The sequence below is a fragment of the Pseudomonas serbica genome (genome assembly GCF_028823535.1).
In the GTDB taxonomy this organism is placed as follows: domain Bacteria; phylum Pseudomonadota; class Gammaproteobacteria; order Pseudomonadales; family Pseudomonadaceae; genus Aquipseudomonas; species Aquipseudomonas serbica.
On the sequence record NZ_JAQIYM010000014.1, the window covers coordinates 57,043 to 113,739 of the forward strand.

Annotated in this window: 53 protein-coding genes, 1 tRNA gene and 1 pseudogene (1 of these 55 only partly in view); 29 read left to right on the forward strand and 26 right to left on the reverse strand. The window is 59.7% G+C overall.

Going from position 1 to position 56,697, the window contains the following annotated elements:
- The first annotated feature begins 110 nt into the window (after nt 1-110).
- The 6 genes from NQL71_RS22460 (at nt 111) to NQL71_RS22485 (ending at nt 4,779) form a co-directional block, all read left to right on the forward strand.
- Entirely contained in the window at nt 111-884 is a 774-nt protein-coding gene (locus NQL71_RS22460; protein WP_007972784.1) for an ABC transporter ATP-binding protein, read from the forward strand.
- A gap of 13 nt (nt 885-897) precedes the next feature.
- Nucleotides 898-1,644, forward strand: a complete 747-nt coding sequence (locus NQL71_RS22465; RefSeq protein ID WP_077186153.1) for an ABC transporter substrate-binding protein — start codon at nt 898-900, stop codon at nt 1,642-1,644.
- A gap of 72 nt (nt 1,645-1,716) precedes the next feature.
- Entirely contained in the window at nt 1,717-2,412 is a 696-nt protein-coding gene (locus NQL71_RS22470) for an ABC transporter permease (protein ID WP_046815302.1), read from the forward strand.
- Complete coding sequence (locus tag NQL71_RS22475) at nt 2,409-3,098, forward strand: ABC transporter permease (protein ID WP_274643313.1); 690 nt, start codon at nt 2,409-2,411, stop codon at nt 3,096-3,098. Before NQL71_RS22470 ends, NQL71_RS22475 begins: the two co-directional genes overlap by 4 nt.
- The gene (locus tag NQL71_RS22480; RefSeq protein WP_248687191.1) at nt 3,079-4,308 is read left to right on the forward strand and encodes a methyltransferase; all 1,230 of its coding nucleotides are present in this window, start codon (nt 3,079-3,081) and stop codon (nt 4,306-4,308) included. Before NQL71_RS22475 ends, NQL71_RS22480 begins: the two co-directional genes overlap by 20 nt.
- A 395-nt stretch (nt 4,309-4,703) precedes the next feature.
- Nucleotides 4,704-4,779 (forward strand) — tRNA-Thr (locus NQL71_RS22485).
- A 63-nt stretch (nt 4,780-4,842) separates the two neighbouring features.
- Here the strand turns inward: NQL71_RS22485 and NQL71_RS22490 are convergent.
- The 5 genes from NQL71_RS22490 to NQL71_RS22510 form a co-directional block, all read right to left on the reverse strand.
- Nucleotides 4,843-5,610: an amino acid ABC transporter ATP-binding protein gene (locus NQL71_RS22490; RefSeq protein ID WP_046815305.1), complete on the reverse strand. Its 768-nt coding sequence runs from the start codon at nt 5,608-5,610 to the stop codon at nt 4,843-4,845.
- Entirely contained in the window at nt 5,607-6,266 is a 660-nt protein-coding gene (locus tag NQL71_RS22495; RefSeq protein WP_033040002.1) for an amino acid ABC transporter permease, read from the reverse strand. Before NQL71_RS22495 ends, NQL71_RS22490 begins: the two co-directional genes overlap by 4 nt.
- A gap of 10 nt (nt 6,267-6,276) precedes the next feature.
- On the reverse strand, nt 6,277-6,924 hold the full coding sequence (locus NQL71_RS22500; RefSeq protein WP_033040004.1) for an amino acid ABC transporter permease: 648 nt from the start codon (nt 6,922-6,924) through the stop codon (nt 6,277-6,279).
- A gap of 63 nt (nt 6,925-6,987) precedes the next feature.
- Nucleotides 6,988-7,776, reverse strand: coding sequence for an ABC transporter substrate-binding protein (locus NQL71_RS22505; RefSeq protein WP_274643314.1), 789 nt, complete (start codon nt 7,774-7,776; stop codon nt 6,988-6,990).
- 211 nt (nt 7,777-7,987) lie between these two features.
- The gene (locus NQL71_RS22510) at nt 7,988-11,035 is read right to left on the reverse strand and encodes an aminotransferase class III-fold pyridoxal phosphate-dependent enzyme (RefSeq protein WP_274643315.1); all 3,048 of its coding nucleotides are present in this window, start codon (nt 11,033-11,035) and stop codon (nt 7,988-7,990) included.
- Nucleotides 11,036-11,174: 139 nt separating this feature from the next.
- Between NQL71_RS22510 and NQL71_RS22515 the strand changes: the two genes are divergently transcribed.
- Complete coding sequence (locus NQL71_RS22515; protein WP_033040011.1) at nt 11,175-11,615, forward strand: Lrp/AsnC family transcriptional regulator; 441 nt, start codon at nt 11,175-11,177, stop codon at nt 11,613-11,615.
- Between the two features lie 113 nt (nt 11,616-11,728).
- Here the strand turns inward: NQL71_RS22515 and NQL71_RS22520 are convergent, their stop codons facing one another.
- The 8 genes from NQL71_RS22520 to NQL71_RS22555 form a co-directional block, all read right to left on the reverse strand.
- Complete coding sequence (locus NQL71_RS22520; RefSeq protein ID WP_046815308.1) at nt 11,729-12,439, reverse strand: SDR family NAD(P)-dependent oxidoreductase; 711 nt, start codon at nt 12,437-12,439, stop codon at nt 11,729-11,731.
- Nucleotides 12,440-12,483: 44 nt separating this feature from the next.
- The gene (locus NQL71_RS22525) at nt 12,484-13,140 is read right to left on the reverse strand and encodes a DsbA family oxidoreductase (protein WP_274643316.1); all 657 of its coding nucleotides are present in this window, start codon (nt 13,138-13,140) and stop codon (nt 12,484-12,486) included.
- Entirely contained in the window at nt 13,137-13,355 is a 219-nt protein-coding gene (locus NQL71_RS22530) for a tautomerase family protein (protein WP_046815310.1), read from the reverse strand. Before NQL71_RS22530 ends, NQL71_RS22525 begins: the two co-directional genes overlap by 4 nt.
- 299 nt (nt 13,356-13,654) lie before the next feature.
- Nucleotides 13,655-14,941 (reverse strand): OprD family porin, encoded by a 1,287-nt coding sequence (locus NQL71_RS22535; protein ID WP_046815311.1) that lies wholly within the window; start codon nt 14,939-14,941, stop codon nt 13,655-13,657.
- A 372-nt stretch (nt 14,942-15,313) separates the two neighbouring features.
- A complete protein-coding gene (locus tag NQL71_RS22540; protein ID WP_046815312.1) occupies nt 15,314-15,526 on the reverse strand; it encodes a hypothetical protein in 213 nt (70 codons plus the stop codon).
- Between the two features lie 244 nt (nt 15,527-15,770).
- Entirely contained in the window at nt 15,771-16,877 is a 1,107-nt protein-coding gene (gene aguA / locus NQL71_RS22545) for an agmatine deiminase (protein WP_077186155.1), read from the reverse strand.
- Between the two features lie 5 nt (nt 16,878-16,882).
- A complete protein-coding gene (aguB, locus tag NQL71_RS22550) occupies nt 16,883-17,761 on the reverse strand; it encodes an N-carbamoylputrescine amidase (protein ID WP_046815314.1) in 879 nt (292 codons plus the stop codon).
- Nucleotides 17,762-18,028: 267 nt separating this feature from the next.
- On the reverse strand, nt 18,029-20,941 hold the full coding sequence (locus NQL71_RS22555) for an aminotransferase (protein WP_046815315.1): 2,913 nt from the start codon (nt 20,939-20,941) through the stop codon (nt 18,029-18,031).
- Between the two features lie 188 nt (nt 20,942-21,129).
- On the opposite strand from NQL71_RS22555, the gene rfbC reads away from it, so the two are divergent.
- From rfbC to NQL71_RS22575, 4 genes are all read left to right on the forward strand, one after another.
- Nucleotides 21,130-21,675 carry a dTDP-4-dehydrorhamnose 3,5-epimerase gene (rfbC, locus tag NQL71_RS22560; protein WP_046815316.1) on the forward strand — a complete coding sequence of 182 codons (546 nt, stop codon included), beginning with the start codon at nt 21,130-21,132 and terminating at the stop codon, nt 21,673-21,675.
- Between the two features lie 104 nt (nt 21,676-21,779).
- Nucleotides 21,780-23,588 carry a sensor histidine kinase gene (locus NQL71_RS22565; RefSeq protein WP_046815317.1) on the forward strand — a complete coding sequence of 603 codons (1,809 nt, stop codon included), beginning with the start codon at nt 21,780-21,782 and terminating at the stop codon, nt 23,586-23,588.
- On the forward strand, nt 23,585-24,979 hold the full coding sequence (locus NQL71_RS22570; RefSeq protein ID WP_077186157.1) for a sigma-54-dependent transcriptional regulator: 1,395 nt from the start codon (nt 23,585-23,587) through the stop codon (nt 24,977-24,979). Before NQL71_RS22565 ends, NQL71_RS22570 begins: the two co-directional genes overlap by 4 nt.
- A 40-nt stretch (nt 24,980-25,019) precedes the next feature.
- Entirely contained in the window at nt 25,020-25,475 is a 456-nt protein-coding gene (locus NQL71_RS22575) for a YiiD C-terminal domain-containing protein (RefSeq protein WP_077186158.1), read from the forward strand.
- Between the two features lie 67 nt (nt 25,476-25,542).
- Here NQL71_RS22575 and cysQ read toward each other — a convergent pair whose 3' ends face one another.
- Both cysQ and nudE read right to left on the reverse strand, forming a co-directional pair.
- Nucleotides 25,543-26,370, reverse strand: a complete 828-nt coding sequence (gene cysQ / locus NQL71_RS22580) for a 3'(2'),5'-bisphosphate nucleotidase CysQ (protein WP_046815320.1) — start codon at nt 26,368-26,370, stop codon at nt 25,543-25,545.
- Nucleotides 26,367-26,933 (reverse strand): ADP compounds hydrolase NudE, encoded by a 567-nt coding sequence (gene nudE, locus NQL71_RS22585; RefSeq protein WP_046815321.1) that lies wholly within the window; start codon nt 26,931-26,933, stop codon nt 26,367-26,369. The genes cysQ and nudE overlap by 4 nt, the downstream gene beginning before the upstream one ends.
- Nucleotides 26,934-27,022: 89 nt before the next feature.
- Here nudE and yrfG point away from each other — a divergent pair, with 89 nt between their 5' ends.
- Nucleotides 27,023-27,685, forward strand: a complete 663-nt coding sequence (gene yrfG / locus NQL71_RS22590; protein ID WP_077186159.1) for a GMP/IMP nucleotidase — start codon at nt 27,023-27,025, stop codon at nt 27,683-27,685.
- A gap of 121 nt (nt 27,686-27,806) precedes the next feature.
- Here yrfG and lysM read toward each other — a convergent pair whose 3' ends face one another.
- Entirely contained in the window at nt 27,807-28,256 is a 450-nt protein-coding gene (gene lysM, locus NQL71_RS22595) for a peptidoglycan-binding protein LysM (RefSeq protein ID WP_077186160.1), read from the reverse strand.
- A 129-nt stretch (nt 28,257-28,385) separates the two neighbouring features.
- Between lysM and NQL71_RS22600 the strand changes: the two genes are divergently transcribed.
- The 4 genes from NQL71_RS22600 (at nt 28,386) to NQL71_RS22615 (ending at nt 33,293) form a co-directional block, all read left to right on the forward strand.
- Nucleotides 28,386-29,273 carry a LysR family transcriptional regulator gene (locus NQL71_RS22600; protein ID WP_046815324.1) on the forward strand — a complete coding sequence of 296 codons (888 nt, stop codon included), beginning with the start codon at nt 28,386-28,388 and terminating at the stop codon, nt 29,271-29,273.
- Nucleotides 29,274-29,365: 92 nt separating this feature from the next.
- Nucleotides 29,366-30,205, forward strand: a complete 840-nt coding sequence (fdhD, locus tag NQL71_RS22605) for a formate dehydrogenase accessory sulfurtransferase FdhD (RefSeq protein WP_046815325.1) — start codon at nt 29,366-29,368, stop codon at nt 30,203-30,205.
- Nucleotides 30,202-32,550 carry an FdhF/YdeP family oxidoreductase gene (locus NQL71_RS22610; protein WP_046815326.1) on the forward strand — a complete coding sequence of 783 codons (2,349 nt, stop codon included), beginning with the start codon at nt 30,202-30,204 and terminating at the stop codon, nt 32,548-32,550. The genes fdhD and NQL71_RS22610 overlap by 4 nt, the downstream gene beginning before the upstream one ends.
- 248 nt (nt 32,551-32,798) lie before the next feature.
- Nucleotides 32,799-33,293, forward strand: a complete 495-nt coding sequence (locus NQL71_RS22615) for a glycine zipper domain-containing protein (protein WP_046815327.1) — start codon at nt 32,799-32,801, stop codon at nt 33,291-33,293.
- 65 nt (nt 33,294-33,358) lie between these two features.
- Here NQL71_RS22615 and NQL71_RS22620 read toward each other — a convergent pair whose 3' ends face one another.
- From NQL71_RS22620 to NQL71_RS22630, 3 genes are all read right to left on the reverse strand, one after another.
- Entirely contained in the window at nt 33,359-33,778 is a 420-nt protein-coding gene (locus NQL71_RS22620; protein ID WP_046815328.1) for an acyl-CoA thioesterase, read from the reverse strand.
- Between the two features lie 80 nt (nt 33,779-33,858).
- Nucleotides 33,859-35,085 carry a 3-hydroxyacyl-CoA dehydrogenase gene (locus NQL71_RS22625; RefSeq protein WP_274643317.1) on the reverse strand — a complete coding sequence of 409 codons (1,227 nt, stop codon included), beginning with the start codon at nt 35,083-35,085 and terminating at the stop codon, nt 33,859-33,861.
- A 116-nt stretch (nt 35,086-35,201) separates the two neighbouring features.
- A complete protein-coding gene (locus tag NQL71_RS22630) occupies nt 35,202-37,130 on the reverse strand; it encodes a RecQ family ATP-dependent DNA helicase (RefSeq protein WP_248687194.1) in 1,929 nt (642 codons plus the stop codon).
- Between the two features lie 344 nt (nt 37,131-37,474).
- Between NQL71_RS22630 and NQL71_RS22635 the strand changes: the two genes are divergently transcribed.
- The 4 genes and pseudogenes from NQL71_RS22635 to NQL71_RS22650 all read left to right on the forward strand — a co-directional run bounded on the left by NQL71_RS22635 (nt 37,475) and on the right by NQL71_RS22650 (nt 39,179).
- Nucleotides 37,475-37,765 (forward strand): hypothetical protein, encoded by a 291-nt coding sequence (locus NQL71_RS22635; protein WP_166619013.1) that lies wholly within the window; start codon nt 37,475-37,477, stop codon nt 37,763-37,765.
- 59 nt (nt 37,766-37,824) lie between these two features.
- Nucleotides 37,825-38,032 (forward strand): annotated as a pseudogene (locus NQL71_RS22640) (type II toxin-antitoxin system RelE/ParE family toxin); the annotation flags it as partial.
- 12 nt (nt 38,033-38,044) lie between these two features.
- Nucleotides 38,045-38,281, forward strand: coding sequence for a DUF1493 family protein (locus tag NQL71_RS22645; protein ID WP_274643354.1), 237 nt, complete (start codon nt 38,045-38,047; stop codon nt 38,279-38,281).
- 43 nt (nt 38,282-38,324) lie between these two features.
- Entirely contained in the window at nt 38,325-39,179 is an 855-nt protein-coding gene (locus tag NQL71_RS22650) for a DMT family transporter (RefSeq protein ID WP_274643355.1), read from the forward strand.
- 60 nt (nt 39,180-39,239) lie between these two features.
- On the opposite strand, the gene NQL71_RS22655 is transcribed toward NQL71_RS22650, so the two are convergent.
- From NQL71_RS22655 to NQL71_RS22665, 3 genes are all read right to left on the reverse strand, one after another.
- Nucleotides 39,240-40,781, reverse strand: coding sequence for a phosphoenolpyruvate carboxykinase (locus tag NQL71_RS22655; RefSeq protein ID WP_046815333.1), 1,542 nt, complete (start codon nt 40,779-40,781; stop codon nt 39,240-39,242).
- A gap of 179 nt (nt 40,782-40,960) precedes the next feature.
- On the reverse strand, nt 40,961-41,863 hold the full coding sequence (gene hslO / locus NQL71_RS22660) for an Hsp33 family molecular chaperone HslO (RefSeq protein WP_046815334.1): 903 nt from the start codon (nt 41,861-41,863) through the stop codon (nt 40,961-40,963).
- Between the two features lie 212 nt (nt 41,864-42,075).
- On the reverse strand, nt 42,076-42,483 hold the full coding sequence (locus NQL71_RS22665) for an RNA-binding S4 domain-containing protein (protein ID WP_077186164.1): 408 nt from the start codon (nt 42,481-42,483) through the stop codon (nt 42,076-42,078).
- Nucleotides 42,484-42,698: 215 nt separating this feature from the next.
- Here NQL71_RS22665 and rimB point away from each other — a divergent pair, with 215 nt between their 5' ends.
- Together rimB and rimK are read left to right on the forward strand one after the other, a co-directional pair.
- Entirely contained in the window at nt 42,699-43,178 is a 480-nt protein-coding gene (gene rimB, locus NQL71_RS22670; protein ID WP_046815336.1) for a retropepsin-like aspartic endopeptidase RimB, read from the forward strand.
- Nucleotides 43,175-44,080, forward strand: a complete 906-nt coding sequence (rimK, locus tag NQL71_RS22675; protein ID WP_007972871.1) for a 30S ribosomal protein S6--L-glutamate ligase — start codon at nt 43,175-43,177, stop codon at nt 44,078-44,080. The genes rimB and rimK overlap by 4 nt, the downstream gene beginning before the upstream one ends.
- Before the next feature lie 120 nt (nt 44,081-44,200).
- Here the strand turns inward: rimK and NQL71_RS22680 are convergent, their stop codons facing one another.
- Nucleotides 44,201-45,514, reverse strand: coding sequence for an ATP-binding protein (locus NQL71_RS22680; RefSeq protein WP_046815337.1), 1,314 nt, complete (start codon nt 45,512-45,514; stop codon nt 44,201-44,203).
- Between the two features lie 115 nt (nt 45,515-45,629).
- Entirely contained in the window at nt 45,630-46,370 is a 741-nt protein-coding gene (gene ompR, locus NQL71_RS22685) for an osmolarity response regulator transcription factor OmpR (protein ID WP_020795794.1), read from the reverse strand.
- A gap of 360 nt (nt 46,371-46,730) precedes the next feature.
- Here ompR and NQL71_RS22690 point away from each other — a divergent pair, with 360 nt between their 5' ends.
- The 7 genes from NQL71_RS22690 to tauD all read left to right on the forward strand — a co-directional run bounded on the left by NQL71_RS22690 (nt 46,731) and on the right by tauD (nt 55,110).
- A complete protein-coding gene (locus tag NQL71_RS22690; RefSeq protein ID WP_046815338.1) occupies nt 46,731-49,055 on the forward strand; it encodes a Tex family protein in 2,325 nt (774 codons plus the stop codon).
- Nucleotides 49,055-49,438 carry a PaaI family thioesterase gene (locus tag NQL71_RS22695; RefSeq protein WP_020795796.1) on the forward strand — a complete coding sequence of 128 codons (384 nt, stop codon included), beginning with the start codon at nt 49,055-49,057 and terminating at the stop codon, nt 49,436-49,438. The genes NQL71_RS22690 and NQL71_RS22695 overlap by 1 nt, the downstream gene beginning before the upstream one ends.
- A 267-nt stretch (nt 49,439-49,705) precedes the next feature.
- On the forward strand, nt 49,706-51,289 hold the full coding sequence (gene gshA / locus NQL71_RS22700; protein WP_046815339.1) for a glutamate--cysteine ligase: 1,584 nt from the start codon (nt 49,706-49,708) through the stop codon (nt 51,287-51,289).
- Between the two features lie 229 nt (nt 51,290-51,518).
- Nucleotides 51,519-52,496, forward strand: a complete 978-nt coding sequence (tauA, locus tag NQL71_RS22705) for a taurine ABC transporter substrate-binding protein (RefSeq protein WP_166619011.1) — start codon at nt 51,519-51,521, stop codon at nt 52,494-52,496.
- A 16-nt stretch (nt 52,497-52,512) separates the two neighbouring features.
- Nucleotides 52,513-53,307: a taurine ABC transporter ATP-binding subunit gene (tauB, locus tag NQL71_RS22710; protein ID WP_046815341.1), complete on the forward strand. Its 795-nt coding sequence runs from the start codon at nt 52,513-52,515 to the stop codon at nt 53,305-53,307.
- Nucleotides 53,304-54,137, forward strand: a complete 834-nt coding sequence (gene tauC / locus NQL71_RS22715) for a taurine ABC transporter permease TauC (protein ID WP_274643318.1) — start codon at nt 53,304-53,306, stop codon at nt 54,135-54,137. The genes tauB and tauC overlap by 4 nt, the downstream gene beginning before the upstream one ends.
- Nucleotides 54,138-54,267: 130 nt before the next feature.
- Nucleotides 54,268-55,110, forward strand: coding sequence for a taurine dioxygenase (gene tauD, locus NQL71_RS22720; RefSeq protein WP_274643319.1), 843 nt, complete (start codon nt 54,268-54,270; stop codon nt 55,108-55,110).
- Nucleotides 55,111-55,156: 46 nt separating this feature from the next.
- On the opposite strand, the gene mgrA is transcribed toward tauD, so the two are convergent.
- Both mgrA and NQL71_RS22730 read right to left on the reverse strand, forming a co-directional pair.
- Nucleotides 55,157-56,194, reverse strand: coding sequence for an L-glyceraldehyde 3-phosphate reductase (gene mgrA / locus NQL71_RS22725; RefSeq protein ID WP_046815344.1), 1,038 nt, complete (start codon nt 56,192-56,194; stop codon nt 55,157-55,159).
- 128 nt (nt 56,195-56,322) lie between these two features.
- A protein-coding gene (locus NQL71_RS22730; RefSeq protein WP_274643320.1) for a LysR family transcriptional regulator crosses the window boundary here: on the reverse strand, nt 56,323-56,697 show its 3' portion. The gene runs 516 nt beyond the window's last position; only the last 375 of its 891 coding nucleotides appear in the window; the start codon falls outside the window, past its right edge; the stop codon is at nt 56,323-56,325.

The following is a 56,697-nucleotide window of genomic DNA, read 5'->3' on the forward strand; positions in this document are numbered from 1 at the left end:
CCGTTTACTGCCCGTAGCGCTGTTGGCTGCCTTTGAAACGCTATGCTAGCTTGGCCGCCTCGCCAGGAAGGCCACCAACAGCAGGAGCGAATACATAATGAGGAACGCACATGGCTGAGGCCACGCCCGCGCTTGAAATCCGCAACTTGCACAAACGCTACGGCTCGCTGGAGGTGCTCAAGGGCATCTCGCTGACCGCCCGCGACGGCGACGTGATCTCGATCCTCGGCTCATCCGGCTCCGGCAAGTCCACGTTCCTGCGTTGTATCAACCTGCTGGAAAACCCGCACCAGGGCCAGATCCTGGTGGCCGGCGAAGAACTCAAGCTCAAGGCCGCGAAGAACGGCGAACTGGTCGCTGCCGACGGCAAGCAGATCAATCGCCTGCGCAGCGAAATCGGTTTTGTGTTTCAAAACTTTAACCTGTGGCCGCACATGAGCGTGCTCGACAACATCATCGAGGCCCCGCGCCGTGTGCTCGGCCAGAGCAAGGCCGAAGCCATCGAAGTCGCCGAAGCCCTGCTGGCCAAGGTCGGCATCGCCGACAAGCGCCACGCCTACCCGGCGCAATTGTCCGGCGGCCAGCAACAACGCGCGGCCATCGCCCGCACCCTGGCCATGCAGCCCAAGGTCATCCTGTTCGACGAGCCCACCTCCGCGCTTGACCCGGAAATGGTCCAGGAAGTACTTAATGTCATCCGCGCACTGGCCGAAGAAGGCCGCACCATGCTGCTGGTTACCCATGAGATGGGCTTTGCCCGTCAGGTCTCCAGCGAAGTGGTGTTCCTCCACCAGGGCCTGGTAGAAGAGCAAGGATCGCCACAGCAGGTGTTCGAAAACCCGCTTTCGGCGCGCTGCAAACAATTCATGTCCAGCAACCGCTAACGGAGCTAACCGCATGCAGAATTTCAAGAAGGTCTTCCTGGCCGCCGCCGTTACCCTGGCGTTCAGCGCCGGTGCCATGGCTGAAACCCTGAAGATGGGCATCGAAGCGGCCTATCCGCCGTTCAACAACAAAGATGCCAGCGGCAATGTCGTCGGCTTCGACAAGGAAATCGGCGACGCCCTGTGCGCCAAGATGAAAGTCGAGTGCACCGTCGTGACCTCCGACTGGGACGGCATCATCCCGGCCCTGAACGCCAAGAAGTTCGACTTCCTGATCTCCTCGATGTCGATCACCGACGAGCGCAAGCAAGCGGTGGACTTCACCGACCCGTACTACTCCAACAAGCTGCAGTTCATCGCGCCTAAAAGCGTCGACTTCAAGACCGACAAGGACTCGCTGAAAGGCAAAGTGATCGGCGCACAGCGCGCGACGCTGGCGGGTACCTGGCTGGAAGACAACATGGAAGGCGTAGAGGTCAAACTCTACGACACCCAGGAAAACGCTTACCTGGACCTGACTTCCGGCCGTCTGGACGGCATCCTGGCCGATAAGTACGTCAACTACGAGTGGCTCAAGAGCGATGCAGGCAAATCCTACGAGTTCAAAGGCGACCCTGTGGAAGAAAGCGACAAGATCGGCATTGCTGTCCGTAAAAACGACCCGATCCGCGAAAAGCTGAACGTCGCGCTGAAAGAAATCGTTGCTGACGGCACTTACAAGAAGATCAACGACAAGTACTTCCCTTTCAGCATCTATTGATCCTGACCTGCCTGGCCGGCGCCTGAAGGCGCCGGTTCACGGTATTGCCTGCCGCAATTTGAAAAGAAACCCATGATTATCGACCTCTACGGATTCGGCCCGGCGCTCGCCGCTGGCGCGCTGATGACTGTGAAACTGGCACTCTCGGCCTTGTGCCTGGGGCTGGTGCTCGGTCTGCTGGGCGCCTTGGCCAAGACTTCCCCGTACAAGCCGCTGCAATGGCTTGGCGGTACATACTCGACACTGGTGCGCGGCATCCCGGAATTGCTCTGGGTGTTGTTGATCTACTTCGGCACGGTCAACTTGATGCGCGCCCTGGGCGAGTTTTTCGGTAACCCGGACCTTGAACTCAATGCCTTCGCCGCCGGCGTGATCGCACTGGGCCTGTGCTTTGGCGCCTACGCCACGGAAGTGTTTCGTGGCGCGATCCTCGCGATCCCCAAAGGCCATCGAGAAGCCGGCGTGGCGCTGGGCCTGTCGAAATTTCGCATCTTCACCAAGTTGATCATGCCGCAGATGTGGCGCATCGCCCTGCCGGGCCTGGGCAACCTGTTCATGATCCTGATGAAGGACACCGCACTGGTCTCGGTGATCGGCCTGGAAGAAATCATGCGTCACGCGCAAATCGGCGTGACCGTGTCCAAACAGCCGTTCACCTTCTATATGGTCGCTGCGTTCATGTACCTGAGCCTTACCATCCTGGCCATGACCGGCATGCACTTCCTGGAAAAACGCGCCGCTCGCGGCTTCGCGAGGAGCACCCAATGAACTGGGAAGTCATCATCAAGTGGCTGCCGAAACTGGCCCAGGGCGCAACCCTGACTCTGGAGCTAGTCGCCATTGCCGTCATCGCCGGCCTGCTGCTGGCGATTCCATTGGGTATCGCGCGCTCGTCACGGCTGTGGTGGGTGCGGGCGTTTCCCTACGGCTACATCTTCTTTTTCCGTGGTACGCCATTGCTGGTGCAGCTGTTCCTGGTCTATTACGGGCTGGCGCAGTTCGACGTGGTCCGTAACAGCTCCATGTGGCCTTACCTGCGCGATCCGTTCTGGTGCGCAACGGCGACCATGACCCTGCACACCGCCGCCTACATCGCAGAAATCCTGCGCGGCGCCATCCAGGCAATTCCACCGGGTGAAATCGAAGCGGCACGGGCGCTGGGCATGTCGAAAACCAAGGCGCTGAACTACATCATGCTGCCCCGTGCCGCGCGTATCGGCCTGCCGGCCTACAGCAACGAAGTGATCCTGATGCTCAAGGCCAGCGCCCTGGCCAGCACCGTGACCCTGCTGGAATTGACCGGCATGGCCCGCACCATCATCGCCCGGACCTACTTGCCGGTGGAGATCTTCTTCGCCGCCGGCATGTTCTATCTGCTGATGGCTTACGTGCTGGTACGCGGCTTCAAGCTGCTGGAGCGCTGGTTGCGCGTCGATGCCTGCCAAGGGCGTTGATCCCCAGGTGCTGACGGGCGAGGAACTGCTCGCCCGCTTCACCGCGCTGGACACTTTTCTGACAGTGCATCAAGCGCTGTGGAAACCACGGCCGTTCACCCATCTGCAGCTGCCCTGGGAAACCTCCTGCCCCGAACTGGCCGCCTGGTTACGCGGGCGGTCGCTGGTAGAGGCGGAAAGCGCTCACAACCACCCTGCCCTTGTGGATGCGCCGCAGCCATTTGCTTCGTTGGCGGCCATGTCCCTGGCGCTGAGTGCGCTGGACGAAGTGCCTGCCCATGCGCTGAAAGCGCCAGCCCATCGACTGAATGTGGATGTACCGGGGCGCAAGTGGCAGCAAATCGAAGCTTTTGCCAGCCGACTGCAATTTGTCGATGCCTCCAGGCACTGGCTGGACTGGTGCTCGGGCAAAGGACACCTGGGGCGACGCCTGCTGCAAACCGGTCAACAACTGACCTGCCTGGAATACGATCCCGCGCTGGTTGCCAGTGGCCAGGCCCTCAGCCAGCGCCATCGACTGAACGCACTACATGTCGAACAGGACGTCCTGGCGGCCGATGCCGCTGCGCTGCTGGAAGCTCAGCACACTCCCGTGGCCCTGCATGCCTGCGGCGATTTACATGTGCGACTGATCCAACTCGCCAGCGCAGTCGGCTGCAAGCAACTCGCCATTGCCCCTTGCTGTTACAACCGAACCAGCCTGACCCCGTACTCGCCGATGTCCGCCGCCGCCCAACGCTCTGACCTGCAGCTGTCCCTGGATGACCTGGGCCTGCCGATGAGTGAAACCGTCACCGCCGGCGCACGCGTGCGACGCCAACGCGACACATCGATGGCCCGCCGCCTGGGCTTCGACCTGCTGCAAAGACAATTGCGCGGCGTCGACGAATACCTGCCGACCCCATCCCTGCCCAGCGCCTGGCTGGAAAAACCCTTTGCCGAATACTGCCAGCACCTGGCCGATCTCAAGGAGTTATCCACAATCGGCACAGAGAATTGGCCCGCACTCGAAGCCGCCGGTTGGCAGCGCCTGGCGCAGGTGCGCAATCTAGAGCTTCTGCGCGGGCTTTTCCGACGCCCGCTGGAGTTATGGCTGGTGCTGGATCGAGCCTTATTCCTGCAAGAAAAGGGTTACACCGTTCGCCTCGGCACCTTCTGCGAAACCTCGCTCACACCGCGCAACATCCTGCTGCTGGCCGAACGCTCCTAACACGGCAAAGCCTGTGGATAACTCTGTTGATGAAATATTCATGGATCCAATCTTTACAGCTGCTTCAGCCCTGAAACAACGCTGATCAAAATTCGTACACTGAATAAAAAACCCGAAAAACAGGCATTTGCGAACTAATGAGAACGGATCCACAAAAACACTGTAAACCGGGTGAATCGAAAATCGCGTTGTGCATAAGCATTCGAGCAAAAGACATAACCGAGTGACGAAGGGACAACAACACACGCATGAAGCAGCGGTTCTGCCACCTCGTTTTGCACCACGCAATGACGCTCGGCAAGCATTGGAAACACTCGATCAAGCCCCAGTCAAAAATAGTCTGAATTCAGGGGTTTACAGAACCTTCCCACTCGCTATAATCGTCGCCCTGACACGCCGGTATAGCTCAGATGGTAGAGCAACTGACTTGTAATCAGTAGGTCCCGGGTTCGATTCCTGGTGCCGGCACCATACAAAACAAAGGCTCGCAGCGATGCGGGCCTTTTGTTTATCTGCGATAAAGCAAAGCGCACCTCATCTATCGTGCAGATGCTTCTTCAAGAACGACCGGGTTCGTTCGTGGACTGGGTTCTGCAAGATCTCTGCTGGCGCCCCTTCCTCTACAACAACTCCACCGTCCATAAAGACAATCCGGTCTGCCACTTCGCCTGCAAAACGCATTTCATGGGTGACGATCAGCATTGTCATATGCTCGGCCGCGAGCTGCTTCATGACTTGATTGACCTCTTCGACGAGTTCAGGGTCCAGTGCCGATGTGGCCTCATCGAACAGCATGACTTTTGGCTGCATCGCCAGCGCCCTGGCGATGGCAACGCGCTGCTTCTGCCCCCCTGACAGTCGAGAAGGATACTCATCGAATTTGTTGGCCAGCCCAACTTTTGACAAATATTCCATTGCCAACTCACGAGCTTCTTTCTTCGAAAGCCCTTTAAGCTTGATCGGGCCAAGGGCTATATTTTCATACACGGTCAAATGCGGGAATAAATTGAAGTGCTGGAATACCATGCCCATCTGCTGGCGCACAGCGTTTATATGCTGTTCAAACGCACGACCTTTCAACGCCCGATTGACTTGCTCACCCTCTAGCCAGATCTCGCCATCGTTCAAAACTTCCAGGTGGTTGATTGACCGCAGGAGCGTACTTTTGCCAGAGCCACTGGGGCCTATGATAGCGATGATTTGCCCGCGAGTTACGCAGAGATCGATTCCCTTGAGTACTTCAAGTGCTCCGTAGGCCTTACGAGCGCCCTTCACCTCAACCATGAATTCATTTCTGGTCATCGTGACATCTCTACCTTACTTTCGAGAAGATGCAAGCCAGCCTCGAGAACAAGATTGGCTGCATAATAAATAACCGCGACCGTCAGATAAAACTCAAACGGGCTATAGGTCTCGCTTACTGCAAGTTGCGCGCTATATACCAATTCGGCAATTCCGATGATAGAAACCAGTGAAGTATCCTTGAGCAGGACAATCATGTTATTTCCAAGCGGCGCAATAGTCCTGCGCAGCGCTTGCGGCACGATGATGTAGCGCTGAGTCTGTCCACGACTGAAGCCTATGGACCGGGCACCTTCAATTTGACCAGGGTCTACTGACATCACACCAGCACGAATGACGTCGGCATTGTAGACGGCGAAGTGCAGGCTAAGGCCTATGATGCCAGCCACCAGTGCAGGAATATCGATCCCCACTTGCACAAGGCCGTAATAGATCAAATACAACTGAAGCAGGAGTGGGGTCCCCATGAGCAGCCAGGTCATAAAGCGCACGGGTAGCGCCAGGATTTTAGGCGCATAAAGAACGATCAGTGCAAAGGCTACCCCGGCGATCAAGCTCAATACGCTTGAGCTTAGAAACATCACGACCGTCCACCAAAGGCCCGTCGCCAGTAATTCGGAATAGGGAGTAACGATACTAAGATCCAGGTTTTGCATCTGAATGCTCTCACCTTGCCGCGAAGCGATTATCGAGGTAGTCAACAATAAATCTAACCGAATAGACCATCACGATATAAAGCAATGCAGACACCATGAAAATCTCAAAAGGCTTGTACGTTGAACTGATAAAACGTTGCGCTGTATAGGACAGTTCAACAACGGAGATCGTCGACACCAACGCAGACCCTTTTATAAGCGCGACAGCATTTACGCCCAACGGCCTTATCATCAGCTTTGCCGCTTGTGGCAGCTTGATAAGCCATAAAGTTTGCCCGCGCCCAAAACCAATTGAACGTGCGGCTTCTTCCTGACCAGGATCAACGTTGATGATTGCGCCACGGATCGATTCCGCCATGTAGGCCGCGATGTTCAGGCCCAAGCCGATCACGCCGGCGGCAAACGGCTCCAATTCAAGTCCGACCTGCGGACCACCAAAGTAAATAATGAATAGCTGAACCAGACAGGGAGTGCCGCGAAAAACACTGATGTAGATTCTTGCGAGGCTGCGAAATATAAGAAAAGTGGACAAGCGCGCAGCAACCAACACGATAGCGACCAGGAAACCCAGCAGGAGTGCAAGTACCGAGATTTGCACCGTAATCCAGGACGCTTCCAGGAAAAACGGGAATGTACGCTGTATGAGTGTCAGATCCATGGAAACGCTCGGAAGAGGCCGATTGACTGGCCCGACGAAAAGTCGGGCCACGCTAAAGATGAATTAGCGGATATCGTTGCCAATCCACTTCATGGAGATCTTTTCGTAGGTGCCGTCGGCGAGCATTTCTTCAAGCGCCTTCTGCATCGTCGCCTTGAGCTCGGGATTATTTTTGCGCAGGGCAATACCCATGCCTTCAATGCCACCATCGCTCTCGGGCGGCGTAATGATGCGGACCTTCTGCCCGGTCTCCTTGACTGCGACCAACACCGGAACACTGTCCATCACCAGCGCGTCGATACGACCGGCATCCAGGTCAACGAGCATTTCCTGAAGCCCCTTATACGACCTCACCTTCAAGTTGCCGCGAGCCCTGGCCCATTTATCGTGGGCATCTCCGAGCGTAACGCCAACAGTGACATCTTTAAGATCATCAAAGCTTTTGATCGAAGAGTTGTCCTTCACCACGATCGTACGACCAGCATGGTAATAGGGCCCAACGAAATCCACGGCCCTCTGGCGTTCCGGGGTAATGGTCATGGACGCGATAATGGCGTCGTATTTTTTCGCAAGAAGACCCGCAATGATTCCGTCGAACGGGGTCGTGATGATCGTCACTTTTACCCCCATCCGCTCTGCCAGTGCCTCGCTGATGGAGGCGTCGAATCCGACAACCTTGTTGTTCTCGTTAACAAAGCTGAAAGGAACGTATTGGCCGCTCATCGCGATACGAATCTCTTGGGCATCCTTAATCGACTTCAAATCATCAGCGTGAACAGCGGAGGTGAAAACCAGTGCCCCAGCCAACACGGTGGAAGTGACAATCAAGTCCTTGAGCTTTTTAATTAGCATTGGATTGCACCTCGGAAGAATTATTATTTATTTTTTTAGGGCTCTTCACCCAGCCTTCAGGAAAAGCTTTGCACAGGCAATTCTGGAAAGCACCCAGCAAGGTGCCAGCTTGCCTGACACATTGCCGGAGTTGACCGACACTATGCCGGGAAGACAGCGTGCGACGAGACTGAGCAAGTGACCCTGGTCGCACGCTATCGACCTAAACGACTTACTGGAGTGCGGTCTTGAAGCTTTCGTCCAGGACTTCAAGCAGAAAGTCTGCATTCTTCTGACTGAAAATCATCGACGGACGCATTTTCAGGACATTGTCATAGGGGCCTTCAGTACCGATCAAAACACCTCGTTCCCTGGCACCGTCGGCTACTTTTTTGGCCAGCGCAGTGGCTGGAGTTTTCGTATTGCGATCGGTGACAAGTTCTATCCCCAGAAAAAGACCCAGCCCGCGCACATCGCCAATTGCATCGTATCGCTGCTGCAATTTTCGGAAGCCGTCGAGCAGATAGTTGCCCATGGTTAGTGCGTTGAGTTTCAAGTTATCGCGCTCAATTACATCGAGCACAGAAAGCCCTACCGCACAGGAAACCGGACTGCCGGCAAAAGTATTGAAATACTCCATGCCATTATTGAAGCTGTCGGCAATCTCACGCGTGGTCACGACTGCGGACATGGGATGTCCGTTACCAATGGGTTTGCCCATGGAAACTGCATCGGGAACGACGCCTTGGGTTTCAAATGCCCACCAGTGGCTACCGACTCGACCAAAGCCGACCTGGACTTCGTCAGCCAGGCAAAGACCGCCCTCTGCCCGAACCATTGCATAAACTTCTTTCAAGTAGTTTTGCGGGAAGAACAGTTGCCCGGCGACACTTGGAATGGACTCCGCCAAAAAGAAAGCTGGGGATCTGCCTTGCTTGCGCATGATCTCGATCTGATCCGCCACACTTTCAGCGAATCGCTTGCCAAGTTCCTCGAACGGCCAGTCTTGCGCAGCTCGGTAAGCATCCGGGACAGCCGCCTCGAACACATGGCCTGCACGCCCTTTACCGGCCTTGCGCTTATATTTGTAAGGGCTGAGGTCGATCAGCTCCTGTGTCGTGCCATGGTACGCCCAATCCAGCACAATGGCGTCGTTACGCCCCGTGTGATTGCGCGCCATACGAAGCATCAGGCTGTTTGCTTCACTGCCTGAACAGCCGAAGGAAGCGACCGCCAAACCTTCAGGTAACGTAGCGGTGAGCCGCTCTGCGTACTCCACGATATTATCGTGCAGGTATCGCGTGTTGGTGTTCAGGCGCGCAGCCTGCCGTGAAAGCGCTTGCACCACATCTGGATGAGAGTGGCCGAGATGGCACACGTTATTGAAGCAATCCAGATACGCTCTTCCAAAGTTGTCGATCAACCAAACCCCGTCACCGCGAACGAACTTGATCGGATCTGAATAGGAAATCGACAAGTTTGGAAGCAACAGTTCCTTACGTTTGGCAACGATCTCTGCCTTGGTGCGGCCGTCCTGGCTGTAGGTTTCCGGAGGAATCCCCGCGAGAGTCGATGCATCGGGAAAAAGGTCGGCCCATACATCTAGATAAGCCCGCTCACCTACGCCAATGAACTCGCTGGCTTTCAATCCGGTGTCGGTGGACATCTGAAAATGCACATGGGGAATCCACCCACCGTTTTCCGCATCTGCGCCCATGTATCCGACAAGCGCGCCAGGCTCAAGGTGGTCGCCGGGTTTGAGACGCGCCAGCGCTTCATGAGCCATGTGCCCCCAAAGTGTCAGGAAGGGTGGGCAACCTTCTGGTGAGTGCTTGAGCATGATCAAGCCACCATAGCCAAGCGGCTCGCGCTCGACCTCGACGCTCTGCACCACACCCGCAACAGGTGTATAGAGAGGCGTGCCGGCGGGCATAATCAAATCGACACCGACGTGAATGATCCGACGCTGCCCTTCAATGAAACGCGATTCGAATGCCGCGTCGGTGTAGATGGTTCTTTCCTCGCCCCATGGTCCAATGCCAAGCGGCACCTTGTGCGCGGTGGAAAACTCATTCCACCACCGGGTTGCCTGCGCTGGACGCTGCTCGGCTGAGGCAATCGTCATCACGTGCGAAGCATCGCCGAATGGAGCAATCGCCTTGTTCATGGTGGCAGCCGATGGACGCACGATATCCGCGAAAGACTTGCTGTTTTCCGCCACCCAGCGGCGAACCGCGCCAGCGCCTTCGATCGCGTCAAAACCACAGGCTTTGCGCAAGATTGCCGTCGCCAGTCGAGGGTTCATGCGATCCATCCTCTCCAGGAGGCGCCAGGCCGGCGCTTCGCTGATGGCAAGGTAGGGATTGTCTTGCGCCTGGCCGTATCGCGATGCCGACAACGTGACGCTCGTGACCAGGCGCATCGCTATGAGATTGAAGAGGACGTCGACCTCCTCCGGATGCAGAGGGTATTTCTCATGGAAACCGGCCGTGAGGGCGGCGGCCGCGCCGATTGGATCTTCCATGTCGAGAATGGAATAAGCACAGGTGATGGCAACTTCGGCAATCAGGATCGTATGGACCGCATCCCCGAAATCGATGATGCCTGAGACTTTCTGATGGTTCCCGGAGTCGACGAGGATGTTCCAGTCATTGCCATCATTGTGAATAACTTGAGTGCGCAAACGCGCGAGCTTGGGCTGAACCGTTTTTTCGAACGTATCAATGAACCGTTGCAGAATTGCTCTTTTGCCAGCGTCTTTCACGAAATGCAGGCGTGAGCGCGAACGTGCGGCGTGACGCAAATCCCAGTCGAGATCACGTACCGCGCCCGCGTGCATGAAACCCTGAAGTGCACGATCCACATCACCGAAAGACTGACCGAGGCTACGCATCAATTCGAACGTACGCTCGACCTCGGCAAGCGGCGTTCCGTGCAACCAGCTGACCAGGCGAACCGCATGGGTTTCGCCAGAAGCTGCCACCGCCGAGGCGAGAAAATCACCCTCGCGGCTTTTCTTGAGAAAGGGCACGGCAAGCTCGGGGCTGTTACTGGCAAGGTGACTGAGAATGGCCGTCTGAAACTCGCTTTCAATTCGCGGTTCCGTCGAGTTGACAACTTTCAGGATCCACCCCGCATCGGTTCCTGTCTTCAACCGATAGTTGCGGTCTCGTTCGCCGTCCAGTGGCGTGGCCGTACCGATAACGTTGAAAAGCTGTTCACCGAGCTTTTCGGCATCCCCCGTCGAGAACTGGGGGGCGGGATGAGAAAGATTAGTCATGGTAATTGTTTTCCAAGCCATTTTTTTCAGATAGCTTGGCACGCGAAGCCTTGGACGGCAGTAGGTATGCGGTCGACTTTGGCCTGCATATTGTCGGAATCGACCGGCACAAATCCGGTAGCAAATATAGGGAGTTCTGATGCGCGACCTGGACACGAAAGATCGCGAAATACTCGAAATCCTGTCCAGAGAGGCTCGCATTGCCCTGAAGGCCCTGGCCGCGAGAATCGGACTTTCAAGAAGCGCCACCAGCGAGCGCGTCATCAACCTTGAGCGCAATGGTGTGATCCGAGGCTACCGGGCTGATATCGGCGAAATCGATGCCAATGTGATTCGCGCGATCCTTCTCGTTAGCCTCAAGCGCACGCCCGCAATCAGCCTGCTGGACCTGCTCGCCCAAAACTCGCAGGTACGGCGCGTCTCTTCGGTCAGTGGCCAGCTTGATCTGGTCATCGAGATCGAATCGCGAACCATCGATGATCTGAATCGGGTCAGAGATGCAGTAGCCAGCCACGAAACCGTTGAAGACATCACCACTGCTGTCGTGCTTCGACGCGATATTGATCGGCAGACTTCCTGATTCGTACTGGTTCGAAGTCGTGAAAGAAACTGCATCCTGATACTGTCCGAAAAACAAAGCCCTCGTAGCAGTACGAGGGCTTAGTTGTTTCTGTTGCCAAGAAAAGCCAGGTCTCAATGACCCGCGCTCTGCCCACCATCAACGTGGAGGATTTCGCCAGTGACAAACTTGGCGCCGTCCAGGTACACGACCGCGTTGGCGATGTCATCGATCTCGCCCATGTGCCCGACCGGGTGCAGTGCGCCCAGGGCGGCGTGGGTTTCTTCGCCGTGCATCGGGGTCTTGATGATGCCGGGCGATACTGCGTTCACCCGAATGCCGCGCTTGGCGTATTCGATGGCCAGGGAACGGGTTGCCGCGTTCAGGCCACCTTTGGTCAGTGAGGCCAGCACCGACGGCACGCCGTCGATGGCGTGGTCGACCAGGCTGGTGGTGATGTTGACCACGTGGCCGCTGCCCTGTTTTTCCATCTCGGCGATGGCCAGTTGGGTGATGTAGAAGAAGCCGTTGACGTTCACCGACAACACATTGGCATAGTCTTCAGCGGTGTACGCGGTGAACGGCTTGGCGATGAAGATCCCGGCGTTGTTGATCAGGGTATCGACTCGGCCGAAACGGGCGATGGCTTCACGAATCACGCGCTGTGCAGTCTCTGGCTCGCCGATGTCGCCGGCCACGGTGAGGATGTCCGGATCGGTGGATGGCTTGATCGAGCGGGAGGTTGCGACGATCTGGTAACCGAGCTCGCGGAAGGCCTTGACCATGCCGTCGCCGAGACCTTGGGATGCGCCAGTGATGACAACGACTTTTTTCGAATTGCTCATGATGAACCTCACAGATAAATGATGATTTTGAAAAAACTTTGCGATCAGGCTTCGGCCGAGGCTTGTGCCATCTGTCTCAACATCTGTTCGTAGTACTCGACCGACTGGGAGCCGGACATCAGGTGACGACCGTTGAGTACCAGGGCCGGGACCGAATTGATGCCGTGCTGTCGGTAAAACTCTTCCAGTTCACGCACCTCTTCGGCAAAGGCACCCGACGCCAGCACCTTGCGTGCACGGGCCTCGTCCAACCCGGCTTCACCCGCCAGCCGCACGAGCGTCTGCTGATCACTCGGGTTCTGGCCTTCGCTGAAGTAAGCGCGAAGCAGGATCTTCTTCAACGCCACCTGGCGCCCTTCTTCCAGCGCCCAGAGCAACAAACGGTGAGCGTCGAAGGTGTTGTAGAAGTGCGTGCGCTTTTCCAGATCGAACTTGAAGCCGATGGCCTCGCCGCGAGCGATCTGCATCGCCTTGCCAGAGGCGACGTCCTCGGCGGTGCGTCCGTATTTGCGCATCAAGTGCTCGACGGCTTTTTCGCCTTCGGCCGGCATGTCCGGGTTCAGCTCGAAAGGCTTGTAGGTCAGCTCGACCGCCACCTCACCCGCCACGTTCTCGATCGCCTGCTCCAGCGCCGTCGCCCCCAGTGCGCACCATGGGCACACCACATCGGAGACGAAATCGATGGTCACCGGCGCCGTCATGACTTCCCCTCTTCCGCCAGTTGCTTGCGGTACTGGGTGGTGGTGATGCCGGCGTAACCCCAGTTATCGGTGTCGACTTCCTCGATCACGATGTGGGTCAGCTCAGGGCTTTTATTGAGGACGCGTTCCAGTGTTTCAGTGATCTCGGCAATCACTTGAGCTTTCTGCTCAGTGGTAACGCCATCGCGGGTGATGCGTACGCTTACAAAAGGCATGAGGGAAACTCCAGTGACCTTCCCGTCGGAATGATGGGAGAGGCGTTGGAGCTCAATGTAGGGAGTTCGCGGGAGGGGATAAAGGTGGGGACGGGAACATCATTAGTTACGTGAGGTAATCAATCAAATGAATCCAGGGAGCTGCTGAACATGTCGCCGCGCACGACACGTTCCCGAGACGTGTTCTCGAAATCGCGTTATGACGACACGAGCCACCAAGCACCCACAAAAAAACCCCGAACCAGTCGGGGCTTCTTCTTTCTCAGCCTTGAATCAGGCTTCGATACCGCAAGCCGTCATCAGAAAACGTTGATCGGGTAATCCACGAACACGCGCACTTCGTTACCGCTGACGTTGTACTCGCTCGACTTCTGCGACACGCGCAGGACCGAGCTGCGCAGCTTGATGCTCAGGTCTTTGGCCGGGCCGCTTTGTACGACGTATTTGAACTGGTTGAAGATCTCGCGCTCGGTGCCGCCTTCGCTGGTGGAGGTGGTGATGTTGTCACCGCGTACGTAGGCGAAGTTGTAGCTCAGGCCCGGGACGCCGAAGGTGCTGAAATCCAGGCCGTAGCCCAGTTGCCAGCTGCGTTCGTCTTCGGCGTTGAAGTCGGACCAGTAGGAGTTGGCCAGGTAGATGGTGTTGCCACCGTCACCGACGCGGTTTTGATCTTTCTGGTAGCCGCCATAGGCGTAGCCCAGGTTGCTGTCGCCAGTGCTGCGTTGGTGCGCGAGGGTGAACGAGTGCGCGCCGGTGGCGAAGGTGGCTGCCAGGCTCCAGATCTTGTTGTCGTCGCCGGTAATGCCGTTATCACGGACGTAGGAGTCGTCCAGTTTGGTACGGTAGCCGTTGAAGTCCAGGGTCAGGGACTGATCCTTGTCGAACGGGAACACGTAGTTGGCGTTGACGTATTGCTTCTTCAACACGTCTTCAACGTCCGACGCGTATAGCGCGGCCTTGAACTGTTCGGTGAACTGGTAGCTACCGCCCAACACGTTGATCGACTTCAGGCCACCGCTGTCCCGGCCTTCGGCGCTTTTACGCGATTCGGCGGTGAAACGACCGGCGTTCAGTTCCAGACCCTTGATTTCCTTGGAGGTGATCAGGGTACCGGTGTAGCTTTCCGGCAGCAGACGACCGTTGTCGTAGCTCAATACCGGCAGGGCCGGCATTTGGTCGCCGTAGGTCAGCGTTGTGCTGGACAAGCGGAATTTTACGGCCGCGCCACCTTTGGCCAGGTCGTCAGCCGGTTCGCCGCTGGCTCCCTTTTTGAAAAAATCGATGCCTTGGGCGCCGCTGCGGTCTTCGTTGCGCTCCAGGTTGAGCGCGTACAGCCCAAAGGCATCCACACCCACACCGATGGTGCCCTGGGTAAAGCCGGACGAGAATGTACCGATGGCCGCTTGGCCCCACTCGGATTTATCCGGGTTGCCGTCTTTGTAGTCACGGTTCATGTAGGCATTGCGCAGCAGCACTTTGAGGCTGCTGTCTTCAACGAAACCTTTGGATTCGGCCTGGTCGTTAGCCATGGCCTGTGTAGCGCTCAAAATCCCCAGAGCGATAAGGCTGATTCGCTTATTCAACATGTTGTTTTCCTTATTACGGGTTGAAACGCGCTGTGTCGAACGGCCGAAACGGCGCTATCGCGCTCTTTTTTCATCCCGCAAACAAAAAGGCCCGCCCACGATCACTCGCGGCGGGCCTTTTAATTATTTTTCGGTCATGGCGGTCTGCCACAGGCGTTGGGCCGGATCGTAGCCGCGGCCCTAACGATGTGTCAATTTCATGAATCGTCTATAACCAGGCGAAATTCGTCTAAGAAACGAATTTACCTGGCAGAAAAATTCAATTGGCGTACAGCCAGGTCGTCATCGAATAACGCGAAAAATCCCTTATCCATAAAAAAAGCGCTGTCATCCCGGCAGCGCTTTTCTTTGATCAATCCGTTGTTTTTCTTCTTATCCTTCCATCACATCCCACAACGCATCCAGCTCCGCTTCGCTGAACAAGCCAGCGGGGTAGCGCTCGATCATCGTCCGGCGCGGATCGCTTTCGGCGATCTGACGCGTTCCATTGGACTTGAACCAGTGCGCCAGGATCTGCAGCGATTCGCTGTTTACCGCCAGGGGATGCAAAGCCCGCTCGCTTGCTACATTCACTTCGGCGTTCATTTCCACGCTCTCTCCTGGTTTTTGAGCGGCCTAACTTATCCAAGGTTTATGACAGAACAACTAGGTTCTCCCCTCCCGGCATTACCCCTTCCCAGATACAAGAGCTATGCCAAGGTATGCGCGCTGTCGACCAGCGGATACAAAAAAGCCCGCAGTCCTGAAGGGCTGCGGGCTTTGCACAAAGTTGCAGACGAAAACGTTTGCCTGTCTGATTTCGCCACTACTCAAGCTGTTACAACTGCACTCACTCTTTGTGCGGCGCTGGCTGTTGTTGGGTAAGGCAGTGAATGTTGCCACCTCCCAGTAACAGTTCGCGGCCAGGCACCATGACCACTTCGTGCTGTGGGAACAGTGTCTGCAAAATCTCTTTTGCCGGACCATCCAGCGGGTCATCGAAACTTGGGGCAATGATGCCGCCGTTGACGATCAGGAAATTCACGTAAGAACCGGCCAGACGGACAGTCGGGTTACGCTCCTGGGTTCCGTCAACCGGATCAACCCCCGCGCATTCTTCCTCAGTCGCATACAGCGGCCCCGGAATCGGCATCTTGTGCACCGTGAACGGGCGCCCCTTGGCGTCGGTGCTGTTTTGCAGCACTTTCATGGCCGCCTGACAGCGCGAGTAGTTAGGATCCTGTGGATCGTCGGTCCAGGCCAGCAGGACTTCACCCGGACGCACGTAGCAGCAGAAGTTATCCACATGGCCGTCGGTTTCATCGTTGAACAAGCCGTCCGGCAACCAGATGATCTTATCCACAGCCAGATGCGCGCTGAGCACCGCTTCGATTTCCGCGCGGTTCATGTGCGGGTTGCGATTGCGGTTGAGCAGGCATTCTTCGGTGGTGATCAGCGTGCCTTCGCCATCGACATGGATCGAACCGCCTTCGAGCACGAAGCCTTGGGTACGATAGCGCGGGCTGCGCTCGATCTCGAGGATCTTGCCGCCCACCTGCGAGTCGCGGTTCCACGGCGAATACAAGCCACCGTCAAACCCGCCCCACGCGTTGAAGTCCCAGTTCACGCCCCGGACTTCTCCATTGTTGTTGATGACGAATGTCGGGCCGGTGTCCCGGACCCAGGCGTCGTCGCTGGACATCTCGACCACGCGGATATTCGGTACGTCCAGGCGGGCACGGGCGTTTTCGTATTGGCCGGCGGACACCGCCACGGTGACCGGCTCAAAACGGGCAATGGCCTTGGCCACCGCTACGTGCGCGGCTTGCGCAGGCTTGCCACCCAGGCGCCAGTTGTCGGGGCGTTCGGGCCAGATCATCCAGGTCTGGGTTTGGGGTGCCCACTCGGCTGGCATGTAGAAGCCGTCTGCGCGAGGGGTGCTGCTCAAAGTGGTCATGTCGATCAGGACTCCAGGGAACCGTCGAGGGTTTTCAGCGCGCTGTACAGGTTCGGACGACGGTCACGGAACGAGCCCCACGCGCTACGGATATGTTCCAGTTGGTCGAGGTCGAAGGTGTGAACCAGGATGCCTTCTTCGGTTTCGTTGAGCTCCTGCACCTTCTCGCCGAACTGGTTGGCGATGAACGACGAACCATAGAACGTAATGTCGTAGCCGTCTTGTTCCTCGTTGCCGATGCGGTTACTGGCGATCAGCGGCATCAGGTTAGCGCCGGCGTGGCCCTGTTGCACGCGTTGCCAGTGATCGCGGGACGAAATGGTCTTGTCGTGCGGCTCGCTGCCGATGGCGGTCGGGTAGAACAGGATCTCCGCGCCTTGCAGCGCCATGCTGCGCGCGGCCTCAGGAAACCATTGGTCCCAGCAGATGCCCACGCCGATTTTCGCGTAACGGGTGTTCCACACCTTGAAGCCGGTATCGCCCGGGTTGAAGTAGTACTTCTCGTGGTAGCCAGGGCCATCCGGAATGTGGCTTTTACGATAAATCCCGAGGTTGCTGCCGTCGGCATCGATGATCGCGATGCTGTTGAAACGCGCGCGGCCCGCCAGTTCGTAAAAGCTGATCGGCAGCACGACTTGCAGTTCCCTGGCGACTTTCTGGAAGTGCTTGATGGCAACGTTGTCTTCCACCGTCGTCGCCAATTGCAGGTAATCCGGATTCGGTTTCTGGCAGAAGTACGGCGCTTCGAACAGTTCCTGGATCAGGATGATCTGCGCACCCTTGGCGGCGGCTTCGCGGACCAGCCTTTCTGCAACCTCGATATTGCCTTCAAGGTCCCAGGAACAGGCCATCTGGGTGGCGGCGACGGTAACGTTACGGCTCATGAATCATCTCCGGGCAAGTGCGTGACGGTCGGGCATGGTTCATCCACGCCCTGGCATTGGCGACTTTATAGCCGATAAATATCGGCTTTAGAAGCGACAGATATGCCACACGTCTAAAATTAATCACTTAAACCCGATAACAATCGAATTAACATCGCAATTCACATGTGGGAGCGGGCTTGCTCGCGAAGGCGGCGTGTCAGCCGGGATGAATACTGAATGACACACTGGATTCGCGAGCAAGCCCGCTCCCACAGGGGTATGTGTTTACAGTCCCTCCGCGAGCACCTTCGAAAGCATGTCCACGAAGAAATCCACGCTCTGGCGCGAAGTGACCATCGGCGGCTTGATCTTCAGTACGTTGAGGAAATCGCCAGTCGGTTGCATGAAAATCCCCAGCTCGCGCAAGCGATCGCACAGCGCGGTGGTTTCCTCGGTGGCCGGCTCCAGGGTTTCACGGTTGCGGATCAACTCCACCCCCAGATAAAACCCGGAACCATGCACCGCGCCAACCAATGGATGAATATCGATCAGCGCTTCAAGGCGTTCCTTGAAGTACCCGCCGACCACCTGGGCGTTTTCCCAGAGTTTTTCCTCTTCCATCACATCCAGCACCGCCATGCCGACCTGGCAACTGACCGGACTGCCGCCGGCGGACGAGAAGAAATACCCCTCGGCCTCCAGCGCTTCGGCGATTTCCCGGCGGGTGATCACCGCGCCCAATGGTTGGCCGTTGCCCATGCCTTTGGCCATGGTGATGATGTCCGGTACCACGCCCTGCTCTTCGAAACCCCAGAAGAAATGGCCCATGCGCCCGTAACCCACCTGCACTTCGTCGGCGATGCACACGCCGCCCTGGGCGCGGACCATGGCATAGACCTGTTTCAAATAGCCGGGTGGCAGCGAGATACCACCGGCATTGCCGTACACCGGCTCGCAGATAAACCCGGCTAACTGGCGTTTTTGCTCGGCGATTTTTGCCAGGTTGTGTTCGACGCTGCGCACGTAGTCCGGCGCGCTGTCCGGGCCACGGAATTCGCCGCGATAGGTATTCGGTGCGGTCACCGGGTGCACCCAGTCCGGGCGGCTGCTCAGGGCCTTGGGGTTATCGGCGATCGACGTCGATACCGCATCCGCGCCGACCGTCCAGCCGTGATAGGCCTCCAGCACGCTGAGCATGTCGCGCCCGCCGCTGTAGGCCCATGCCAGGCGAATGGCCAGGTCGTTGGCCTCGCTGCCGCTGTTGACCAGGAACACGCGATCCATGCCCTCTGGTGACAATTTCAGCAAGCGCTCTGAGAACTCGGCCACCGCCGCGTAGTTGAACCGCGAGTTGGTGTTGAGCAACGACCACTGACGGCTGGCCACCGCCGCCATGCGCGGATGGCCGTGGCCGAGTACCGCAACGTTGTTGAGCATGTCGAGGTAAGAGCGACCCTGCATGTCGATCAGGTGGTTGCGCCAGCCACGCTCGATGCGCGGCGGGTCGACGTAATAGTGTTTTTGCGTGCGGGCGAAGCTGGCGTCCCGCCGGGCCAGCAAAGTCTGTGAGTCAAGTTCCGCTTCTGCATCGCACGCCAGGCCCAGCAGCGCCGCAGGTGACGGGCATAACGCTTGCCAGGCGGCGGCGCGCGAAGGGCTGCAGAACAGCGGCGCGCTGAACGAAGCACCTCGGCACAGTTGCGCGATCAACGGCCCGCTGACCGAACCCAGCACCTGGCCTTTTACCAACGCCGCGCCACTATGCAGCGAGGGCGTGACACCCCACAACCGCACGCTCAGTTGCGGGCCGTCCAGTTGCAGCACCCCAGGCATCGGCTGGTGCACCACCCCGGCAAACGGCGCTTCCACTGCCGTGCCATGGGGCACACGCAACTCGACGTGCAGGGGACAGGTTTGCGGCTCACCGGCAGTGTCCGGGCGCGTGCGCGACAGTCGATATTGCCCATAACGGCTGGCCGCCAGGCCGTGGACGGCGGCGGCTTCGTCCAACAGGCGCTGATCGATGCCTTCCTGCTCCCAGTTACCGGCTTCGAAATGCGGGCTGAGCACGCCCAGGTCGATCAACGCGAACTCACGCCCCACCAGGCTCGGCAGCAGCGGTGCGAAGCCTTCGCCGCCAATGTCCGGCAGGCTGTGCCCGACGGCCGACAGAATGGCCGCTTCCATCAGCGCCAAGGGCACCGATGTGGCCACACGGAAGATCTCCCACTCGTGCACCAGGTTGTCACGGCTATAGGCGTTGCCCGGATCGATGCTGACCTGCTGTTCGCCACTGAGCACCAATACCGCCGCGCGGGCGACGATCAGCGGCCACAGCGCCAGCAGTTCTTCGTGTTGCAACGGATTGACTGCGTGATACGCCTGCACCGCTGGCAGAATGCAGAAGGGATCGCCTTCGCCGTGATGCAGCAACGCGGCACAGGTTACCGACAGATCGGTAATGCGCCAGGTGCGGATCAAGTCGCCGAAATCGATCACACCCTGCAATTGCCAGCGGCGTTGTGCGTCCCGCTGCCACACCACGTTGTCGTCGGTGATGTCCATGTGAATGGCTTGTACGGGCAATTTGTCTTGCAATGGCAACAAATGGCGCTCGGCCTGTTCGGACGCTTCAACGATCAGGCGGCGCTGGGTTTCATCTTTGATGACCGGCAACAGATGCGCAATCAACGCATGGGCGTGGCGCGCGTCCCACTGCAGGGTTCGCACCAACCCGGGATGGTCAAAATCCGTCAATGCCAGGTCCATTTCACCGCACAGGCGCCCGAAACCGGCCACCACGGTGGGATTGAAATATTCCAGGTGCGTCAGGGACTGGCCCTCGATGTAATCCAGCAGACGCACATGCACCGATTGGCCTGCGACCTCCAGGGACAACAGGTCGGCACCGTTTTTTGCCGCGATCACCCGCGGAACGTGGACGTCAGGATGCCCGGCCAGGTGCTTGAGCCCTGCATGCTGGGCTTGCAGTTCGAGCGCCGAATAATCGCCCCGGCAAATTTTCAGGACAAACCGCCCCTGATCGCTGTCGACACGAAAATTCAGGTCCTGCTGGCTGCCGAGGGGCTGTAATCTTGCGCTAAGCCCGTAATGCGTCTGCAACAGTTCAAGCGCTTGCTCGCAAGATACTTGCGGACTGGGCAAACTGGCGCGATGAATCAACGTGGCGAGCGGCATACAACGACCCCTGTAATTTTATTAGGCGCCTATATCGCCACTGCTCGGGGCGATACGCAACCCCCTCCTCCCAGTTGCCAAGCGGCTTGACCGCTCTAGATGAAGAGAAATTAATGTCCTGTACGCTCGCCCTTACCGACACTGTAAGCAAGAATGACAATCACCAACGCCCTCCTCTGGAGAAAGCCATGAATGTTGTAACTACCGACCTGCCCGGTGTTTTGCTCATCGAGCCCAAGGTTTTCGGTGACGAACGCGGCTTTTTCTACGAAAGTTTCAACGCGAAGGCTTTCAAGGAAGCCACCGATCTGGACCCGCATTTCGTTCAGGACAACCATTCGCGCTCACAAAAGGGGGTGCTGCGCGGGTTGCACTACCAACTGGAAAATACCCAGGACAAACTGGTTCGGGTCTGCGCAGGGGAAATTCTTGATGTCGCTGTCGACGTGCGGCGCAGCTCGCCGCATTTCGGCCAATGGGTGGCTGTGCGCCTTTCTGCGCAGAATAATCGCCAGCTCTGGGTGCCCAAGGGTTTCGCCCACGGCTTCGTGGTGCTGAGTGATTTCGCCGAGGTTCTTTACAAAACCACCAACTACTACACCCCGTCGGCCGAACGCAGCATCCGTTGGGACGACCCGGACCTGGCCATCGACTGGCAGCTGGACATGGCGCCGCAACTGTCGGCCAAGGATCAGGCCGGGGTGTTTATCAAGGACGCTGACGTCTTCGCCTGAAACCGGGCCCGGGATTCACCCCGGGCAGCCCCCGGCCCAAGGTGCGCAGACTGCACCACAAAGCCTAGGCATAATGCACCTGTTCCCACAGGCGCTCGATGCTCATGACTCCAACCCTTCCCCGCAGACCCCGCTGGCGCAGCCTGGCCCTGCTCGCGCTGTGCCTGGCACCCTTGCTGTGGCCGCTGGAGCATCTGGCCGAGCGTTATTACCGCAGCGAACTGGCGGGGCAGAATCGTCAGACCCTCGATCTCTATGTCGCCAACCTGCTGGGCACCCTGCACCGCTACGAAGTATTGCCGCAGATCCTCGGCGACCTGCCAGCCTTGCGCGCCGTGCTTGGCGCGCCGGACGATGGCGTAACCCAAGGCAACGCCAACCGCTTGTTGAAAAACATCAGTACCCAGACTGGCGCTGAAGTCATGTACCTGATGGACACCACGGGCAAGACCCTGGCCGCCTCCAACTGGGACAAGCACGACAGCTTCGTTGGTCGTAACTTTGCCTTCCGGCCGTACTTCAGCGAAGCCATGGCGGGTCGACTCGGGCGGTTTTTCGGGCTGGGCACTACCTCTGCCAAACGTGGCTACTTCTTCGCCGCTGCCGTGCGCGAGGGCGAGAAAATCACCGGTGTGCTGGTGGTCAAGGTCGACCTCGACCACACCGAAAGCCTGTGGGGCAAAACCCCGGAGCAACTGCTGCTGACCGATCACAACGGCGTGGTCATCCTCACCTCTCGACCGGAATGGCGCTTTCGTTCGACCCGGGAATTGAGCGAAGAAGAACGCAAGGCCATCGCCGCGATCCAGCCCTACCCCACCCGTGAGCCCAAACCACTGAAGCTCAACCCCAACGCCTGGTTGACCCAGACCCAGGCGATTGCGGAAACCGGCTGGAACGTCAGCATCCTCGCCCCGCGCACCCTGATCGATCGCCCCGTGCGCACCGTCGTCGCCATCGGTGGCGCGACGCTCCTGGTGTTGATGCTGTTGCTCGGCCTGATGATGCAGCGCCGCCGTCATTACCTGGAACGGATCGCCTTCGAAGCCAAGGCCCGGCGCGAACTGGAAGGCCGGGTGGCCGAGCGTACCAGCGATCTCGAGGGCCTGAACCGACGACTCAAACAGGAAGTGCTGGAACGCGAACAGGCCCAGCAAGAGCTGGTTCGCGCCCAGGACGACCTGGTGCAGGCCGGCAAGCTGTCGGCCCTGGGCACGATGTCGGCGAGCATCAGCCACGAACTCAACCAACCCTTGGCGGCCATCCGCAGCTACGCCGAAAACGCCGAAGTGTTACTCGACCATCAGCGCACCGACGATGCCCGCGGCAACCTCAAGCTGATCAGCGAATTGACCGGCCGCATGGCGTCGATCATTGCCCACCTGCGCGCCTTTGCCCGGCGCGATCGCCACGCCCCGGAAAGCGTTGCCCTGCAGCCGGCGCTGGACGATGCCCTGGCCTTGTTGGCCAAGCGACGGCGCAGCATGGAAGTCGAGCTGATCCGCGACTTGCCCGCCGCCACGTTGTGGGTCGAAGCCGGAGAAACCCGCCTGCGCCAGGTGCTGGGCAACCTGCTGGCCAATGCCCTGGATGCCCTGACCGAAAAAGGCCCGCCACGTAAACTCTGGTTGAGTGCCCAATCCACCGCCGAAGGCGTCAACCTGTACATTCGCGACAACGGCCCCGGGTTCTGCCTGGAGGCCCTCGGCCGCGCCAGCGAGCCCTTCTACACCACCAAGACCCGCACCCAGGGCCTTGGCTTGGGGCTGGCGATCTGCGAGACCCTGATGCGCGCCTTCGGCGGTGAACTGTCGTTCGCCAACCACAAGGAAGGCGGCGCCCTGATTACCCTGAAACTGCGCGCAGGCGCACCGGGTGTGAGCCTGCAACCGTCCGAGGACCGAAGTGCATGACCATCGACAACCGCATCCAGGTCGTGTTGATCGACGACGATCCCCATCTGCGCCAGGCCTTGAGCCAGACCCTGGACCTGGCCGGCCTGAAGATTCTGCCGCTGGCCGAAGCCAAGGGCCTGGCGGCGCAACTGGAGCGCGACTGGCCGGGCGTGGTCGTCAGCGATATCCGCATGCCAGGCATGGATGGCATCGAACTGCTGACCGAACTCCACGCCCAGGACCCGGAACTGCCGGTGCTGCTGATCACCGGCCACGGCGACGTGCCGCTGGCGGTGCAAGCCATGCGCGCCGGGGCCTATGATTTCCTGGAAAAACCCTTCGCCAGCGACGCCCTGCTCGACAGCGTACGCCGCGCCCTGGCCTTGCGCCGACTGGTGCTGGACAACCGCAGCCTGCGCCTGGCCCTTAGCGATCGCAATGAACTGAGCACTCGCCTGGTCGGGCAATCGCCCTCGATGCTGCGCCTGCGCGAGCAAATCGGCGCCTTGGCGGCGACCCGGGCGGACGTGCTGATCCTCGGTGAGACCGGGGCCGGCAAAGAAGTGGTGGCACGCGCGCTGCACGACCTGTCGAGTCGGCGCAATGGACCGTTCGTGGCGATCAATGCCGGGGCGCTGGCGGAGTCGGTGGTCGAAAGCGAATTGTTCGGCCATGAGCCCGGCGCATTCACGGGCGCGCAGAAACGCCGCATCGGCAAGTTCGAATTTGCCAACGGCGGCACGCTGTTTCTCGATGAGATCGAAAGCATGAGCCTGGACGTCCAGGTGAAACTGCTGCGCTTGCTCCAGGAACGCGTGGTCGAACGCCTGGGCGGTAATCAGTTGATCCCGCTGGACATCCGCATCATCGCCGCCACCAAGGAAGACCTGCGTCAGGCCGCCGATCAGGGCCGGTTCCGCGCCGACTTGTACTATCGCCTGAACGTCGCGCCATTGCGCATTCCGCCACTGCGCGAGCGCGGTGAAGATGCGCTGATGCTGTTCCAGCATTTCGCCGATGAAGCCAGTGCCCGCCACGGCTTGCCACCCCACGAACTGCAGCCCGGACAACGCGCCCTGCTGTTGCGCCACAGCTGGCCCGGCAACGTGCGCGAGCTGCAAAATGCGGCCGAACGCTTCGCCCTGGGCCTGGAACTGGCGCTGGACAACAACGAGGTGCAAGGCTCGGGTGGCACGACGGTAGACATGGTCAGCGGCGGCTTGAGCGAGCAGGTGGAAAACTTCGAAAAAACCCTGATTGCCGCCGAACTGGCGCGCTCGCACAGCTCGGTGCGCAGTGTCGCCGAGGCGCTTGGTATCCCGCGCAAGACCTTGCACGACAAATTGCGCAAGCACGGCCTGAGCTTTGCCGACAGCGGCACCTCCGCCCATGGCGACGACCTCGATTGAGCCGCCGCCCACTCGTCCACTTCAAACAAGAGGCCCCTGAATGAGCCGCGACAGTCGTCAACTGGAATCCGTCCTCCACCACGACATTCCCCTCACCCGGGACATGGGGCTGAAGGTGCTCGACTGGCACGATCAGCAACTGCGCCTGTATTTGCCGCTGGATGCCAACGTCAACCACAAGAGCACCATGTTCGGCGGCAGCCTGTATTGCGGCGCGGTACTGGCCGGTTGGGGCTGGCTGCATCTACGCCTGAAAGAAGAAGGAATAACCGATGGGCACATCGTTATCCAGGAAGGGCAGATCAACTACCCGCTGCCGGTGACCGGCGATGCACACGCCATTTGCCAGGCACCGAGTGCAGTGGTGTGGAAGAAGTTTCTGGCGATGTATCAGCGGTACGGACGGGCGCGGTTGGTCCTGCATACGCGGGTGGTCAATGCGGGTAGCGATGAAGATGCGGTGAAGTTCGCCGGGCAGTATGTGCTGCACCGCTGAAGCGCCGATCCATACGACGCGGTGTGTCTGACATACCGCGTTGCATGGTCCGCCAGCAAGCCGGCTCCTACGGGTTAGCCAACGCCAACAACTGTTCTCGCCACGCCGCCTTGGCCGGCAATGCCAGGAAAAATTCGTTCAGCAGCGATTCTCGCGCCGGGTAACAAAATGGCGCGCCCTGCAAATCCAGCACCTCGCCACCCGCGCCTTCCAGCACGCCTTGGGCCGCCGCCGTGTCCCACTGCGAAGTCGGCGCCAGGCGCGGATAACAATCCGCCGCCCCCTCGGCCAACAGGCAGAACTTCAGAGAGCTGCCGATATTGGCCAGCTCCAGTTCACCCAGGCTGGCGCTCAACCCTGCCAATAAGCGTTCCTGCTCTGGACTGGAGTGGCGACGACTGGCAACCACGGTGAACGATTGGCCGGGGGCCAGGACATCACGCACCTGAATCGACACGGGCGTCCCCCCTTGATCCCCGCGCCACGCGCCGAACCCGGCACCGCCCACGTAGAAACGGCCGTTCGTCGGCATCGACACCACGCCAAATACCACGCGCCCCTGCTCGATCAGCGCGATGTTGACGGTGAACTCTTCGCTGCCGGAAATGAACTCCTTGGTGCCGTCCAGCGGGTCCACCAGCCACCAACGCTGCCATCCGGCGCGCACGCTCTGGGGGATGTTGGCGTCTTCCTCGGACAGCACCGGGATGCTCGGATCAAGCGCCGTCAGCCCGGCCAGGATCAGATGATGAGCGGCCAGGTCGGCGGCCGTCACAGGTGAATCATCGGCCTTGGCGGTGACCGCCGTGCCGGTGCGCCAGAACGGCAGGATCGCTTCGCCGGCCTGCAGTGCGAGCTCGATCACCGGCGCCATCAACGGATGGGGAAAATTCATGGCTGGAACACTCCGCGCTGGGTCAGCAGGTCACGGGCCAGGTACAAGGCGGCCAAGGCCCGGCCTTCGGTGAATTTCGGGTTCTGCGCCAGCGCCGACAACTCGCGCAGATTGACCTTGTCCATGCCCATCGGCTCTGGCTCGTCACCTTCCAGGCGTTCTTCGTACAGGTCAGTGGCCAGCACCACCTGGATTTTCTGGCTCATGTAACCGGGGGACAACGACAGCTCAGTCAGATGCTCTAGCTGTCGCGCGCCAAAACCGGCCTCTTCCTTGAGCTCGCGTTCTGCTGCCGCCAAAACATCCTCGCCCGGCTCGATCAGACCTTTGGGCAGCGACAATTCGTACGCATCGGTGCCGCCGCAATACTCTTCGACCAGGACGGCATGGTCCGCATCGAGCATCGCCACAATCATCACTGCGCCATAGCCCGCGCCCTTGCCGACCAACCGTTCATAGGTGCGCTCCACGCCATTGGAAAAACGCAACTTCAGCTCCTCGACACAGAACAAACGGCTGGTGGCGACAATTTCGCGGGCGAGGACGGTAGGTTTCTGGCGCATGAGCGGCTCCTGGACGATAGCGGGTTACTATACCCGGCCTATCCTGATTGTTGTTTCCGGATACCTTTTTTACCGCTGGAGAAGTTTTTATGTCCCTGCTGCCCTGGCGCGATATCGATACCGTTCTGCTGGACATGGACGGTACGCTGCTGGACCTGCACTTCGACAACCATTTCTGGCTGGAGCACCTGCCCGAGCGCTATGCCCAATGGCACGGAGTGAGCCGGGCCATGGCCGATATGGAGCTGCAGCCCCTGTTTGAACGCAATGCCGGTCAACTGCAGTGGTATTGCCTGGATTTCTGGAGTGCCGAACTGAAACTGCCCGTGCGTGAGCTGAAACTGGAAACCGCCCATCTGATCGCCCTGCGCCCGGATGCGGACACCTTTCTGGCAGCGATCAAGCGTGCAGGCAAGCGCGTAGTGCTGATCACCAATGCGCACCGCGATTCGCTGTCATTGAAGCTGGAAAGAATCGAACTGGCACCCTATTTCGAGCGTTTGATCAGCTCTCATGATTACGGTTTTCCCAAGGAAAACCCGCAGTTCTGGGATGCCTTGCAAGCCGACATCGACTTCGACCCGGCACGCAGCCTGTTCATTGACGACACCTTGCCGATCCTGCGCAGTGCGCGGGATTTTGGTGTCAGGCATTTGCTGGCGGTGAAAGAGCCGGACAGCCGCAAAGGACCCAAGGACACGGCGGAGTTTGCGGCGGTCGGGGATTATCGGGATTTGATCGCAGGGCTATAGACCGCGGCGCCTGCATCGCGAGCAGGCCCGCTCCCACATTGGATCTGCGTCGTGCACACATGCTGTGTTCACCACAAATCAAATGTGGGAGCGAGCCTGCTCGCGATGGCGGTCCTGAATATTACTCAGGAATCCGCAACGACTGCCCCGGATAGATTTTGTTCATATCCTTGAGCATCGGTTTGTTGGCCTCGAAGATTTTGTTGTACAGGTTGGCATCGCCATACACGCGCAGGGAAATGGCGCTCAAGGTGTCGCCCTTCTCGACCACGACAAACTTCGCGGCCACGACCACAGGTCCGGTAACGGTGATCTCGTCTTCAACACCGCTGACACCTGCCACATTACCCAGGGCCAGGAGGATTTTCTCCTTCTCTTCCTGCGTATTCGCTTCGCCGCTGGCGATCACCTTATCGCCCTCGACCTTGACCTGAATCTTGGAAGTGTCGATCCCCGTCAACGCACTCTGCACATGCTTGGTCAACGCCTCGCTGTTGGCTTCGGCCTTGTCCGGCGTCAATGCGTCGAGGATTTTTTCACCGGCTTCTTTTAGAAAACTGAACAGGCTCATCGTTTCGCTCTCCTTGGGTTTCGGGGTCCAGACGCAAAAGCCTAGACCACGGCCGACATTTGCCAATCCAGGCCGACCAATGACCCCGCTTGCGATAGAATCCACACCTTCCCGACCCCAGGAGCGAAGATGGACATCAAGCAGCTGAAATTCCTCATCGCTCTGGACGAAACCCGCCATTTCGGCCAGGCCGCCGCACGCTGCCACATCACCCAGCCGACCCTCTCCATGCGCCTGCGCAGCCTCGAAGAAGAACTCGATCTGCCGCTGGTCAATCGTGGCCAGCGTTTCGAAGGCTTCACCGCACCCGGCGAGAGAGTCCTGGCCTGGGCGCGCACCGTTCTGGCAGCCTACGATGGCCTGTACGCCGAGGCGGCCGCCTGTCGCGGCAATCTGGTCGGCACCTTGCGCCTGGGCGTGGTGCCGCTGTCGAGCTTCGATCCCTTGCCGCTGTTGCAACGCCTGCACGCGGAGCACCCGAACCTGCGCTTCGAACTCTCGGCGCTGAGTTCCGAGCAAATCCTCGAACAACTGGCGAACAATCGCCTGGATCTCGGTGTGTCATACCTAGAACGCCTGGATGCCGAGCGCTTCGACTCCCTGGCCTTCAGTGAAACCCGCATGGGCCTGCTCTACGATCAGCGATTCTTTACCTTCGGCGAAGCCCCCCTGAGCTGGGAGTCGTTGATCGAGTTGCCGCTGGGCATGCTCAGCAGCGGCATGCACTTTCGCCAGTCCATCGACCACAACTTCCACAGCCGCGGCCTCAACCCGCAGCCTTTGTTGCAAACCGATGCCGTCCATCAACTGTTACAAGCTGTGCACGGTGGCTTGTGTTGCGCGGTGATGCCGTTGGACGGAGGCCTGGAAGAACTGACCGATCATTTGCGTCTGCAACCGATCGAAAACGCCCAGACCCTCAGCCGGCTGGGACTGATCATGCGCCGAAGCGCGCCACGCTCGGCCTTGGCGGAAGCCTGTTTTGCGATTTATCAACAATCGCTGAACGGGCTTTGATCGACGGCATCTATCGGCAGATCAGAAATAGCGATTAGACGCGACCAGTTGCCACGCCTAGTCTTAAGACTGATCAAACCCTCGGTGATGCCATGAACGCCAAGCGCCCAGCCTGCGCGGCGCCTGCCCTCGAAACGCCCGCGCCCGCCGCCAGCCAGACATACAGCTACAGCAACCTTGAACACTCGGAATCCGCCAGCACCGCGCTGGCCGAGGAAGTCGCGCTAGCCATTGCCTTCAATGGCATCAGCCAGGCGGTGATGCTGGTCACGCCCACGGACCTGGAAGACTTCATCGTCGGCTTCAGCCTGGGCAGCGGCATCATCCAGGACGCCTCGGACATCTATGACCTGCAACTCAGCGGCTCTGGCTCGGCTCAGTACGCGCAAGTGACCATCGCCAATCGTGCGTTCTGGAACCTCAAGCAACAGCGACGGCAACTGGCCGGTACCAGCGGATGCGGGCTCTGCGGCGTGGAAGCGGTCGAGCAGGCATTGCCCGAGCTCGAGGTGTTGCCCGGCGCGCCCCTGCCCCCGGCCGAATGGCTGGACGGCCTGCGCCAGCGCATCGGCGCGTTCCAGCCACTTGGCCAGCACTGCGGGGCGGTGCACGCGGCCGTGTTCATGAACGACCAGGGCGAACTGTTGCTGGGCCGAGAAGACATCGGCCGGCATAACGCCCTCGACAAATTGATCGGCGGCTTGATCCGGCAACACATTCCAACGGCGGGCGGGCTGGCGATTGTCACCAGTCGCTGCAGCCTCGAATTGATCCAGAAAGTCTTGCGCGCCGGCATCCAGACCCTGGTCAGCCTGTCATCGCCAACGGGCCTCGCCGTGCAATGGGCCCGTCGCCACAACCTCAACCTCATCCATCTGCCACAAAAGAATGCGCCGCGGGTCTACAGCCCAGCGTTGGAGATCCAAGCGTGAGTCAACACCGTCAAGCCGACCAGAAACCTGTTCCTCGCTACAAACCCTACACAGGCCCGGCCGGAGGTTGGGGCGCACTGATCAGCGTCGCACAGGCCTGGTTGACCAGTGACAACGCGCTGAAAAATCTGCGCATGATGCTCAAGACCAACAAGAACGGTGGCTTCGACTGTCCCGGTTGCGCCTGGGGCGATTCCAACGAAGGCGGCATGGTGATGTTCTGCGAGAACGGCGCCAAAGCGGTGAACTGGGAAGCGACCAAACGCCGCGTCGATGCTAAGTTTTTTGCCAGGCACAGCGTCACTTCATTGCTGGAGCAAAGCGACTATTGGCTCGAATATCAAGGCCGTCTGACCGAACCGATGAGCTATGACGCCGAGACCGATCGCTACAAGCCGATCAGTTGGGACGCGGCCTTTGCCCTGATCGCCAAGCATCTGAACGGCTTGTCGAGCCCGAACCAGGCCGAGTTCTACACTTCGGGCCGGGCCAGTAACGAAGCGGCTTTTTTATACCAGCTGTTCGTGCGCGCCTACGGCACCAACAATTTCCCCGACTGTTCGAACATGTGCCACGAGGCCAGCGGCGTGGCGTTGTCACAAAGTGTCGGCGTCGGCAAAGGCACCGTGACGTTCGACGACTTCGAACACGCCGATGCGATTTTCGTCTGGGGCCAGAACCCCGGCACCAACCATCCACGGATGCTCGAACCGTTGCGTGAGGCGGTGACACGCGGCGCGCAAGTGGTGTGCATCAACCCGCTGAAAGAGCGCGGCCTGGAGCGCTTCCAGCACCCGCAACACCCGATCGAAATGCTCACCAACGGCGACAAGCCGACCAACACCGCGTACTTCCGTCCGGCGCTGGGCGGCGACATGGCGATCATGCGTGGCATGGCCAAGTTCCTGCTGCAATGGGAACGCGACGCACAGAAAGCCGGTGCGCCTGCGGTGTTCGATCACGCCTTCCTCAATGAGCACAGCGTCAATGTGCTGGAGTACCTGGCCGCCATCGATGAAACCCCATGGGAGCAGATCGTCGAGCAGTCTGGCCTGCCCCTGGTGGAAATCGAGCGAGCGGCGCGCATGTACGCCAAGGGCAAGAACGTCATCATGTGCTGGGCCATGGGCATCACCCAGCATCGCCATTCGGTAGCGACCATCCAGGAAATCGCCAACCTGATGCTGCTGCGCGGCAACATCGGTCGACCAGGCGCCGGCCTGTGCCCGGTGCGTGGCCACAGCAACGTCCAGGGCGACCGGACCATGGGCATCAACGAACGGCCACCGGTGGCGTTCCTCGATGCCCTGGAACGACGCTTCCAGCTCAAGGTACCGCGTGACAATGGCCACAATGTGGTCGAAGCGATTCATGCCATGGCCGAAGGTCGGGCCAAAGTCTTCATTGGCCTGGGCGGCAACTTCGCTCAAGCCACCCCGGACAGCCCGCGTACCTTCCAGGCCCTGCGCAACTGCGACCTGACCGTGCAGATCAGCACCAAGCTTAACCGCAGCCATCTGACTCACGGCAAAGACGCCCTGATCCTGCCGTGCCTGGGCCGGACCGACATCGATATCCAGACTGAAGGCGCGCAAGCGGTGACTGTCGAAGATTCGTTCAGCATGGTCCACGCCTCCAACGGACAGTTGCAGCCCCTGTCGAACCAGATGCGCTCGGAACCGGCGATCCTGGCCGGCATAGCCGCCGCCACCTTGGGCAACCAGCCTGTGGACTGGAACTGGCTGGTGGCCGACTACGGGCGCATCCGCGACCTGATTGCCGATACCATTCCAGGCTTCAAGGACTTCAACGAAAGGGTCAAGAACCCAGGCGGCTTCTACCTGGGCAACAGCGCCGGCGCACGCAAGTGGAACACTGCATCCGGCCGGGCCAACTTCCGTCCGAACGCACTGCCCAAGGACCTGGTTCACGAACGCACCCGTGCCACCGGTGTGTTGCCGGACCTGATCATGCAATCGATGCGCTCCCACGATCAGTACAACACCACGATCTATGGTCTCAATGACCGCTATCGCGGAGTGAAAGGCCAACGTGATGTGCTGTTCGTCAACGAAGCCGACATCATTCGCCTGGGCTTCAAGCCGGGGCAGAAGGCTGACATCGTGTCGATCTGGGATGATGGCGTTGTACGCCGAGTGAAGGGCTTCACATTGCTGGCGTTCGATATTCCTGCAGGGCAAGCGGCGGCGTACTATCCGGAAGTAAACCCGCTGGTGCCGCTGGAAAGCACAGGGGATGGCAGCCATACGCCAACGTCGAAGTTTGTGGCGATCCGGTTGGAAGCGGCGAGTGAGACCGGGTTGATCATGGCGAAGTCTGCCTGACCAAAAACAAAAGATCGTCCGAACGCGGTCCGAGCCTGCGGCAGCTCCTACAACGCCCACAAAAAAGGCCGTTTTTTCACAAAAACGGCCTATCCGAAGTAACTAAAGACCGGCGAAAAACCATTAAGTTCCGCCCAAAAAACAGTAACTTATAGAAATGTGCTGAAGTCGTGTTACTCGTCGGATTTCGATTGTCACACCACTGACACGGCCTCAGGATCGCGTCGTCATCCCCATGAGGTTCCTCCATGAAGTTCTCCTCGATTCTCTTGTTGTCCCTTGGCCTGGTCAGTGGCATTGCCTCTGCTGGCGGCACCACCGAAGCAGGTGTGGGCGGCGCATTGGGCGGGGTTTTGGGCTCGGTCGTCGGCCAATCGATTGGCGGTAATACAGGTTCCACCATCGGCGCGGCCCTGGGCGGCGCGGGTGGTAGCGCAGTCGGCGCAGACAAACGCAGCCGTGGCGAAGCCGCCATCGGTGGTGCGTTGGGCGCAGCAGGCGGTAACGTGGTCGGCCGCAGCGTGGGCGGCACCACCGGCAGCCTGATCGGCTCCGCAGCAGGCGGCGGTGCCGGTGGCGCACTGGGTAACTACATGGGCAACAAGAGCGATGACGACGACGATGACGATCGTCGTTATCGTGGCCATGATGATCGTCGTTACTACCGTGACGGCCATCCAGGTCGTGGTCATGCCTATGGCCATCGCAAGCATCACAAGAAGTACTACCGCCACCGTCATTGAAACCGGAATGGTTTCGCTGGCAGATAAAAATCGCAGCCCGAGGGCTGCGATTTTTTTTGCCTGCTTTAAACCACCAGACGCTCCATCGCACTGCGTAACCCGGCCGGAATCGCCACTGGCTGATTCGAGGCGCGGTCGACAAACACGTGCACAAAGCGCCCCGCTGCGCAGGCCTCATCTTCCCCTTGCTTGAATACCGCCAACTCGTACTGCACCGAGCTATTGCCCAACTTTCCGACCCGCAGGCCGACCTCGATCCGGTCCGGGAAGGCGGTGGAGGCAAAGTAATCGCAGGCTGAACTCACCACGAAACCCACCACCTCGCCCTCATGGATATCCAGGCCGCCGACTTCGATCAGGTAGGTGTTCACCGCCGTATCGAAGAAGCTGTAGTAGGTGACGTTGTTGACGTGACCATAGGCATCGTTGTCGTGCCAGCGTGTGGTGATGGGTTGGAAGTGTGGGTAGTCGGAGCGCTGGGGCATCGGTGTTGGTTCCTGGGGTTGGATGACCAGTTTAAGGAGAAAACCGCGTTATCGCTCTTCGCGAGCAGGCACCAAATCAATCACCTATCAACAAACCCTCTACCTTGCGTCGCCAATTCACCAATCAACCGTGCCGGGCTCCAGTGATCACCCTGGCGTGTCTCCAGCGCCAACAGCCGCTGATGAATATCCGCCAACCCCTGCTGATCCGCCCAGGCCATCGGCCCGCCTTTATCTGCCGGGAACCCGTATCCGTTGAGGTACACCAGATCGATGTCGTGGGCCGATCCCGCGACCCCTTCCTGAAGAATCTTCGCACCCTCGTTGACCAATGCCAGCAGGCAGCGCTCCAGAATTTCCTCCTGGCTTATCTCGCGGCGATGAAAGCCCAGCCCCTCGCTGACTTCCAGCACCAGCGCGTCGACCTGCGGATCGTGTTCAGCCTGGCGACTGCCCGGCTCATAATGGTAATAGCCATCGCCGCTCTTCTGCCCGAAACGGCCCCGCTCACACAGACGGTTATCCACTTGCACCTCTGGCGCATCCTGCCCAACTCCGGACAGTTGCCGGGCACGCCATTGCAGATCGACGCCAACCACGTCGAACATACGGAATGGCCCCATGGCAAAGCCGAAGCCTTGCAGCGCGGCATCGATCTGGTAAGGGTAAGCACCCTCCAGCAACATTTTGCGGGCCTCCAGCACGTAGGTGTTGAGCATGCGATTGCCAATGAAGCCGTCGCAATTGCCCGAGACCACGCTGACCTTGCCCATGCGCTTGCCCAGCGCCAGTGCAGCATCGATGACTGCCGGTGCAGCCTGGGCACCACGGACGATTTCCAGCAGCTTCATGATGTGCGCCGGGCTGAAGAAGTGCAGGCCCAGGACTTGTTGCGGACGGCCAGTCACCGCGGCGATGGCGTCGATGTCCAGTGCCGACGTGTTACTTGCCAGAATGGCTTCAGGTTTGAGCAGGCCGTCCAGCTCGCGGAAGATGGCCTGCTTGAGTTCCAGGTTTTCGTAGACGGCCTCGATGACCAGATCGACATCGCGGATGGCCGCATAATCAGCGGCAGCCGTGACCCGTGCAATGCGGGTGTCGGCCTCGGCCTGATCGATGCGTTCTTGCCGAACACTATGGGCATAGGTGTCCGCCACGGTGACCAGGGCCTGCTCAAGCATCTGCGGATTGTTATCGACCCATTGCACCGCCACCCCGGCGTTGGCCAGGCACATGACAATGCCGCGGCCCATGGTGCCCGCGCCGATCACGGCTGCGCGCTGAATATTGAACGGTGTCTGGCTCATGTTTTGATCTCTTGTTGGCGATCCAAAGACAGCCCCCACCATAGTCAGCCTCCGCGAGTTTTTGAAATTTATTCCTGTGATGAGCGACATTCAGCAGATGGATGCGCCCACACGGCTTAGAGGTGCGCCTCGGCCCACCCGCGAACCTCGGCATACGGGTAATCCTCCAACACCGCATAGCCGGAAATCGTCCGCACCTTGAGTTTGGTGAACAACGGCACGCTGATCCCGCACAGAAACCGCGTGACCCGCTCGGCGGATGGCTTACTGCCGGTATGCTGTTCATGCCTGTGGATAAAATCACTGCACAAGGCTTCGAAATTCTTATCCACAAGCGCAGGCAGCGCTGGAGGTTCGGGCAACCGTGCCACCTGCCCGTGACAAACCGAGCAATGCCCGCACTGGCGGGGCACATTTTCGTCGCCGAAATACTCGGCCAGGCGATATCCAAGGCAGCGATCGGTGGCGAAAAGATCGAGCATGGCGTGAATCCGCGCAACCTCGGTCTGTTCATGCCGAGTGAACCCCGCGTGAAGCTCCTCACTCAATGCGGCACTGTCGAACCCGGTTTGCAGCAGGCTGTAGACCTCGGTCATCAGCTTGCTCTCAAGCTCGACCCAGCCCTTTTCCTGGAAGTAATCCAGCGCCTTGACCACCCGGCTGCGCTCGGCCTGATGCTGTTCATACAACGCATCGAAATTCACCGTGGCCCAGGTACGCGCGCGGGGGGACGTCTGGATGATCGCCGCGACGAAATCCCTGCGTTCACCCTCGAAGCGCGCCAGCAATTGCTCGGGCTCCTGCAGATACTTGAACCGGTACTCGGCGTAGTAGGCATAACGCGGAGCGATCAGGCCACGAAGCTCCAGTTGCACCAGCAAGGTCTTGAGCGGCAGCTGGCGGATGTTGCTCTGGTCCGCCAATGGCCCCAGCAGAAACTCCCATTGCCCCTCGGACGCCGCGGCCTGCATCTCGTCGAGCACGCAGCGGATACCGTCCAGTTCAGGCGTATCGCCATAGACGAAGTTTTCCAGCACGTTGAGGCTGTCGCGATTGGCCAGCACCAGGCAGTCCGATGGCTGCCCGTCACGCCCGGCGCGGCCGATTTCCTGGCTGTAGTTTTCGATGGATTTGGGCAGGTCGAAATGCACCACGTTACGGATGTCGCTCTTGTCGATGCCCATGCCGAAGGCGATGGTGGCGACGATGCAATTGGACTGCCCGCCCATGAAACGCTTCTGGATGCCTTCACGCTGCTCATGAGGCAAACCGGCGTGATAAGCCTCGGCCTGGATGCCATGGCGCTGCAGATGTTCGGCTATGTGCTCGGCGGTTTTCTGCAGGGTGACGTAGACAATGCTCGGCTGACCGGGTCGCTGACTCATCCATTCAACCAGGCGTCGACGCTTGTCCTGGCCACGAACCGGCTCAACCCACAGATTAAGGTTGGGCCGATAGAAGCCGGTGGTCACCACATCGTCAGGTTCGATGGCGAATTTCGCCTGCATGTCGGCGATCACTTTCGGGGTCGCGGTGGCGGTCAGCAACAACACCTGGGGGATATTGAACTGGCGTTGATAGTCCGGAAGCTTGAGGTAATCCGGGCGAAAGTTATGCCCCCATTCGGAGATGCAGTGCGCCTCGTCCACCACCAGCAGCGAGATCGGCACCTGCTGCAGGAAGTTACGAAATCGTTCGTTCTTAAGACGCTCCACGGAGATCATCAGGATTTTCAGTTCGCCGGACTTGGCGCGAGCCATGACATCACTGGCATCATCGCGGCTCTGCGCCGAATCGATACTGCCCGCCGCAATGCCGTGGCGTTGCAGGAACGCCAACTGGTCCTGCATCAACGCCAGCAAGGGCGAGACCACCAGCGTCAGGTGCGGCAGCAATACGGCCGACAGCTGATAACAAAGGGACTTGCCGGAACCGGTGGGGAAAATTGCCGCCGCCGAGCGCCCCGCCAGTACCGCGCTGACCGCCGCCTCCTGGCCAGGCCGAAACTGTGGATAACCGAAAACCTGCTCCAGGGTGTTGTGCATAAGCTGTCACTCCGTTGACTGCTGCGATGAGCAAAGCCTAGCCGGCGATCGCAGCGAGTCGAGAAAAGGTCAGGGGTAAAAAAGATACGGGATGATACAGCGGATGGCTTTGGGAATGCGGCGCCTGGCAAATCGCCTTCGCGGGCAGCAAAATTCGAAACGACCTACACCCTCTGAGGCGCCTGTAGTCCCTTTCCTCAACAACTGCGCAAAACCTTACAAAACCTGTCGATCTCAGCCGTCTTGTCGCACGACACCACGCCCTTCTATAGTTTCCGGCAAGGCTGAAAACAGTGTCTGGGCCGACCGGGCGCATTTGCCGATTTCCCACAGGACCCACCTCGATGAACCGCCCCGAGCCACTGACCGACCGCTATCGCCCGCTCAAATCCAGCATCAGCGAAACCCCGGTACTGGTGATCGACACCGAGGCCGATCCCCTGGAAATTCTCGACGCCGCCCGCCAACGCATCCGCGCCGCCAGCGACCTGCTGGAAACCCTGTACTGCCTGTGCTTCAAACAGGCCGACGCCAGCGATATCCCCAACATCGTCAATGCCCTGTACCTGCTGACCCAGGACGGCAACGAGCTGCTCGACATCGCCCGGCAACGCCTGCCGAAACTCACCGGCTGAAGGACACCACGATCCCTTGTAGGAGCTGGCTTGCCAGCGATGAACGATAACGCGGTCCACTGTGGATAAGTCCGTCAGCAACGCCCTCGAACCCTTCAGCCGGCGACGTTATCGAAGGGACAGGCGGGATCCACAAAATGCGGGTTGCAGCGAAGGGGCAGGGTAAACGAGGCGGAGCTCGAGTGATTTACTATCATTATCTCGGCATCGCAAATCGCTTTATTGATGATCTACCCTAAAAATGAACAACAAGATCTGACCGCCGACATCTCGATCAATATCGACCTCGGCTGCAACGGCGCCGATGCACAACATCTGATCGAAACCCTGGAAGACCACTTCGCCATCGATTTTGTAGACTACGACAGTTATCGCTATTACCAGCCTGACGGCTACGATGTATTCCTCAAGCGCAAAGCCAAGGGTCGCGGCGACAAGGTGCCACTGACCATTGGCATGCTCTACCGGGCAATCAAAGCCCAACGCTGGGACACGGATGAGCTTGAAGGCCTGTAGCGTCCCCGGCGCATAACGATAAGGACCTTACATGGACGTTCTGATGGGCTTGCTGGCCGCCTTGCTGTGGGGCGGTACGGATTTTCTGGTGGGTATGAATGCCCGCGCGGTGGGTGTCAAACGTGCCGTGTATTTTGGTCAGGCGCTGGGCTTTACCATCATGAGCCTGCTGTTGGTCGTCTTCCCCGTGTTCTTACTTCGCTCGATGGCCGCGCCGCTCGAGACCTGGCTGATCGGCGTCGCCGCTGCCGTGTTGACGGTATCTGGCGCGCTGGCCCTGTCCAAGGCCTTCGCCCTCGGCAAGGCTTCCATCGTCGCGCCGCTGGTGACGTCCTACGGGGTGGTGACAACGCTGCTGTCCTGGGCCGGTGGTGAGCAGATCAGTCTGCTGCAATTGCTATGCATTGCGCTGTGCGTCGTTGGTGTCGTTCTCTCCAGTATTCATTCCGACCCGAAGGTGCCCCACACCACACAGGCGAGCAGCTCGATTGCCTATGCACTATTGGCGGCGCTGTTCTACGGCACCAGTTTCTGGCTGCAAGGTCGCTTCGTCCTGCCGTCCCTCGGGCCGGTCACGATGCTCTGGCTCGCGTACCTGGTGGGCCTGATGGTGCTGGTGGTGATCGTGCTCAGGATCGACGATGGCTTGAAAATCCCGCCGCTGAAAAACTGCCTGACGCTGACCGGCGCCAGCCTGATGAACCTCGGCGGTTTTTCATCATTCGCCTGGGGGGCGGTGGCCGGGTCGGTCTCGGTAGTAACGGTAATCAGTACATTGTCAGGCGGGATCGCGGCGATCCTGGGGTATGTTTTTTTCAAGGAACGGCTGGGGAAGGTACAGGTACTGGGAGTAGTTCTGGTGTTGGTCGGCGCATTCGTTCTACACCTGAAGACCTGAACCGTCGCTCACAAAAAAGCCGCCCCGAAGGGCGGCTTTTTCATGGCTTCAAACCAACACTTACAACTTTGGACCCGCAGCCTTGATCGCGTCGCTCACGTCGAACTTCTTGAAGTTCTCGATGAACAGGCCGGCCAGTGCTTTGGCGGCTTCGTCGTAGGCGGCTTTATCAGCCCAGGTGTTGCGTGGGTTCAGCAGGCCAGTCTCAACGCCCGGCACGGCCACTGGCACGTCGAGGTTGATGGTGTCCAGGTGCTCGGTTTCGGTACCGATCAGTGCGCCGCTCTGAATCGCTGCGATCACCGCACGGGTGGTCGGGATGTTGAAGCGCTTGCCGACGCCGTAGCCACCACCGGTCCAGCCGGTGTTGACCAGGTAGACCTTGGAGCCGAAGCCGCGGATGCGCTTGATCAGCAGCTCTGCGTATTCGCCAGCCGGACGCGGGAAGAACGGTGCGCCGAAGCAGGTGGAGAAGGTCGACTTGATGCCGGTGCCCGAACCCATTTCAGTCGAGCCCACCAGAGCGGTATAGCCGGACAGGAAGTGGTAGGCCGCTTGTTCTTCGTTGAGGATCGACACTGGCGGCAGTACGCCGGTCAGGTCGCAAGTCAGGAAGATGACAGCATTCGGCTCGCCACCCAGGTTCTTCTCGGAACGCTTGGCAACGTGCTCCAGCGGGTAGGCGGCACGGCTGTTCTGGGTCAGGCTGACATCGGCGTAGTCGGCGTGCTTGGCATCATCGATAACGACGTTTTCCAGGACCGCACCGTGCTTGATGGCTTTCCAGATGACCGGCTCGTTCTTCTCGGACAGGTCGATGCACTTGGCATAGCAACCGCCTTCGATGTTGAACACAACGCCTTCGCCCCAGCCGTGTTCGTCGTCACCGATCAGGTAACGGCTTTCGTCAGCGGACAGGGTGGTCTTGCCGGTACCGGACAGACCGAAGAACAGGGTCACGTCGCCTTCTTCGCCGATGTTGGCAGCGCAGTGCATTGGCAGCACGTCGGCGGCCGGCAGCAGGAAGTTCTGCACCGAGAACATGGCTTTCTTCATTTCACCGGCATAACGCATGCCTGCGATCAGCACTTTCTTCTGTGCGAAGTTGATGATCACGCAACCGTCGGAGTTGGTGCCGTCACGCTCTGGAACGCATTCGAAGTTGGCAACGTTGAGCACTTGCCACTCTTCACGACCCGCCGGGTTGTACTGGGCCGGGTTGATGAACAGGCAACGACCGAACAGGTTCTGCCAGGCAGTCTGGGTGGTCATCTTCACGGCCAGGTAGTGCTCGGAAGCCGCACCTACATGTACGTGGGAAACGAAGTGCTCTTGCGCGTTGTTGAACGCCTCGACGCGATTCCACAGGGCATCGAACTTGTCGGCCGGGAACTTGCGGTTGATCGGGCCCCAGGCGATGGCGGCCGAAGTGGACGGTTCTTCAACAATGAAACGATCGACTGGCGAACGGCCGGTACGGTGACCGGTACGAACAACCAGTGCGCCGGTATCGGCAAGCTCGCCTTCACCGCGGTTGAGGGCTTCTTTAACCAGATCATCAACACTCAGATCGGTGTACACGGCGTTATTGGCTTGCGTCATGAGGTTCCCCGTCGGCCAGTGGCCGAGTGCTCCAAACGTTTTGTAGTAGAAAGTCGTGCACTACTACCGCGAAAAAAGTGGGCCGGATTATGCCAGAAAAGCCCAAAAAAAGTAGGGCCCTCCCGTCGTAACGGCGCTATTACGCCACTTTCCAGTGAATTTACCTGCGCTGAACCGTTTTAGTGCCGGGTATCTGACGGCGTCTCGACACCCGCTCCGGCGAACAATTGGGTGACATCGGCGACGTCGAACAGGTACTGCTGGTTGCAGAACTGGCAATCGATCTCGATTTTGCCACCGTGTTCGACCACCAGATTTTGCGCGTCTTCCATACCCAGACTGACCAGCGCATTGGCCGAACGTTCGCGCGAGCAACTGCAACGGAAGCGCAGTTTCTGCACGTCGAACAGACGAACCTGCTCTTCGTGGTAAAGACGATGGAGCACGGTTTCGTTGTCCAGGCCCAGCAGTTCATCGGCCGTCAGGGTGGTGGCCAGCGCAGTGAGGTGCTGCCAGCTGGCGGCGCGTTCTTCTTCATCTTTCAGGCGATCGGCAGGCAGTTGCTGCAGCAACAGGCCACGGGCGCGGCGGCCATCGGCGCAGAGCTTGATGCGAGTACCGATCTGCTGCGACATGACGAAGTAATTGGTGAAGCAGTCGGACAAGGTTTCGCCGTCCAGATCGACGACGCCCTGATAGCGCTGGCCCTGTTTCGGGTCGATGGTCAACGTCAGCGAGCCATCCGGCATCAAGTCGGCCAGGGTGGCGTCGGGGGCGATCCGGTCGGCCTCGTAACGGGCCAGGCCACGGATATCGCGCTCGCTGGAGCACTCGATCATCAGCAGCGGAATCGGGCCTTCGGAACGGGCCTGAAGAATCAGCAGGCCATCGAACTTCAAGGTGCCGACCAGCAACGCCGCAGCCGCCATCAGTTCGCCGAGCAGTTGCGCAACCGGCTCCGGATAGGCGTGTTTGGCCAGGACTTCAGCGTAGCTGAGTTCCAGCGAAACCATCTCGCCACGGGTGTCGCTGTCATCGAAGATGAAGCGTTGGGTGAAGTCGTTATCCGGTAAGTCGGTCATAAGTCTGGTATCTGAATAGGTGACAAAAGTGTTTACAGAACGAGGTTACGCCTTGGCTATAGCGTATGGCTGCCTGGTTGTGGCTTAGAGGCCGGTGGCGGTGCGCGCTTTACGACGAATGGCACATGAGCGGCAAGCCAATTACCTCATATGGCTACGCACGGGCGAAATTACAAGTCCTGGCCTGATTAGTGCGATCGGTGGCCCCCGCTCTATTGCTCGTTGCTGCTGCCGCGAAACTTGAACAGATCGCGCCGCTGCTTCTTGCTCGGCTTGCCATCGGTACTCACACCCAAGGCACCTGCCTTGCGCTCGGCCGCGGCATTTTCGCGCTTGGCGATGCTGGCTTCGGTTTCGGCATACAGGGTCTGTGCTTCCGGAGCACCTCGGCGCACGATCGACAGCGCCTGGACCACCACCGTGCGCTCCTCGAAACCGGTGCGGATCACGAATTCATCGCCAATGCGCGGCTCCTTGCCCGGTTTGCAGCGCTCGCCCCGGCAGTGCACCTTGCCGCTTTCGATCGCCGCCTTGGCCAGGGCGCGGGTTTTATAGAACCGCGCTGCCCACAGCCATTTATCCAGCCGGACTTTGTCATCCTCATCGTTTTTTTGTGCCATGGAATTTCCTCATCCTGAAATATTGATGAACTGTACTACCGTTTCCTCGTACCAAGAATTACGCCGTCTCGGATTACAATGCAGACATTCCAGAACCTCCTCGCGGGGCTGGAAATCCGGGCCGTAGATATCTGTCGCCTTTTAACCATTATTCTGCGTGAATACCGCGAATTCGGCCGCTTGCGGCCTGAGCGGTTTCTACCGGTTGAGCAAATTTGAAGACATTTGACCATTTGACCGTTGTCGGTCTGCGCGAGTGGGTGGCGCTCCCGGATTTGGGAGTCGCGGGCCTTCGGGCAAAAATCGACACCGGCGCCAGCACCTCCAGCCTGCATGCCACCGACATCGAGACGTTCGAGCGTGACGGCGAGCAGTGGGTGCGTTTTACCGCGCACCTGGGCACGGTGGTGCAGTTGCGTCACCGCCGCTGCGAAGCACCGCTGGTAACAAGAAAAACCATTAAAAGCTCCAACGGTCATGCGCAGGTGCGATACGTAATCAGCACCACCCTGGCCCTCGGCGACCGGGTCTGGCGGGTCGAGTTCACGCTCGCCTGCCGCAAGTCCATGCGTTATCGCCTGTTGCTTGGCTCCAAAGCCCTGATTGATGGCCAGTTGGTCGTCAATCCGGGAATCAAATATGTACAAGACAAGCCGGTGTTCCCGGTATCTACCTCCTCCACAGGTGTTGCATGAAGATCGCTGTGCTGTCGCGGAACCCGCGTCTGTATTCCACCCGCCGCCTGGTCGAAGCCGGTACCGAACGCGGCCATGAAATGGTGGTGGTCGATACCCTGCGCGCCTACATGAACATTGCCAGTCACAAGCCGCAGATCCACTATCGCGGCAAGCCGCTGGAAGGCTTCGATGCGGTGATCCCGCGGATCGGTGCATCGGTTACCTTTTATGGCTGCGCGGTGTTGCGCCAGTTCGAAATGATGGGGGTTTTTCCGCTCAACGAATCGGTGGCCATTGCTCGCTCGCGGGACAAGCTGCGCTCGCTGCAGTTGCTGTCACGCCGGGGCATCGGTTTGCCAGTCACCGGTTTTGCCCACTCGCCGGACGATATTCCCGACCTGATCGAAATGGTCAACGGCGCCCCCCTGGTGATCAAGGTGCTGGAAGGCACCCAGGGCATCGGCGTGGTGCTGTGCGAAACCGCCACGGCGGCGGAGTCGGTGATCGAGGCATTCATGGGCCTCAAGCAGAACATCATGGTTCAGGAGTACATCAAGGAGGCTGGTGGCGCCGACATTCGCTGCTTCGTGGTGGGCGACAAGGTCATTGCTGCCATGAAGCGCCAGGCCAAACCCGGGGAGTTTCGCTCCAACCTGCATCGCGGTGGCAGCGCCAGCCTGATCAAGATCACCCCTGAAGAACGCATGACGGCCTTGCGCGCCGCGAAGGTCATGGGCCTGGCCGTGGCAGGGGTGGATATCCTGCGTTCCAACCACGGGCCACTGGTGATGGAGGTGAACTCGTCGCCAGGCCTGGAAGGGATCGAGACCACCACCGGCAAGAACGTGGCAGGGATCATCATCGAGCATCTTGAGAAGAATGGCGGGCCGAACATGACCCGGACCAAAGGCAAGGGTTAACGCACCGATCGCTCCCACGCTGCGCGTGGGAACGCCTCAACGGACGCTCCGCATTCGACTCTGAAAGGGACGCGGAGCGTCCCGGGCTGCATTCCCACGCAGAGCGCGGGAATGCTCGGGTTAAACAGCATCCCGCGGCAACATCAGCCCCAACGGCAAGCGCACCCGCGCTTCCAGCCCACCGCCAGACCGGTTGCGCAACTCAACGTTGCCGCCATGCATCGAGGCAATTCGCTTCACGATTGCCAAACCCAAACCGGTGCCCTTGCCGCCCCGGGCGCGGTCGCCCCGGGTGAACGGGTTGAAAATCGCTTCCAGCTCCGAAGGATCTATCCCCGCGCCACGGTCCATGACACTCAGGACGACATAAGGCGCACTGGTATCGCCGGACACATATGCCGCCACCTCGACCCCACTGCCCGCATGATGCAAGGCGTTGCCAATCAGGTTATTCAACAGCCGCTTCATCGACACCCGACGCAACGGGAATGGTTGAATCGGCTCAAGGCGCAAGCGCACTTTTTCTTCGGTCTGGTTGTAGGGCGCAGCGACTTCCCGGACGAGATCACTCAGGTCCACTTCCTCCACCGACTCGTCACGACCATCGCGAATGAACGCCAGGAACTGATCGAGAATCGCATCCATGTCTTCGATATCGCGAACCATGTCGTCTGTCAGGTCAGTGCGATCGCCCATCAGCTCAAGAGACAGGCGCAACCGGGTCAACGGTGTGCGCAGGTCATGGGACACCCCGGCCAACATCAATTCCCGCTCACGCCCGGCCTGCTCGACGTCTTCGGCCATCTGGTTGAAGGCGCGATAGACCTCGGTCATTTCACTCGGTGTATCACTGATTGGCAGACGCACGCTGCGGCCCTGGCCGAGTTGCCGAGCGGCATACACCAATCGCTTCAGAGGCTGGTTGAGCTGGCTGACGAAGATCCATGCTGCGGCAGTGGACAGCAAGCCGATGGCAAGAAACCAGCCGAGCACGTTCCATATTTTCTGGCCGCGAAGCGGATGCGGATAGAGCGGGACTTTCAGCCAGGCGTCCCCCAGGCTGGGAGCTCGAACCCACAAGGCCGGAGGCGCATGCATTCGTAAGCGCACCTCAGTGTCGGCACCCAGTTCGGCCTGCATCTGTCGCTGATAAATCTCGCTGTAGGGCCAGTGTTGTTCGCCTTCCGGCACACCGGCGCCTACCACGCGAATAAGGGGCACGGCATCGGCGATTTTTTCGCGATTTTCTTCATCGGCCGCCCAGTAGGCGCGCAGCGTCAGGGCGACGCCATGGCTGTACTGCCGGTCCACCAGCACGTCTTCGTTCATCAACAGATAAACCAGGGTCAGCGCCTTGGAAAACAGGACAACGATCAGCACCAGCCAAAGGGTGCGGGAGAAGAAACTCTGGGGGAACCAAACCGGGGTTTTCATGGGTAACCGTTAAACACGTGCAGGAGCGAGCGATGCTCGCACATTGCCGGTCGTGAGTCTGCGGGCAAGGACATCTTGCCATTGCCCGCACAAACCCGCGCCTACAAATCGTCGATCACTTGGTGGCGGCGCCATCCGGAACGAACACGTAGCCCACGCCCCAGACGGTCTGGATGTAGCGCGGCTTGGATGGATCGGGTTCGATCATCCGGCGCAGGCGGGAAATCTGCACGTCGATGGAGCGCTCCAGGGCATCCCACTCACGACCACGGGCCAGGTTCATCAGCTTGTCGCGGGTCAACGGCTGGCGGGCATTCATCACCAACGCCTTGAGCACCGCGAACTCGCCGGTGGTGAGCATGTGCACTTCTTCGCCACGCTTGAGTTCGCGGGTGGCCAGGGACAGCTCGTAGTCACCGAAGGTCACGCTTTCGTCTTCGCTGCCCGGCGCGCCCGGCACCGGAGCCGACTGACGGCGCAGGACCGCCTTGACCCGTGCCATCAGCTCGTCCGGGTTGAACGGCTTGGCCAGGTAATCGTCGGCGCCCAGTTCCAGGCCCTTGATCCGGCTCAGCTCATCGCCCTTGGCGGTCAGCATGATGATCGGGATTTGATTGTTAGCGCCGCGCAGGCGGCGGCAGGCGGTCAGACCGTCTTCGCCGGGCAGCATCAGGTCGAGGACAACCAGGTTGAACACTTCACGCGCCAGCAGGCGATCCATTTGTTCGGTGTTCGGTACGGCGCGGGCACGGTAGCCCTTGCTGACGAAAAAACGTTCCAGCAGGCTGCTGAGGCCCGGATCGTCGTCAACAATCAGAATTTTCTCGCCTTCAGCAATGTTTGCAGTGCTGCTCATTGGATGCTCCTTTGATCTCGGCGCGCATTATGGCGTAGCTGCCGTTATACGCACCGTGTGCATTGTTAGCAGATTTTTCCTTTATCGCCAGGAAACCGGCCCTTGGGCCGTTGCCCCGCGATGCCCCCGAATGGCAGAACGCTGGTTATAATGCGCGGCCTTTTGTGTCAGGCAACGTCTGATCGTTACGCCGGGTAGCTGCTTTTTATTTTCATGGCGCCGGCAGTAATTGTTCGATTTCACGGGTCAACGGGATACCTTTGATCCAGGTAGCGGCGCAGGCCAGGCCGCTCAACCAGACTCGCCGGGCCTTTATCTGTGCGCCTGCGAGCCTGCTTTCACAATTTGTCAGGTGGTTATATGGACAGCATCAACAGCCGCATCGCCGAGGAACTCGGCGTACGCCCACAACAGGTCGAAGCGGCCGTCGCGCTACTCGATGAAGGCTCCACAGTGCCCTTCATCGCCCGTTACCGGAAAGAAGTGACCGGCAGCCTCGATGACACCCAGCTGCGTCATCTGGAAGAGCGTCTGCGCTACCTGCGAGAACTCGACGAACGGCGCATCAGCATCCTTGCCAGCATCCAGGAGCAAGGCAAGCTGACCCCGCAACTCGAGCGCGACATCAAGCTCGCCGACACCAAGACCCGCCTCGAAGACCTGTACCTCCCTTACAAGCAGAAGCGCCGCACCAAGGGCCAGATCGCCCTGGAAGCCGGGCTCGGCGAGTTGGCCGATGGCCTGTTCAACGACCCGACCCTGAGCCCGGAAACCGAAGCCGCGCGCTTCATCGACGCCGAAAAAGGCGTGGCCGATGTGAAGGCCGCCCTCGAAGGCGCCAAGTACATCCTCATGGAACGCTTCGCCGAAGACGCGGGCCTGCTGGACAAGCTGCGCAGCTACCTGAAGCAGGAAGCCACCCTCAGTGCCCGCGTGATCGCCGGCAAGGAAGAGGAAGGCGCCAAGTTCCGCGACTACTTCGAACACGACGAACCACTCAAGAGCATGCCGTCGCACCGCGCCCTGGCGATTTTCCGAGGCCGCAACGAAGGCATCCTCAGTTCCGCGCTGAAAGTCGGCGACGAACTGCCGGGCACCATGCACCCGTGCGAAGGCATGATCGGCCAGCAGTTCGGCATCCAGAACCAGAACCGCGCCGCCGATAAATGGCTGGGCGAAGTGGTGCGCTGGACCTGGAAGGTCAAGCTCTACACCCACCTGGAAACCGACCTGCTGGGCGAACTGCGCGATGGCGCGGAAACCGAGGCGATCAACGTATTCGCCCACAACCTGCACGACTTGCTGCTGTCGGCGCCAGCCGGCCCACGCGCGACCCTGGGCCTGGACCCGGGCCTGCGTACCGGCTGCAAGGTGGCGGTGGTCGACTCCACCGGCAAGCTGCTCGATCACGCCACGGTTTACCCGCACGTGCCGCACAACAAGTGGGATCAGACCATCGCGATTCTTGCCGCCCTGTGCGCCAAGCACTCCGTGGACCTCATCGCCATCGGCAACGGCACCGCCAGCCGGGAAACCGACAAGCTGGCCGCCGAACTGATCAAAAAATACCCAGCCATGAAGATGACCAAAGTCATGGTCTCCGAAGCCGGCGCTTCGGTGTACTCGGCGTCGGAACTGGCCTCCAAGGAATTCCCGGATCTGGATGTGTCGATCCGTGGCGCGGTGTCGATTGCCCGTCGCCTGCAAGACCCGCTGGCCGAGCTGGTGAAGATCGATCCGAAATCCATCGGTGTGGGCCAGTACCAGCACGACGTGTCGCAGCTGAAACTGGCGCGAGGCCTGGATGCCGTGGTCGAAGACTGCGTGAACGCCGTGGGCGTCGACGTCAACACCGCCTCCGTGGCGCTGCTGGCGCGGATCTCCGGTCTCAACGCGACCCTGGCACAAAACATCGTCAGCCACCGCGATGAGCACGGCGCATTCAAGACCCGCGCTGCGCTGAAGAAAGTCGCGCGTCTGGGCGAGAAAACCTTCGAACAGGCCGCTGGTTTCCTGCGTGTCATGAACGGCGAAAACCCGTTGGACTCGTCGGCGGTTCACCCGGAAGCCTATCCGCTGGTTCAGCGCATCGCTGCCGAAACCGACCGTGACATCCGCTCGCTGATCGGCGATGCCGCGTTCCTCAAGCGTCTGGACCCGAAAAAATACACCGACGAAACCTTCGGCCTGCCAACGGTCACCGACATCCTGCAAGAGCTTGAAAAGCCTGGCCGCGACCCGCGTCCCGAGTTCAAGACCGCCGAGTTCCAGGAAGGCGTCGAAGACCTCAAGGATCTGCAGCTGGGCATGATTCTCGAAGGCGTGGTAACCAACGTGACCAACTTCGGTGCTTTCGTCGATATCGGCGTGCATCAGGACGGTTTGGTGCACATCTCCGCACTTTCGGAGAAGTTCATCAAGGATCCACGGGAAGCGGTCAAGGCCGGCGACGTGGTCAAGGTGAAAGTCATGGAAGTCGACATCCCGCGTAAGCGCGTAGGCTTGTCGATGCGCATGAGCGACACCCCGGGCGAGAAAATCGACGGTGCTCGTGGTGCGCGTCCGGGATCGGCGCCCCGCCAGTCCCAGAACACCGCACCGCGTAAGGAAACCACGGCCGCAGCGCCGAGCAACAACGCCATGGCGTCGCTGTTCGCCAACGCCAAACAGCTGAAGAAACGCTGATGGACATCCCTGCCGGGTACACCGAAAGCGCATTTTTCAAGTTGCTGGGCTGCCGTTTGCACAGCCTGGAAACCGGGGTGGCGCAAGTCGCCCTGGCCCTTGAGCCACAACTGCGCAATCGTGCCAACAAGCTGCACGGCGGGGCCTTGTTCAGCCTGGTGGACATTGCCATGGGACTGGCCTGTTCCAGCACCCACGGCTTTGACCAGCAGAGCGCGACCATCGAGTGCAAGATCAACTACATTCGCGCCGTCGCTGACGGTGAAGTGATGTGCACGGCCCGGGTGATCCACCCGGGTCGGCGCACGCTGGTGGTCGAAGCCGATGTGATGCAAGGCGACAAACTCGTCGCTAAAGCACAAGGCACGTTCGCTGTCCTGTAGCTACCGGTCATCATTTTGAGTTAATTTCAGCAATAGCCCTCTGTGGGAGCGAGCCTGCTCGCGAAGGCGGTGTGTCAGTCGGCGACAATGCTGACTGATCCACCCTCTTCGCGAGCAGGCTCGCTCCCACAGGGGGTTACTGCAATCAGTGATTGACCGATTCAGTGCGGCAGGAAAACCAGGCGAAAACGCCAGTTTTAACTTCACCCTTGTAGACCGTCTTGCCCACCCCCATATTGGGGCGACTGACGCGTGAAGGAATCCAACTTGAGCGAACTTCTCAACCGCCGCCTGGCTCTGCTCGGCGAGCGCGCTAACCTCTCTCTGCTCGAACAGTGCCTTCACGGCATCGAACGTGAATGCCTGCGCGTGACCGATGAAGGTCGCCTGGCGCAAACGCCGCACCCGGAAGAATTGGGTTCCGCGCTGACCAACGAACAGATCACCACCGACTATTCCGAGTCGCTGCTGGAGTTCATCACTCCTGCCCTGCCCGACCCGGCCGATACGCTGGCGAGCCTGGACAGCATTCACCGTTTTGCCTACAGCAAGCTCGGCAACGAGTACCTGTGGAGCCCCTCGATGCCGTGTCCGTTGCCGGCCGAGGAAGATATCCCGATCGCCTACTACGGCACGTCCAATATCGGTCAGCTCAAGTACGTCTACCGCAAGGGTCTGGCCCTGCGCTACGGCAAGACCATGCAGTGCATCGCCGGTATTCACTACAATTTTTCCCTGCCGGAGAAACTCTGGCCGCTGCTCAAGCAGGCCGAAGGTTTTGTCGGCACCGATCGCGACTATCAGTCGTCGTCCTACATCGCGCTGATCCGTAACTTCCGCCGCTACAGCTGGCTGCTGATGTATCTGTTCGGTGCCTCGCCGGCACTGGACGCCGGGTTCCTGCGCGGTCGTTCCCACCAGTTGGAACAGCTGGATCCGGACACCCTGTACTTGCCGTACGCCACCAGCCTGCGCATGAGTGACCTGGGTTACCAGAGCAACGCCCAGGCCGGCCTGACGCCGTGCTACAACGACCTGAACAGCTACACCGACAGCCTGCGTAAAGCGGTGGCGACACCCTACGCGCCCTATGTCGAAGTCGGCACCCACCAGGATGGCGAGTGGGTCCAGCTCAACACCAACATCCTGCAGATCGAAAACGAGTACTACTCCAACATCCGCCCGAAACGCGTGACCTACACCGGCGAACGGCCGATCCAGGCGTTGATGGCCCGCGGCATCCAGTACGTCGAAGTGCGCTGCCTGGACATCAACCCGTTCCTGCCGATGGGCATCGACCTCACCGAATCGCGCTTCCTCGACGCATTCCTGCTGTACTGCGCGCTGAACGACAGCCCGCTCTTGACCAACACCAGCTGCGGCAATGCGACCTCCAACTTCCTCAGCGTGGTCAAGGAAGGTCGTCGCCCAGGCCTGCAATTGCAACGCGACGGGCAATCGGTCGACCTGAAAGAGTGGGCTGGCCAATTGCTGGAAAGCATTGCCCCGCTGGCCGCGCTGCTGGATCAGAGCCATGGCGGCGATGCCCACAGCAAAGCGCTGGACGCGCAGATGGCCAAGGTCCAGAACCCTGCCCTGACGCCATCGGCCCAGGTACTGGCGGCAATGGCCGAGCACAAGGAAAGCTTTGCGCAATTCTCCCTGCGCCAGAGCCGTGCCCACGCCGAGTTTTTCCGTAGCGAGCCGTTGCCAGCCGAGGAACAGGCCAGGTTTGAGGAACTGGCGCGCTCGTCGCTGGCTCAGCAAGCGGAGCTGGAGCAGAACGAGGTCGGTGATTTCGATGTGTTTGTTGGGTCCTACCAGGCGAGCATCCTGGCGATCAGTAATTAAACAAAGATCACGCAAAACCAGTAGGAGCTGACTTGTAGGGTCGCGGCAGCGAAGGCGGTGCAACCGTCACACCGCGCCGCCTGGTTCGCCGGCAAGCCAGCTCCTACAAAGATGCTCTTAGAATTTTCCGCTCATAAGCTCATTCTAAAAAGTTATTTATTTTAGATTTCTTATATCATTTAGTCTCCTTTTCACGCCGACTCTCGGTCGCCTGACAAGGAGCTTTTCGATGAAACTGAATTTCCCACTTCGCTTGCTGGCGGCCGCCTCCCTGGCTGCGGCGAGTCTGTTCGCCCAGGCGGCCGACGTGACAGTCGCTTACCAGACCACCGTAGACCCGGCAAAAGTCGCCCAGGCCGACGGTGCGTATGAAAAAGCCACCAAGGCCAACATCGACTGGCGCAAATTCGATAACGGTGCCGACATCATCGCTGCCATCGCCTCGGGTGACGTGCAGATCGGCTACCTCGGTTCCAGCCCGCTGACAGCCGCTATCACCCGCAAAGTACCGGTGGAAACCTTCCTGATCGCTACCCAGATCGGCGCCGCCGAAGCCCTGGTGGCGCGCGACGGTTCCGGGATCAAGACCCCGCAGGACCTGATCGGCAAGAAAATCGCCGTGCCGTTCGTGTCCACCGGTCACTACAGCCTGCTGGCCGCGCTGAAGCACTGGAACATCGACCCATCGAAAGTCACCGTGCTCAACCTCGCTCCGCCCGCGATCATTGCCGCGTGGAAACGCGGTGACATTGACGCCACCTACGTGTGGGACCCTGCCCTGGGTGTGGCCAAGGAAAACGGCAAGGTGTTGATCACCTCCGGCGAACTGGCCAAGTTCGGCGCGCCGACCTTCGATGCCTGGATCGTGCGCAAGGACTTCGCCGAGAAGCACCCGGAAATCGTCACCGCGTTCGCCAAGGTCACCCTGGATGCCTACGCCGATTACCGCAAAGACCCACAGGCCTGGCTGGCCAATCAAGGCAACGTCGACAAGCTGGTGAAACTGTCTGGCGCCAAGGCCAGTGACATTCCGCTGCTGCTGCAAGGCAACGTCTACCCGCTCGCGGCTGATCAAGTGATTACGCTGGGCGCGCCGACCACCAAGGCCATCACCGACACCGCCACGTTCCTCAAGGAACAAGGCAAGGTCGACGCTGTGCTGCCGGACTACGCGCCGTACGTCAGCGCCAAGTTCATCACGGATTGATCGGGAGTTAATGACGATGGCTTTGCTACAGCTGGAGCGCATCAGCGCACAGTACCCCGGCAGCCCTGCACCTGTGCTGGCGGATATTTCCCTGACCCTCGGCCCCCGGCAGTTGCTGGTGGCCCTCGGCCCGTCCGGCAGTGGCAAGACTTCGCTGTTGAACCTGATTGCCGGTTTCGTCGAGCCCAGCGCCGGGCGCATCACCCTTGACGGTGTGCCGGTCAAAGGCCCAAGCGCCGAACGCGGCGTGGTGTTTCAGGATGACGCCCTGCTGCCTTGGCAGGACGTGCTGGCCAACGTCGGCTTCGGCCTGGAACTGGCCGGCATCGCCCGGGACAAACGCGAAGTCCGCGCCAGGGAAATGCTGGCGCTGGTGGATCTATCCGGCTTTGAAAGTCGCCGCATCTGGCAACTTTCGGGTGGCCAGAAGCAACGTGTCGGCCTGGCCCGTGCGCTTGCTGCCGACCCTCGCGTATTGCTGATGGACGAACCCTTCGGCGCCCTCGACGCCTTCACCCGCGAACAGATGCAGGAGCTGCTGCTGCAAGTCTGGCGGCGCACCGCCAAGCCGGTGTTCCTGATTACCCACGACATTGAAGAAGCGGTGTTCCTTGCCACGGACCTGATTCTACTGGCACCCGATCCCGGGCAGATCGTCGAACGTCTGCAGTTGGATTTCGGCCAGCGCTACGCCGCAGGTGAGTCGGCACGGTCGATCAAGTCCGATCCGCGTTTTATCGAAACCCGCGAACACGTGCTCGCCAAAGTGTTCTCCCAACGCAGCGCCGCCCAGCGGCAGGAGCGCGCATGAGCAGCTACGAAATTCCCGCCGCGGCAGTCAAGCCAGGTTCCGCGATCACTCCGCAGCGTCGCAGTTTGAGCACTCGCTGGATCAGCGTGCTGACGCTGGTCGCGCTCGTGGTTATTTGGTGGGCCGTCACCGCCACGGGAACGATCGAGCCGCTGTTTCTGCCGCCACCGTCCGACGTGCTGCAAAAGGGGTGGCTGCTGGTCACCAGCGGCTACATGGATTCAACCTTGTGGCAGCACTTGGGCGCGAGCCTGAGCCGCATCGGCCTGGGCCTCGGCTTCGCAGTACTGACCGCCGTGCCGGTGGGCATTGCCATCGGCGCCAACCGTATTGCCCGTGGCGTGCTTGATCCGCTGATCGAGTTCTACCGCCCTATTCCACCGCTGGCCTACCTGCCGCTGATAGTGATCTGGTGCGGCATCGGTGAGTTGTCGAAGGTGCTGTTGATCTACCTGGCCATTTTCGCGCCGATCGCCATCGCTACAGCGACCGGTGTGCGAACCGTCGACCCGGCCAAGTTGCGCGCCGCGCAGTCACTGGGTGCGACCCGCGCGCAGTTGATCCGCCATGTGATTCTGCCAAGCGCCTTGCCGGATATCTTGACGGGCGTGCGCATTGGCCTTGGTGTCGGTTGGTCGACACTGGTGGCCGCCGAACTGATCGCCGCCACCAGCGGCTTGGGCTTCATGGTGCAGTCGGCTGCGCAGTTCCTGGTCACCGATGTGGTGGTGCTGGGGATTCTGGTGATTGCGCTGATCGCTTTCGCCATGGAAATGGGCCTGCGCGCCCTGCAACGCAAACTGGTGCCATGGCACGGCCAGGCTCACTGATTTTCAAATGTGCGAGCGGGCTTGCTCGCGAAAGCGGTGTGACAGTCACTTTTCATTGCCTGACAGGCTGCATTCGCGAGCAAGCCCGCTCCCACAAACAGCTCGACCGCCCGAATTGAAGAGAACCACCATGAGCAACCTGACCATCGTCCCCCTCAGCTCGGCCCTCGGCGCGCAAATCAGCGGCGTCGACGTCAGCCAGCCACTGAACCTGGAACAACGCGACGCCATCGAGCAGGCGCTGCTCAAGCATCAGGTGCTGTTCTTCCGCGACCAGCCGATCACGCCGCAGCAGCAGGCGCGATTCGCCGCCAACTTCGGCGACCTGCACATTCACCCGATCTACCCGAACGTACCGGAACAACCGGAAGTGCTGATCCTCGACACCGCCGTCACTGACGTGCGCGACAACGCGATCTGGCACACCGACGTGACCTTCCTGCCGACCCCGGCCATGGGCGCGGTACTCAGTGCCAAGCTGCTGCCCGAGTTTGGCGGCGATACTCTGTGGGCCAGTGGAATTGCGGCGTACGAAGCCTTGTCGGCACCGCTGAAAAGCCTGCTCGAAGGGCTGACGGCCACCCACGACTTCACCCGCTCGTTTCCTCTGGAGCGCTATGGCAACTCGCCTGAAGCGCTGGCCCAATGGGAGCAAGCCCGGCGCAAGAATCCACCGCTTTCACACCCGGTGATTCGCACGCATCCGCTGAGCGGGCGTCGCTCGCTGTTCGTCAACGAAGGCTTCACCTCGAAGATCAACGAGCTGTCGGACACCGAGAGCGAGGCGATCCTGAAGTTCCTGTTCGCCCATGCGAGCCGGCCGGAATTCACCATTCGCTGGCGCTGGCAGCAAGACGACATCGCGTTCTGGGACAACCGCGTAACCCAACATTACGCGGTGGATGACTACCGCCCGGCGCGGCGAGTGATGCAGCGGGCGACGGTGTTGGGGGATGTGCCGTTCTTCCGCTGATCCGATCGTTCCCATGCTCTGCGTGGGAACGATCACGCCTGAACGCTTACTCAGCCGTCGAAGGTTTCTCCCAAAGATTGATCCCACCCTCTTGGGCAAACCGATCAATCTCCGCCAGCTCCTCAGCACTGAAGCTCAAGTTCTTCAACGCCCCGACGTTCTCGATGATCTGCTCCGGCCGGCTCGCACCAATCAGTGCCGAAGTCACCCGTGGGTCACGCAGGGTCCAGGCCAGTGCCAGTTGCGCCAGGCTCTGACCACGACGCCTGGCGATCTCGTTGAGGGCACGCACGTGGGCGATGTTGGCTTCGGACAAGTGCGAGGCCTGCAATGAACCGCCGCCCGGACGATTGACCCGCGCATCCGCCGGCACGCCGTTGAGGTACTTGTCCGTCAGCAGACCCTGGGCAAGCGGCGTGAACGCAATGACGCCGGTGCCGAGTTCGTCGGTGGTGTCCAACAGGTCTTTTTCCACCCAGCGGTTAAGCAGGTTGTAAGCCGGTTGATGAATCAGCAGCGGTACTTTCCACTCTTTGAGCAGCGCCGCCATTTCCCGGGTTTTCACCCCGGAGTAAGACGAGATGCCGATGTACAAGGCCTTGCCCTGTTGCACCGCCGTTGCCAATGCGCTGGCAGTTTCCTCGAGCGGGGTGTCCGGGTCGAAACGATGGGAATAGAAAATATCCACATAGTCCAGCCCCAAGCGCTGCAGGCTCTGGTCGAGGCTGGCAAGCACGTACTTGCGCGATCCGCCGCCCTGACCGTACGGGCCAGGCCACATGTCCCAACCGGCCTTGCTGGAAATGATCAACTCGTCGCGGTACTGCTTGAAGTCTTCACGCAGCAAACGACCGAAATTGATCTCGGCACTGCCGTACGGCGGGCCGTAGTTGTTGGCCAGGTCGAAATGGTTGATCCCCAAATCGAACGCCGTTCGCAACAATGCACGCTGTATGTCTATCGGTGTGCTGTCGCCGAAGTTGTGCCACAGGCCCAGGGACAATGCCGGCAGTACCAGACCGCTGCGACCCACGCGGCGGTAAGGGATGGAGTCATAGCGGTTTTCGGCAGCGGTGTAGGTCATCGAATCCTCTCTTGTCTGTCTTGAATCTGGTCTCGACTGCTTCGCCAGTCGCCCAGCATACGCCCAGACACTCGCCAAAAAACCACAGACTCGAGCAATTGCTGAAACGTTTCACAAACGATCCACTGTCACTGCGTCCCCGCAAACACCTCCCCCAACCAATCCACAAACACCCGAACCCGTGGCGACATGTGTCGGTTGTGCGGATACAGCACTGAAACCGGCATGGGTGGCGGCGGTGTGTCGGTGAGGATTTCCTTGACCAGGCCCTGGGCGATCTGCGCCTCCATGCGGTAGTGCGGGCACTGGATCAGGCCCAGTCCGGCAATCGCCGAGGCGGCATAGATTTGCGCGCCGAATACCGAAACGGCGCCCTCGATGGCGACCTCCCTGAGTTCACCCCCGACCATGAACTGGAACGGGAACAACTTGGCGGTGGTGCGCGAGACGTAGTTCACCGCACGGTGGTTTTTCAGGTCGTCGAGGTTTGTCGGTTCGCCGTG

What these genes read in the sequence shown, in the direction of transcription:
- NQL71_RS22495 (WP_033040002.1), bottom strand. Translation starts at nt 6,266, where the DNA reads ATGCAAAACCTGGATCTTAGTATCGTTACTCCCTATTCCGAATTACTG.
- rfbC (WP_046815316.1), top strand. Translation starts at nt 21,130, where the DNA reads ATGAATGTTGTAACTACCGACCTGCCCGGTGTTTTGCTCATCGAGCCC.
- NQL71_RS22615 (WP_046815327.1), top strand. Translation starts at nt 32,799, where the DNA reads ATGAAGTTCTCCTCGATTCTCTTGTTGTCCCTTGGCCTGGTCAGTGGC.
- NQL71_RS22475 (WP_274643313.1), top strand. Translation starts at nt 2,409, where the DNA reads ATGAACTGGGAAGTCATCATCAAGTGGCTGCCGAAACTGGCCCAGGGC.
- ompR (WP_020795794.1), bottom strand. Translation starts at nt 46,370, where the DNA reads ATGAGCAGCACTGCAAACATTGCTGAAGGCGAGAAAATTCTGATTGTT.
- tauB (WP_046815341.1), top strand. Translation starts at nt 52,513, where the DNA reads ATGGCTTTGCTACAGCTGGAGCGCATCAGCGCACAGTACCCCGGCAGC.
- mgrA (WP_046815344.1), bottom strand. Translation starts at nt 56,194, where the DNA reads ATGACCTACACCGCTGCCGAAAACCGCTATGACTCCATCCCTTACCGC.
- NQL71_RS22535 (WP_046815311.1), bottom strand. Translation starts at nt 14,941, where the DNA reads ATGTTGAATAAGCGAATCAGCCTTATCGCTCTGGGGATTTTGAGCGCT.
- tauD (WP_274643319.1), top strand. Translation starts at nt 54,268, where the DNA reads ATGAGCAACCTGACCATCGTCCCCCTCAGCTCGGCCCTCGGCGCGCAA.
- NQL71_RS22630 (WP_248687194.1), bottom strand. Translation starts at nt 37,130, where the DNA reads ATGCACAACACCCTGGAGCAGGTTTTCGGTTATCCACAGTTTCGGCCT.
- NQL71_RS22555 (WP_046815315.1), bottom strand. Translation starts at nt 20,941, where the DNA reads ATGCCGCTCGCCACGTTGATTCATCGCGCCAGTTTGCCCAGTCCGCAA.
- tauC (WP_274643318.1), top strand. Translation starts at nt 53,304, where the DNA reads ATGAGCAGCTACGAAATTCCCGCCGCGGCAGTCAAGCCAGGTTCCGCG.
- NQL71_RS22515 (WP_033040011.1), top strand. Translation starts at nt 11,175, where the DNA reads ATGCGCGACCTGGACACGAAAGATCGCGAAATACTCGAAATCCTGTCC.
- NQL71_RS22505 (WP_274643314.1), bottom strand. Translation starts at nt 7,776, where the DNA reads ATGCTAATTAAAAAGCTCAAGGACTTGATTGTCACTTCCACCGTGTTG.
- NQL71_RS22625 (WP_274643317.1), bottom strand. Translation starts at nt 35,085, where the DNA reads ATGAGCCAGACACCGTTCAATATTCAGCGCGCAGCCGTGATCGGCGCG.
- NQL71_RS22465 (WP_077186153.1), top strand. Translation starts at nt 898, where the DNA reads ATGCAGAATTTCAAGAAGGTCTTCCTGGCCGCCGCCGTTACCCTGGCG.
- rimK (WP_007972871.1), top strand. Translation starts at nt 43,175, where the DNA reads ATGAAGATCGCTGTGCTGTCGCGGAACCCGCGTCTGTATTCCACCCGC.
- yrfG (WP_077186159.1), top strand. Translation starts at nt 27,023, where the DNA reads ATGTCCCTGCTGCCCTGGCGCGATATCGATACCGTTCTGCTGGACATG.
- NQL71_RS22570 (WP_077186157.1), top strand. Translation starts at nt 23,585, where the DNA reads ATGACCATCGACAACCGCATCCAGGTCGTGTTGATCGACGACGATCCC.
- NQL71_RS22620 (WP_046815328.1), bottom strand. Translation starts at nt 33,778, where the DNA reads ATGCCCCAGCGCTCCGACTACCCACACTTCCAACCCATCACCACACGC.
- NQL71_RS22695 (WP_020795796.1), top strand. Translation starts at nt 49,055, where the DNA reads ATGGACATCCCTGCCGGGTACACCGAAAGCGCATTTTTCAAGTTGCTG.
- nudE (WP_046815321.1), bottom strand. Translation starts at nt 26,933, where the DNA reads ATGCGCCAGAAACCTACCGTCCTCGCCCGCGAAATTGTCGCCACCAGC.
- hslO (WP_046815334.1), bottom strand. Translation starts at nt 41,863, where the DNA reads ATGACCGACTTACCGGATAACGACTTCACCCAACGCTTCATCTTCGAT.
- NQL71_RS22565 (WP_046815317.1), top strand. Translation starts at nt 21,780, where the DNA reads ATGACTCCAACCCTTCCCCGCAGACCCCGCTGGCGCAGCCTGGCCCTG.
- NQL71_RS22480 (WP_248687191.1), top strand. Translation starts at nt 3,079, where the DNA reads ATGCCTGCCAAGGGCGTTGATCCCCAGGTGCTGACGGGCGAGGAACTG.
- NQL71_RS22690 (WP_046815338.1), top strand. Translation starts at nt 46,731, where the DNA reads ATGGACAGCATCAACAGCCGCATCGCCGAGGAACTCGGCGTACGCCCA.
- NQL71_RS22470 (WP_046815302.1), top strand. Translation starts at nt 1,717, where the DNA reads ATGATTATCGACCTCTACGGATTCGGCCCGGCGCTCGCCGCTGGCGCG.
- aguA (WP_077186155.1), bottom strand. Translation starts at nt 16,877, where the DNA reads ATGACCACTTTGAGCAGCACCCCTCGCGCAGACGGCTTCTACATGCCA.
- fdhD (WP_046815325.1), top strand. Translation starts at nt 29,366, where the DNA reads ATGAACGCCAAGCGCCCAGCCTGCGCGGCGCCTGCCCTCGAAACGCCC.
- NQL71_RS22530 (WP_046815310.1), bottom strand. Translation starts at nt 13,355, where the DNA reads ATGCCTTTTGTAAGCGTACGCATCACCCGCGATGGCGTTACCACTGAG.
- NQL71_RS22510 (WP_274643315.1), bottom strand. Translation starts at nt 11,035, where the DNA reads ATGACTAATCTTTCTCATCCCGCCCCCCAGTTCTCGACGGGGGATGCC.
- NQL71_RS22680 (WP_046815337.1), bottom strand. Translation starts at nt 45,514, where the DNA reads ATGAAAACCCCGGTTTGGTTCCCCCAGAGTTTCTTCTCCCGCACCCTT.
- NQL71_RS22525 (WP_274643316.1), bottom strand. Translation starts at nt 13,140, where the DNA reads ATGACGGCGCCGGTGACCATCGATTTCGTCTCCGATGTGGTGTGCCCA.
- NQL71_RS22650 (WP_274643355.1), top strand. Translation starts at nt 38,325, where the DNA reads ATGGGCTTGCTGGCCGCCTTGCTGTGGGGCGGTACGGATTTTCTGGTG.
- NQL71_RS22500 (WP_033040004.1), bottom strand. Translation starts at nt 6,924, where the DNA reads ATGGATCTGACACTCATACAGCGTACATTCCCGTTTTTCCTGGAAGCG.
- NQL71_RS22520 (WP_046815308.1), bottom strand. Translation starts at nt 12,439, where the DNA reads ATGAGCAATTCGAAAAAAGTCGTTGTCATCACTGGCGCATCCCAAGGT.
- NQL71_RS22635 (WP_166619013.1), top strand. Translation starts at nt 37,475, where the DNA reads ATGAACCGCCCCGAGCCACTGACCGACCGCTATCGCCCGCTCAAATCC.
- aguB (WP_046815314.1), bottom strand. Translation starts at nt 17,761, where the DNA reads ATGAGCCGTAACGTTACCGTCGCCGCCACCCAGATGGCCTGTTCCTGG.
- lysM (WP_077186160.1), bottom strand. Translation starts at nt 28,256, where the DNA reads ATGAGCCTGTTCAGTTTTCTAAAAGAAGCCGGTGAAAAAATCCTCGAC.
- cysQ (WP_046815320.1), bottom strand. Translation starts at nt 26,370, where the DNA reads ATGAATTTTCCCCATCCGTTGATGGCGCCGGTGATCGAGCTCGCACTG.
- NQL71_RS22460 (WP_007972784.1), top strand. Translation starts at nt 111, where the DNA reads ATGGCTGAGGCCACGCCCGCGCTTGAAATCCGCAACTTGCACAAACGC.
- NQL71_RS22490 (WP_046815305.1), bottom strand. Translation starts at nt 5,610, where the DNA reads ATGACCAGAAATGAATTCATGGTTGAGGTGAAGGGCGCTCGTAAGGCC.
- NQL71_RS22665 (WP_077186164.1), bottom strand. Translation starts at nt 42,483, where the DNA reads ATGGCACAAAAAAACGATGAGGATGACAAAGTCCGGCTGGATAAATGG.
- NQL71_RS22600 (WP_046815324.1), top strand. Translation starts at nt 28,386, where the DNA reads ATGGACATCAAGCAGCTGAAATTCCTCATCGCTCTGGACGAAACCCGC.
- NQL71_RS22655 (WP_046815333.1), bottom strand. Translation starts at nt 40,781, where the DNA reads ATGACGCAAGCCAATAACGCCGTGTACACCGATCTGAGTGTTGATGAT.
- NQL71_RS22540 (WP_046815312.1), bottom strand. Translation starts at nt 15,526, where the DNA reads ATGAACGCCGAAGTGAATGTAGCAAGCGAGCGGGCTTTGCATCCCCTG.
- NQL71_RS22575 (WP_077186158.1), top strand. Translation starts at nt 25,020, where the DNA reads ATGAGCCGCGACAGTCGTCAACTGGAATCCGTCCTCCACCACGACATT.
- tauA (WP_166619011.1), top strand. Translation starts at nt 51,519, where the DNA reads ATGAAACTGAATTTCCCACTTCGCTTGCTGGCGGCCGCCTCCCTGGCT.